We start from the raw sequence: 57671 nt of genomic DNA, 5'->3' as shown, positions 1-57671 counted from the left end.
CTGTGCGTTTTTAACAGACCTGAATGGCCGCTGGTTTGCACCACCCTGTACGAGGGATACGAAACTTGGTTCCGGGTCGGTCAATGCGCGTGCTGTGATTTCATTGATGCGCGGGATACGTTTCATATCTCAGCCTCCAAGCGGCTTGGCGCTTTCCCAAGCTTCGACTTCTGAGAGCTTCCAGCGCGTGCACCTCGCTGAAAGTTTGATGGATTTTGGGAACTCTGGGTCATTCTTGGCCCACTTCCACCACGTAGCGCGATGAATTCCGTACCTCGCGGCACCTTGCTTGTCGGAAATGAGTGTTTCGTTTGTCGTTGTCATGTGTCGCTCTCGCTGTTGCTTGCAATTGAAGGCAACGTATCAGGGCGTTTCAGCGATGGCTGTGCTCGAAAAGGGTGAAAAATTGCACCCGGGTGCACTGGCATTGAGATTGAAAGTGGATGGACCGCTGTTGCCATCCTTGTTTGCCGAAAACTTGGAGTATCACCTCACCAATAATTTTGGTGTTTAGTTCGGCCAAGGTGAGTGCTCAAAAAAAGTGGGGGGTTAAGGAAGAATGTTGTGGAAGAGATGCAATCTCTGGTGGCATAACGCTACCGAGATTTAGAAGGACTGTCATAATGAGATTTGTTGCGGTTGCGTTCGTTTTCACTATTTTGGCGTCGCCACTATCGGCGGAGGAAATGACTGTAGATGGTTCAAGCAAGGAAGCTTACGAACGCAGTATCAAAGCTATGGTCGATCGCCTGCCCGACGAAGATAAAGAGGCGTTTGGGCGCGGGCTTATCAATCTCATCATCACTCGATACCCGCCAGCACAAGGTGCGGAAGGGTTGGCCATGTTGCAGTTTATGGAACCCGCGATGGAAGCTGCACACGTAACTTTGAGCGGTGTTTCGCGCGACGACATTGTCTCGAAAGGTCGTGAAATCATGGCCAAAGAAGCCGCAAAAGAAGCAGCGCTCGAAAACGACCCCTCCGACGTTCTTCGCTCATGTTTGCAAAGAAAAGTTGTCGTTTCAAATGCTGCGATTGAACGCGGCGATTACGGGCGAAACATTAAGTTGGATGTGACCAACAACCTACATTGGGCAATCGCAGGTATTCGCGTGGAATATGTTGCGATGTCCGCTGGTAGGTCTGTGCCTTGGCAAAGGGATGATTTGTCTGTCTCAATTCGGGGTGGTATTGAACCCGGCGAAACTAGGTCGATCCAGACGTCGGCATCTCTGTTTCCCGGCGATGCACCTGATGAACTGCTTACCACAGTGACTGTATTGGATGTGTCTGACCCATTGGAACGACAGCTAGTTAGAGATGTGACTGTCATCGGATGGGCCGAAGAAAAGTCACCGATGTCATGTGAATGATGGACGTTTCGACCGAAGTTGTTGTGGCTGTGATCGGTGGCGGGTCCGCTTTAATAGGCACGTTTCTAGGCGCTTACCTCAATAAGAGAGCTACTCTTTCAACTGCACGCGAACTGGTGGAAATCGAGCGTTTCAAATATGCTCAAGATCGTATTTGGGATTTTCGAAAGGAGAGCTACTCAGTAATTCTCGCCCATTTGAGAAAGGCGTCGAATTTCGCAGACAAAGTATTTGCCGGTTACTGCGACGAGCAACAGCACCCTGAGGTGTACTTTGCTAGCGACGATCGGAAGAATGATGATATCGCATCGTGGTCCGCTTGGGATACCTGTCGAGCCGAGTTTGAGGACAATCTTCTGACGTTGTCTGACGACTTCGCCCAACAGTTCAATTTGCTAATTCATAGTTTTCGGACAATCGACGACAACGATTTGCCGCCTGAAGTGGCGCACAAAAGGGCTGAAATCTTTAGCACGTTTTACCCAAAACTCCTTCGAATAGCACAAGACGAAATAGCGCCATCTAAAGTAAAGCGATTGGACGAAACTGATTGAGGTACTACCGGCCAAAAATACTACTTTTCTATTAGTTGGGGTGCTGCGGCTAGACCTGTACGATGATCTGGCCGCGCATTCTCAGATGACTTACTTGAAGCCTCAAAGGTGCTCCTATTGGCCTTGAAGCATTTCATTGGCCACTCAATAGAAGATTCTTGAATGCTTGCTTGTAGGCTCTTACTACGCCGTTATCTACCAAACCACCGCCGTGCTCTGGGTCGTCGCCATCCCACACTCCAAGTCGCTCTCGTATCCAGTTGTCGGTCGGTTGACGTGTGTTTGAAGACGTGCCCCGTTTCCATTCCTCATACAGCTTTTCCAACTGCCTGCGAAAAGCATGCTCATATGCGCGGGTAGGAGGTGCAAACATATCTCGATCGCATTTTCCCATCTTTTTCGTGCCTACAACGTAGTAAATCTCCGCCTTACGCGCTGCAGCTATCCTGCCAGCGGGACCACCTTGGATGCAAAGTCCGCTGTGCAACACAGGCTTTAGAACCGCCGGTACAATGCTGTTTGAGTTTGACGGCAGCCATTTGACTGCCCAGCGCTCATTGACATATGGAAACAGATGGTCTGCGATGATACCGGCTTTGTAATAATTGAGGGCATCATTGTATGTTCTGAGTGCGATGGGCTGCCTACCCGGATGCCGTCTTGATCTAAGTGCCTTGTCCAGTCCAAGTGTACCTTTTTCGCCGCAACGAATGTAGCGATCTTTGCGCAAGCTCGAACCCCAAAAGATGTCCTTGTTTGGAGCGGCTCCACGTCCTTGAGGCCACAGCAGGTCTTCCATGCAATAGAATAGAATACCTCTTTGGATGATATCGATGAATTTAATTGCGGTGTGTCCTTGACTGTTGTCGGGCCAGTCCTCAGGGCGTGCGCCACGCAATTTCAGGTCCGCAAACCTGCCATCTGGTCTCAAACTGGAACTATGAGCCTCTTTGAAGGCCTTGCCGATGATACGCCTTAGGTGGGCTTCGACTTTCCAGAGTTGATTGTATCTTTGGGCTGAAGACTTGTTCGTACTAAGGGACGTTGCCACACTTTTAGTCATTGAACCTCGGTTCATTGTTGACCTCTGTGGATTTCCACTACGTTGTTCTCATGCTGTTTTCCCACCAAGAAATCAGCCCAAGCATCCATCATCGTCCGCCTTTTCTCCAACATATCGCCCCGCCGGTAGGCAGCCTCTACGCTGTTGTTAATCTTGTGCGCTAAGGCGACTTCAGCCATGTCGCCGGGAAAGCTTGTGCATTCGGCAACCCAATCTCGGAAGGTGCTCCGAAGTCCGTGAGGAACCGCTGGCCGCTTACTCACTCGGTCTAAATACCCCGGGCCATCATGTTTTACGTCGGTCTCGTGCAAACGTTTCATGGTAGCACTCAACGTCATATCTGACATTTGGCCGCCCTTGGGCGCAGGGAACACCAAATCACTATCCGAGAAACGCGGTATGGCCTGCAGCAATTCCATTGCAGCCTTGGACAGTGGAACACGATGCTCACGCTTCATCTTTGTTCGATCTGCCGGGATGATCCACATTCCGGCATCTAAATCCAATTCACTCCATCGCGCCCCTCTCACTTCTTGAGAACGTGTCGCCGTCAGGGTCAAAAACTCCAATGCGCGGCTGCCAAGGCCGTCTCTATCTTGAAGATCAGAAAGCCAACGCTGCGCATCTTCAACTTTCAGTGCGGGTTGATTGTGGGTTTTAGCGATTTTGGAAGGGGCAGGGAGCAGCTCTTTCAGATTGTTCGCCCAACGCGCCGGATTATCGCCAGACCGATGCCCCGCAACTGTGGCCCATGACAGGACCGCTTCGATGCGACCTCGTAGGCGGGATGCAGTCTCAGTTTTCGTTCGCCATATCGGTTCGAGTACGCGCAATACATCCTGAACGGTGATGTCATCCACAAGCATGGACCCAAGTTCAGGTACGGCGTGTGCGGTCAGAGTGTTTCTCCATTGTTGCCGGTGTTTCGGGTTTTTGTGGGCATCCAATTTAGCGTCCAAATACCGATCAACTGCGTCTGAGAAGGACAGACCTCTGCGCTGGGCGGCGGCAAGCGCAGCCTTTTTGGTTTTTCGTTCTTCCACTGGATCAATGCCGTTTTGAATTTTGTCTTTTTGTTCGCGAGCGATTTCTCGTGCCTTGGCGAGAGGAACGTCAGGATAGCCGCCAAGGCCGATTTCACGGCGTCGGTCGCCGACAGTAGTGCGCAGCAACCATGTTTTGCCGTTGTTTGGGGTAATTTGAAGGAGCAGCCCACTTACGCCACCAACTGCGACGTTCATATTGAGCGATTTGCCGTTGCGGGAGGTTCTTCCATCGTGTTGCATCCGTTTGATATCAAGCGCAGACAGTTCCTTGGATACGCGCGGCATACTACACCCTCCTACTTACCCGCCTAAAATTATACTATCTTGTACTACAACTTGAGACGTCTTGCGACATCAATGTTGCGTAGTATCTGCATAACCTGCTGAAAAATTGCGATTTAGTACCACGGATCGCGACGCTATCATGGCGGTTCCTCGGGTCCGCCACTTGGTGCTTGTTGAACGTCACACGAACCTGACCCAACCGTCACAGTTGGACCAGAAATTCAGTGAACGTTCGACATCGGAAGGCGCCCCCAACGTTGGATATCAGTTGAATTTGATCTTTGAGTCATCAACTAACACGCCGCCCCGATTTCATACTCCCGCAGACATTATGGTTTGATCTGACATCCATATCGGAAAATCAGAGCTGATTTGTAGGTCAGACAGCGAAGCTGCCTGTTCCTGCTAATCTGCCACGTGGCGAACGCGGGAGGGGGCGAGGCAACGCTATTCGATAGGGGTGGTGCGGCCCGCAGGCACAGCCGAGGGCACGGCCTGTCTAATAGGGTTACCCTAGGGGGAGGGCAGCGCCCTCACCCTGACGGCCAGGGGCGTTTGGCTTGTCCAAATCCCGCTGGCCCACGAAAGGAATGAGGCGTGAAGGATGATAGCCACCATTGACGATCATTAAATTCCCTTAATAGCGAAAAGTGACATTCGGCCCAATCCCGACCTTCGCCGAGCATTCAAGATGCCGCAGCGGCAGCACGCATTCGGCCATTCGCTGCAGGCGCGAAACCTAATAAGCCCGCCGTCGGGGGGGGCGTGAGAAAGGCGACAGTTGGCTCCTGATCGTGAATGTCGATTTCATTTCCACATTCTGAGTTGGTTATCGAATTTGACCATCCCGCGAAATATTGAAGCGTTCACAGAAGAGGTCTTGTGATTTAGTCAGAACGACGAAGGAGTGCATGCGCTAATGACTTTACAGGGTGTGTCTCCAGCGTTTCGAAACCTGTGTGGCAATATGCTTGAGAAATAGTACGCGTCCCCGGGACCCAGAACCCTGGACTGCCCATCTACCGTCACTTCAAGACGGCCCTCTATCACAACCGCGCATTCCTCTCCTTCATGCGATAGTTCAGACCGACCCGAGTCAGCTCCGACGTCGTACTTTTCTATGAGCATCTGAAGCTTTCTGTCTCGGCGCTCACCTGCGACAAGCAAATAGGAAACTCCGGGTGATCCAAGATCACGCATGCTGCTGTGAGGAAAATAAAAGCTGTCGTCGTTTTTGAGTTCAAAGCTGAAAAAGAAACCAAGATTTATGTCTACACCTGCAAGAATCTTCTTGAGCAATGCCACAGACGGCTGGGACGATCCGCTTTCAATTTGAGAAATCGTACCGCTTCCCACACCGGCCCGCTTTGCCATTTCGCGCTGACTGAGGCCCTTTGAGGTTCGAATCAATCGCAGCCGTCTTGCGGTTTCCAGATCAGATTTTAGTGAGGCATCCATAATGATTTCCCGCTTTTGATTTTAAGCACATTAGGGGGCGGCGGTCTGTTTTTCAATAACTTACAGAATCGCATAAAGCCGGGTGTGCGGAAGGTCTGAACTCTGCAAAGATTTGTCATCAAATGAAAATCTGTTTCACGAGGAAAGAACGTGCTCAATCAACCCAACTCAATGTCATCGTTTTGGATGCCGTTTTCGGCCAATCGTGATTTCCTTCGCGAGCCCCGAATGATCCAAGCGGCTGATGGGATGTACTTCACTACCTCCGATGGTCGCAGGGTCATGGACGGCACCGCCGGACTGTGGTGCGTCAATGCCGGTCACCGTGATCCGCTTATCGTTGAAGCGATACAGAAACAGGTGCACGAGCTGGATTACGCACCAAACTTCCAGTTCTCACACCCGCAGGCATTTGAGTTGTCGGCAAAGCTGACCGCGATGATGCCTGAGGGGATGAACCATGCTTTCTTCACCAACTCTGGCTCCGAGTCTGTCGATACAGCGCTCAAGATCGCGCTACATTACCACCGAATGCGCGGTGATGGCGCGCGCACGCGATTGATCGGGCGTGAGCGTGGTTACCACGGCACTGGCTTCGGTGGCATCTCGGTGGGCGGCATCGTAAAGAACCGGATGCATTTCGGGACGCTCCTTACAGGAGTGGATCATTTGCGCCACACGCATGATCTAGAGAAAAATGCGTTTTCACGCGGCTGCCCCGAACACGGCGCGGAACTGGCGGATGATCTGGAACGATTGGTCGCGCTTCACGATGCATCGACCATCGCGGCAGTGATCGTTGAGCCGATGGCCGGGTCCACCGGTGTGCTGTTGCCGCCGAAAGGATACCTGAAGCGGTTACGTGAAATCTGTGACCGCCATGGCATTCTGCTGATTTTCGACGAGGTCATCACCGCCTTTGGTCGTTTGGGTGTGGTGACAGCATCGGAGTATTTCGATGTGAAGCCGGACATCATCACGACGGCCAAAGGCCTGACCAACGGCGTGATCCCGATGGGTGCGGTCATCGTATCCGACAAGATTTACGATTCGGCTATGGAAAATGCCGATGCGCCGATTGAGCTGTTCCATGGCTACACCTATTCCGCCAACCCTGTGTCATGCGCCGCCGCACTGGCAACGCTGGAGAGTTACAAACAGAATGATCTATTCCGCCGCGCTGCATTGCTTTCGCAGCCCTGGGAGGATCAGCTTCACAGCCTCGAGGGTCTGCCGAACGTCATCGATATCCGCAATTTGGGATTGGTGGGCGCGGTCGAGCTTGCTCCACGAGAGGGCGCGCCAGGGGCACGGGGCTATGATGCGATGAAACGGGCTTGGGACGCTGGAATAATGATCCGTGTCACCGGCGACATCATCGCTTTGTCGCCACCGCTTATCATCTCGGAACCAGAAATAACGAAACTTTGTCAAACACTTGGAGAGGTATTGGCAGATCTGCCATAACCCCTGATCGCTAACCCCAAAAAGGACTGACATCATGAAAGATGCATCCCCGATCACTTTGATCGGCCACTACATTAATGGCCAAATCACTGCTCCATCCGGTGAGAATACTCAGCCGGTTTTCAATCCCGCAACCGGTGCGCAAACCGGCGAGGTGTCACTGGCGAACGTCCAGACTGTCGATGACGCAGTGGCCGCGGCCAAAGTCGCGTTCCCGAAGTGGTCAAACACACCGCCAATCCGCCGCGCCCGTCTTATGAACAATTTTCTGGCCCTGGTGCGTGAGCATAAAGACGATCTGGCACGCGCCATCACGGTTGAGCATGGCAAGGTGTTCACCGACGCTCAAGGCGAAGTTGAGCGCGGTATTGATATCATCGAGTTTGCCTGCGGCATTCCGCAACTCCTCAAGGGCGATTACACCGAGCAGGTCTCCACCGGCATGGACAACTGGACGACGCGTCAGGCGTTGGGCGTTGTGGCTGGAATTACTCCCTTCAACTTCCCGGTTATGGTGCCGATGTGGATGTTCCCGATCGCCATCGCCGCAGGCAATACCTTCATCCTGAAACCGTCGCCAACCGACCCGTCCGCTGCACTGCTGTACGCGGATCTGATGCAGAAGGCCGGCTTCCCCGATGGTGTGTTCAACGTCGTACAAGGTGACAAGGTCGCCGTGGACGCGTTGTTGGAGAACGACGATGTCAAGGCTGTGTCCTTCGTCGGCTCGACCCCGATTGCGAACTACATCTACGAGGTTGGTGCGCGGCATGGCAAGCGGGTTCAGGCTCTGGGTGGCGCAAAGAACCACATGCTGGTTATGCCCGATGCCGACATGAACAAGGCAGCCGACGCCTTGATCGGCGCAGCCTTTGGCTCGGCAGGCGAACGCTGCATGGCTATCTCGGTCGCTTTGCTGGTTGGTGATGCTGCCGACAAACTCACGCCAGTTCTGAAAGAGCGCGCCGAAACTCTGAAGGTCAAGAATGGCCTAGAGCTGGACGCCGAGATGGGCCCGATTGTCACCGCCGCTGCGCGTGATCGGATCAAAGGCTACATCGACTCGGGCATCGACGAAGGCGCTGACCTGTTGGTCGACGGTCGAGACTACACAGTCGCAGGGCACGAGGAAGGCTATTTCCTGGGCGGCACCCTGTTCGACAACGTCACCCCCGACATGAAGATCTACAAGGAAGAGATCTTCGGCCCCGTCCTGTCCTGCGTCCGCGTCTCGACCTTCGCGGAAGGCCTGCAACTGATCAACGACCACGAGTTCGGCAACGGCGTGTCGCTGTTCACTCGCGACGGCAATGTGGCGCGTGAGTTCGGCAAGCAGGTTCAGGTCGGCATGGTCGGCGTCAATGTTCCGATCCCGGTTCCGATGGCCTGGCACGGCTTTGGCGGCTGGAAGAAGAGCCTGTTCGGCGACATGCACGCCTATGGCGAAGAGGGTGTTCGTTTCTACACCAAGCAGAAATCCATCATGCAGCGCTGGCCCGAAAGCATCTCGGAAGGTGCCGAGTTCGTCATGCCAACCGCAAAATGATCATCCGTTCCAAGGAGTGAAAAGTATGTTCATTGGTGTTCCCAAGGAAATCAAGAACCACGAATACCGCGTTGGCCTGACCCCTGAAAGCGTCGCCGAACTGGTTTCTCATGGTCACAACGTCATCGTCGAGACCAACGCCGGCACAGGCATTGGGGCTGATGATGATGCCTATCGTGCCGCTGGCGCGGAGATTGCCGAAACCGCAGCGGATATCTTTGCCAATGCGGAGATGATTGTGAAGGTGAAGGAACCTCAGGCTGTTGAACGCGCTATGCTGCGGGAAGGTCAGATCCTTTACACCTATCTGCATCTGGCCCCCGACCCGGAACAGACCAAAGATCTGGTCGACTCGGGCGCTGTCTGCATCGCTTATGAAACCGTCACCGACGACAATGGCGGTCTGCCCCTGCTGAAACCGATGAGCCAAGTTGCCGGTCGCATGTCGATCCAGGCCGGTGCCGGTGCGTTGGAGAAAGCAAAGGGAGGCCTGGGCGTGCTGCTGGGCGGTGTGCCTGGTGTGAAACCAGGCAAGGTCGTGATCATCGGTGGCGGTGTTGTTGGGTTCAATGCAGCTCAGATGGCTGTTGGCTTGCACGCGGACGTGACCATTCTGGACCGCAATCCAGCAGTGCTTGAGAAGTTGGAGAACCATTTCGAGGCGTCCGCCAAGGTCGTCTATTCGACCAAAGCCGCATTGGAGGAAGAAGTCACCAATGCCGATCTGGTTGTCGGTGCTGTTCTGATCCCGGGTGCTGCTGCGCCCAAGCTGGTCACGCGCGAACTGATCTCAAAAATGAAACCCGGTGCGGTCGTCGTGGACGTGGCGATTGACCAGGGCGGCTGCTTTGAAACGTCCAAAGCCACCACTCACGCCGAGCCTACCTATGTTGTCGACGATGTTGTTCATTACTGCGTCGCCAACATGCCTGGCGCAGTCGCCCGAACCTCGACCTATGCACTGAACAACGTCACGCTGCCGCACGCTCTGGCTATTGCCAACAATGGCTGGAAGCAGGCGCTTGCAGACAATCGTCACCTGAAGAATGGCCTGAACGTGGCCCACGGGAAGGTGACTTACAAGGCTGTGGCCGATGATCTTGGATACGAGTTCATCGCCCCGGAACTTTGCTGACTTGAAGCAAAGAAATGTCCCGTTGCGCGTATTGCGGCGGGACAAACACCACTGAGGAGGAAACCTTAATGATTACTAAGATTAACCGCCGCGCCCTCGGCGCGATGGGTGGCGCAGCTTTGCTCGCTGCAACCACAATCTCAACGACCGCTGCAGCGGAAGACATGACACTGCGCTTCGCTGGCGTGTTCCCGATCGATCATCAGGGCACGAAGATGATGGAACAGGTCGCAGCGGATGTGGCAGCAGCGGATGTCGGCTTGAAGGTCGAGGTCTTCCCTGCAAACCAGCTGGGTTCTGGTGAGGCGCTGTTCGAAGATGTTGCACGCGGCAACATCGATCTGGCATCGGCGTTCATCTATGCCGATACAGATCCACGCCTCGAATTCCTGTCAATGCCGTTCCTGCTGGGCGGCTGGGATGACATGGAGAGCACGCTTCTGAACATGGACTCCGAGTTCAACACCATCCTGCAAGAGATCACCGACGAATATGGCGTGCGCGTCATGGCGCAGAATCCGGAAGGGTTCATCGGCATCGTTTCGTCGCAAGAGCCCCAGAACTGGAATACTTTTGACGACAAGGGCATGAACATTCGCGTCTGGTCGTCCAGCGTTGTGAAGTCGATGGTCGAAGAACTGGGTTACCAGGCGACCACCATGGCATGGGGCGACATCTTCCCCGCACTTCAGGCCGGTATTGTTGATGGGGCGATCTGCTGCACCAAGACAGCCACCTACTCGATCTTCGCTCAGTCAGATGTTGGCACCCATTTTGTCGAGTACAACTCGATTTCGGAACTGACAACTTTCTATGCGTCGCAGCGGACACTCGACAAGCTGAACGATGAACAGCGCACCGCTCTGCAAGCCGCTATGACCAAGGCGTCCGAAGACTTCTTTGCCTACAACCGTGAGAACGACGAAGTGTTCGGCCAGAAACTGATCGACAAAGGCTACACCATCTTGCGCCTGAGCGACGAAGAACAAGCTGCGATGGCCGCTCATGTCCAGGAAACGGTCTGGCCCGCAATGGCACAAAACGTCGGTCAGGACATCATCGACCGCCTGCTGGCAGCAAAAGAACAGCAATAATCACTGAGAAGAAGGGCCAGCAGATCAGCTGGCCCTTTTTTGGTCTTTGGCTCAACAAAGGGAGGGAGAAAGATGTCTAGTTCTGAAGCTGAACGTCCATTGGTCGTCGAAAGCGCAGAAAAGAAGAGTTCGCAAAAAATCACTGACGAGTTGCCAGTCATTATTGGGTATCCGCTGAAAGCAGTGGCTTTTGTCATGAGGCAGATCGTTATGTTTGCCGGTTTCCTGATGGCTTTCACATTTGGGGCAGTTGTTGTCATCCGGTATGGATTTGGCGGTGATCTGTTTGCCTACGAAGAATGGCTTTTGGGCATTAGCATCATCGGCTTTTTTGCAGGTGCTGTTCTGGCCTCTGCCCGCAACCTGCACATCAACGCGGACATTCTTGGCATTGTGATCCAAAATCCTCGGTTGATTTGGTGGCGCGGCTTTGTCGTCCTGACAGTCGAGGTGCTGGTGATCCTATTCCTCATGTACGCCTGTTATGTCTCGCTGCTTGATGACTTCTCATTCCCCCGGCTGCGCGCAACCCCGGTGCTGCGCATTCCGTTTGTGACCTGGCGGATTGCAATCATGATTGCCTTTGGCCTCATGGCGACGTTCACGGCGGCATATTTGTACGTGCACATCCGCAAAGGGCTCGGTCTACCCCTGAGATCCGAAATGCAAAAAGGAGAAACCCAATGATCATCGGAGGAAGTCTCCTTATCGTCTGCTTTATGCTGCTGTTAGGCGTCAGCGTTTATGTGGCATTCGGATCGGTTTTGATTTTCATCGCCCTTATTGGAGATCAATCAATCACCGGCTACTTGCCCACCGGCTCTACAGGTATCCGCTCACTGGTGCTTCTGGCGATCCCCCTCTTCATGATTGCCGGTGGCATCATGGAAAAAGGTAAGATCGCCGCCCCTCTTGTTGCACTGGCTGAAATGTTCATTGGTCACATCAAAGGAGGTTTGAGCGCAGCGGGGGTGCTGGCCTGCGGTGTGTTTGGCTCCATTTCCGGCAGTGCAAACGCAACGCTGACCTGTATCGGCGGCATCATGATGCCCCACCTGAAAAAGGCCAACTATCCGGGTGGGCAATCGGCGGCTTTGATCGTAGCGGCCAGCCCTTTAGGTCTGTTGATCCCGCCGAGTTCGTCGCACATCCTTTATGGCTGGGTCGCACAGCAGCATGTACTAAAGTGCTTCTTGTCCACGGTCATTCCGGCGATCATCCTGATCACGCTATTGATAATCGTTAATCAGTTCATGCTGCGGAAGTATGACGACATCAACCTGACGGAACGTCCTAAACCTTTCCTGCCGACATTCGGAGTTCAGGCGCGCCTGGCCGGACCTGCGCTTATGATGCCGTTGATCATCCTTGGCGGTATCTATGGCGGTATCATGACACCGACCGAAGCCGCCGGTATCGCAGTGGTCTACTCGATCCCAATCGCGCTCTACTTCTATCGTGGCCTGACCTGGAAAACTCTGGCCCAGACGATCCAGAATTCCGGTGTTACGATTGGTGTGGTCATGGTCATGATCTTCATGGTTCTGATCGTGTCGGACAACCTGATCTCGCAGGGTGCACCTCAGTTGGCCAAAGATCTGGTCTATTCCGTTTCGGACAATCCGGTCGTCATCCTTCTGATGATCAACGTCGTGATGATCCTGATCGGGATGCTGATGGACGATATCTCCGGTCTGCTTTTGGCAACACCAATCCTACTGCCCATCGCGCAGAGCACCGGCATGGATCCCATCCATTTTGCGGCCGTGATTGGCGTGAACTTAGGTATGGCGAACATCACCCCTCCGACTGCACCTCTGCTCTATCTTGGTGCGCAGGTCTGTGATGAACCGGTTTCGCGCATGTTATGGCCGACTTTGATCTTCATAGTCTTTGCCTGGCTCCCAACGCTGATGTTGACAACTTTTGTACCAGAGTTGGCCCTGTTTCTGCCGGACCTCCTGCTCAGCAGGTAGCGACGGGAAAGCACAAATAAGCCCAAGACGAAACTGCACGCACCCCATTCTTACGGCTGGGGTGCCTGTGCGCCCTCCCGAAGGTGAAATAGGAGCGGCGAGTTATCAGCAGAAAACTGAAGACCTGAATACGGAGGTTTGAAATGTACAAAAATATTCTAGTCGCTCTGTCTCTGGAGCATGGCATCAGTGAACACGCACTTGCGGCGGCACATGCCCTTGTATCTGAAGGTGGAAAAATCACTGCCGCGCATATCCATGAGCCCCCAAACAGACAGATAATGTACTATATGGATGAAGGAATCGCAGAAAAGTCTCTCCAAAAAGCAAAGGCGCGCTTGGCCGAGCGCCTAACAAGTGAGACAGAAGTGTCGTCTATCCTGATCGAGAGCCAATCGGCGGGTCGCGCAATCACCGAATACGCCAACAAACACGGCATCGACTGTATCGTCCTCGCTTCACACAAACCTGGGATGAAAGAGTTCTTTTTGGGTTCCACGGCTGCTCTCGTTGTTCGCCATGCTCAGTGTTCGGTGCATGTACTCCGACTGTGACGCTGGCACCCGCAACATGCTCGTAACTTCGCCCAGTGAAATCTGCGGTGATAAGCACGTCTCACGGTGACCAAGGTCTAATTTTGGTGCACCTAAAAGAGTTTCACTTTGCGGCCTTTGGGAGGTATGATTCGCAGCCAATCTCGGCGGCAACGCGGCATCCTGTGATATCCTCTTTTGTCAACGTCGGGTTGTCGTTGTGGGCGGGAATGGCGGAAAGGAGGATCAGTTATGGATACACCAAACTTACCTGCCATTCGCGCGCTTCGCCCAGCTTGGAACAAGGGACGCATCGTCGGTCAAAAACGCCCGTTAAAACCCAAACACGTCTGGGCAATTCGAGTAAGATTGGAGCTCGCAGAGAACCATCGCGACCTCGCTCTCTTCAATATGGCCATCGACAGCAAGTTGCGCGGTTGTGACTTGGTGAAGATGAAAGTCGTTGACATCATGGCCTCTGGTCAGATCAAGGAGCGGGCTTCGGTGCTGCAAAGTAAAACTCAGAAACCGGTCCGCTTCGAAATTTCTGAAGGTACTCGGACCTCCGTCGAGAAGTGGATGGAAGATGAACTTATGGTTGGGTCTGAATACCTTTGGCCAGGGCGTTTCCATGAGCGTTTGCACATTTCAACGCGCCAGTATGCCCGGATCGTGCGTGATTGGGTCACGTCTATAGGTTTGGAAGCCAGCGCATACGGCACACATTCGATGCGGCGCACAAAGGTTACTCAGATTTACAAAAAGACGGGCAATCTGCGCGCGGTACAACTCTTACTTGGGCATACAAAGATGGACAGTACCGTTCGGTATCTCGGAGTTGAGCTCGAGGATGCACTTGCTATAGCAGAGGCAATTGAAATCTGAATACTGCGGGCCGCTTTCGTTGGCGGCCCCAGCCAGTCATTCATCGACTAGGAAAGATACTGTGATCGCAGCCCGCATTCTGGACGCTCGATGCAGCCGCTAAGTTAGATCGTAAACAAATTTAATCTTCTTGGACATAAGGAAAATTCGCTACGCTTTCGCCAACAATTTTTTGTTGGACTGCAGTCTTTCAGTTCGTCAAACAAGCGCCGACGCAAAGAAGAGAAATGGCCAGCACAAAGCCGCGCATGCCTCAGTGGCTGCCGAAATAGGCCTCCAGCAGCCGTTCATCGTTGCGCAGTTCTTCGGCGGTTCCCGAGGTTTGCATCCGGCCCGATTCCAGCACGTAGATCCGGCTGGCCAGAGACAACGCGAAATTGGCGTTTTGCTCGGTGATCACAACGGTTAGGCCGAATTCCTTGTTCAACTGTCGAACAACTTCGGCGATCTCGTTGCAGATCTTGGGGGCCAGGCCGATCGTCGGTTCGTCGATCAGCAGCAGTTCGGGGCTGGTCATCAGCGCGCGCCCAAAGGACACCATCTGCCGTTCACCCCCCGATTGGGTCGAGGTTTCCTGCCCTTCCCGCTCTTTCAGGCGCGGGAACAGCTTGTGGACCATGTCCATGTTGTCCTCGATATCCTCGCGGGCGGTGTAGGCACCGACCATGAGGTTGTCGCGCACCGACATATAGGGGAACAGGTTGAACCGTTCCGGCGCATAACCGACGCCGTGGCGCACGATCTCAGCCGGGGTTCGGCCCGTCAGGCTGTGGCCATGCAGCCGGATGTCACCTTCGGTTTCCACCAGACCCATGATGCTGTCCAGCAGGGTGGACTTGCCTGCCCCGTTGGGGCCGACCACGGCGACGATCTCGCCCGGTTCGACGGTGATCGAGATGTCGGTCAGCGCCTGCGCTTTGCCGTAGAACGCCGACAGGTTTTCGATTTCCAGATAAGACATCAGGCGCTCCCCAGATACGAGGCCTGCACGGCCTTGTCATTCATCACCTCGGTAAAGGTGCCCTCGGCGATCATCGTACCCCGCTCGATGGCGACGGCGCGGTCGATCAGTGGCTCCAGCGCGGGCAGATCGTGGCTGACGATCAGGAAGGTCATGCCATCCTTGCGCATTTGCTGGATCAGTTCCGAGATCTGCGCGATCTCACCCACGGTCAGACCGGCGAACACCTCGTCCAGCAGCATCACCTTGGGTGCGGTGGCCATGGTGCGGGCCATTTCCAGCTTGCGCAGGTCACCCATGGCTAGTTCGGACGGGGTGCGTTCCAGATCGGCCTCGGTAAATCCGACGCTGAGGGCAAGTTCGCGTTCCCGGTCGGGATCGGGTGACTTGGTGATCATCTGCCAGATATTGTCTGGCATCAGGCCCACGCGGATATTTTCGGCCACGTTCATGTCGCCGAAAGGGCGCGGGATCTGATAGGTCCGGCTGACCCCGGCCTGAATCCGCTGTGATGTCGGCAGCGACGAGATCTCATTCCCGAACAGTTCGATCGTGCCGCTGTTCTGGCGATGCTCGCCCATGATCTGGCTGAACACGGTGGTCTTGCCCGCCCCGTTCGGACCGATCAGGCCCAGGGATTCACCCTCTTTGAGGGAGAAGGACAGACCATTGGTGGCGACCAGCCCGCCGAAGCGTTTGAACAGGTTTGTGACTTCCAGCGCTGCGGTCATGCCACACCTCCTTTCCGCAGCCGGGCAAAGCCGCGCTGTATCAGTTCGATCAGGCCTTTGGGCTGATACATGTAAAGGACCAGCGCGATCGCCCCGTAGACGAAGTACCGTTCCGCCCCCGGCAACACCGGACGCAGGTATTCCAGCAGGAAGGTCATGAAGAACGCTCCGATCATCGGACCGATGATGGTCGAGGTTCCGCCCAGCAGCGCCGCCACGATGATGGTGAACAAAAAGCTGATATCGAACAGAGCACGTGGTGCCAGCGAGCCCAGATAGTGGACATAGAACGCCCCGCCCAGCCCTGCGACCATCGCGCTGGTCAGAAAGGCAAACGCCTTGAGCCGCGTGGTGTTGAGGCCCGAGCCCCGCACGCTTTCCTCGTTCATGCCGATGGCGGCCAGCGCGGTGCCCAGACGGGTTTTCATCAGCAGCCACATGCTGATCGCAACGCTCAGCATCAGTGCGGTCGACAGATAGTAACCGTTTGCCGCACCGCGGGTCAGGGTCTGGATGCCCGACATGCCGCGGGTGCCGCCGGTCAGATCCGGACGAACCACCTGCACCAGTTGGTACAGCAGCTCCATGAAGGCCAGCGTGACCAGCGCAAAGTAACTGCCACGGATGCGCAGCGCAGGCAGCAGCACCAGCAGGCCCGCGGCCATGGTGACCAGAACGGCAGCCGGGATCGAGATTTCGACCGGCACGTCAAACCGTTTGGTCAGGATCGCCGTGGTATAGGCCCCGATCCCGATCAGGAACGGGTGGCCAAAGCTGATATATCCGGTGCGACCGGACAATACGTCCCAGCTGATGGCGAAGATCGCCAAGTAGTTGGCAAAGATCATCGTCCGCAGTGTGCCGTTCGAGACGACCTGCGGCAGCAACAGCATTCCAGCGATCAGACCGCCCCAGAGGGCAAAGTGAAACCAGCGCAGCTCCATCGTCAAAGTTCCTCGCGGCCAAAGAGGCCCTGTGGACGCGTCACCAGCACGCCAATGATCAGCAGCATCGTGAAGACGCCGCGCAGTTCCGGGGCGAGTGTCGCCACCACGATAACCTCGAGAAAGCCGACGATATGGGCCACCACCAGCGTGCCGATGATCGATCCGATCCCGCCGACGATGACAACCGCGACCGAGATGATCAGCGGGGCCACCCACATCGAGGGCGACAGCTGCGTGTAGCTGGCGAAGAACACCCCGCCAAGCGCACCCAGCGCGCCGGAAATGCCCCAGGTGATCAGGTTGATCCGGTCCGGGTCGATGCCCGAGATTGCCGCGCCCTTGGCGTCCATCGACACCGCCTGCATCGCCCGCCCGGTATGGGTCAGCCGCACAAAGGCATAGAGGCCCAGCAAAATGGCCCAGCTGATCAGCGTAGCGATCAGAATGTTATACGTCACCGAGGCCCCAGCCACATTAATCACGCCGGGTACGATCGGCAGCAGGATCTTGCTGCTGTCGCCAAAGGCCAGCACCACGCCCGCCTGAATGACGACGGCCAGTATCAGCGTTGAAATCTCGACGGCGACATGATCGCCTTTCAGTGTCTTGACGATCAGGCGGTATTTCAGCACCCCCATCACCACACCCAGCGCGGCGGCAACGACAACACCCATCAGTTTGGGCATTCCCAGGGTCTGCGACACCCAGAAATAGATATACCCACCGACCATCAGATATGCGCCATAGGCAAGGTTCAGGACGCGGCCGATGCTGAAGATCAGCGTGAACCCCATGGCGATAAGCGCATAGAGACCGCTGAGCAAAAGCCCTTGGATCAGTATCTGCAACATATGAGGATCCTCGGCTGCGGGTGCGCGCGAACGCGTACCCGTTTCCGTCTATGAACTCTACACGGTTACTGTTTTACCCAGCTGGGCAAGGTAAACTCGCCCGTCGCGTATTTCTCGGGGTAGACCACAGCCGCCGTGCCGTCTTCGTACCATTGGACCACAACCATCGAAGGCTGGGCATCGTCGAAAGGTTCAGACAAGTCAAAACGCGCGTTGTGCGGATAGGTCCGGTTGGTGACGGGCTCAACCTCGTCATCGCCCCAGAAGGCGTAACGCAGCCACAACTGACCATCCAGATCCAGCACCAGATCCTGCTTCTTCATCGCCTCGGCCCAGGCCTCGACCTTGTCAAACCCACCGGCCTCTTCGGCTGCCGCCATCGCCTGTTTCAACCCGTGATAAGCGTTGAACCCATTAAAATGGGGCAGCAGCGGGCGGCTGTCATACTTGGCCTGATAGGTGTCGACAAATTCCTGGCTGGCCGGGTCCAGCTTGAAACCCACCGAAGGCACCGGCGACAGGGTTGAGATGCCACCGCCAGCCCCTCCTGTATCCTCCCAATACTCCATCCCCAGGGCAGAGACGTTTACGCCCGTCATCGCCATCGGCACCTGAAGCTTTACATATTGCGAGGATACCACCTGCGAGTTTACCGACGAGACCTGATAGATGAAATCTGCGCCCGTATCCTGCGCCCGGCTGAAGATCGGCGCGAAATCGACGGTGGCGACGTCATAGGTGATGATGTCCTTGACTTCGATCCCGGCCACGGGGGCCAGCGCCTCGGTCACAAGACCGGTGATGGCCTCGCCAAAGGCTGTGTCCTCGGCTAAAATGACCACGGTGTCCCAGCCCATTTGGCCCTTCAACACATCCGCGCCAAAGTTAATGTACAGCGTTGCCAGCGCCTCGTCCGAGGCGATGTTCATGAAATAGGGAGCCATACCCTCGGGGTCTTCGGCCACCATGTCGATGATGCCGATATAAGATGTCCAGGTGTCCAGCGTCGGGATGCGGTATTCCTGCATCCGTGGCAGCCAGCCCAGCGACACATCGTCGATCGAGCCCGAGATGATAAAATCAACCTCTTCGGTTTCCGCCAGATACTCGTAAGCGCGCACGCCTTCGGTAGGGTCCTGCCCGGTATCAGCTGAAACAAGCGTGATCTGCTGGCCCAGAACACCGCCATTGGCGTTCAGTTCCTCAATGGCAACTTCGGCACCGCGCAGCGTGGACAAACCGGTGTCCGAAGACAGTGACCCGATAAATCCAACTTTGATCTCTGCAGCGGCCGTCGAGGCCATTAGCGCGATGCATGTTCCGCTTAGTAGTGCTGTTTTGATCATCACATTAGCTCCCTGTGTCTGTTATTTTACCATTCTTGTATTCTGTATACAGTACACAAGCCGAAGGTGCGATCAAATCCTTTCTTGGGGACTCATGTTCAGAATCCGCTGATTTCTCCGTTTTTGTTGCGAATCACTGCGTCAACGTCGATCTTCACCAACAGACCGGGTTGCGTCAGGTCGACCTGAACAGCGGTCAGTACCCGGTCGATATCTTTGAACACCTCACCATGCACACGGGCGAATTCGCCTGCCTGTAACAGGTCAGTCAGATATAACTGCAACCTGCCACATTGCGCAGATCGGCCCCCATCTCCTTTGGCGCTTTTTCGGTGCGGGAAAGGAATTAGCTCGTTTGCGCGCCTACATCGCCGGGCGCATGAATGCGTCCCGTGAGTTCGATTGCCGTCGTACCCACGACCCAGACAAACGGCGCGATACGACTTTGAGCGCGACTATTATTGCTACAGTTGCACCCCGCAATGCTGTCATTCGCTGCGTCAGCGAAATCTCCAAGCGTATTGCCTCACAGTTGGCGCAATGAAGTGAAAAATTTCCGCATTCCGTAAAAAGAGTTTCGCAATCAGTAGAACCGCGTGATGCCTTGAAAAGCATGAAATTTAGCTTACGGGTCTTTGATTAAGGAGCTTAATTGCATCAATCACATCGATCGTAGACTCACCTCCTGCAATACCATCCAGAGCAGTACGAAGATCAGATATCGCCTTGTGCGTATGTCCAAATAGTCTGCATTGTTCTGCGTAATCTACCGACGTTCGGAGTTCAAACATCTTAGCTTTCTGTTCTCTTGCAGTGGCCAAAGCCTCAAGAAATGCTTTTTCTGCGAGCTCATTCTCGCAACGTGCGAGCGCGTAGACTCGATCGGTCTCGGATCGGGCCCAGCCTTCATTTGTGTGGTGCTGTTGATCACGGGCCTGAGCCAACAATTTCAGGGCACCGTCCCGATTACCTATGTTCAAGGTGAGTTCCGCCACTAGGGTCAGAAAGAACGGTTTATAGTTTCCCGCACCACTCTCCCACCAAGTTATAGACGCTGCGTGTAACGCATCGATCGTTTCTTGTTTCGGCGAAACATAGGCATTCACCCAGCTTCGCCACAAGGTCGCGGTCAAAGACATGAATGTAAACGAGTGCTTGGCTGAAAGTTCCTCAAGCTGTTCTGCGATCTCCAGCACTTTTGCGGGTTCACGGCGCAGAAGGTGAAGCATACACAGATAGGTCATTGACTGCGCGATGCTATGAGCATGCTCCAGCTCTTTTGCACCCGCCACCGCGAGCTGTTGAACCTCAAGGGCTTTGTCCGGGTCCCCACGCATCCAAATGGCCAAGCTTAAAAAGCACGAAGTAATCGCCGCATGGTCGGACCCATAGATGTACGCCAGATGCGCATCACGTTTCCTGCTGTAGAGGTCCAGTGCTTTGCTTAAATGCTCATACGCCGACACCAGGTCACCAATGTGGAACAGTACAGCACCCATTGCGCGATGCGCCACCATCTGATGCTGCGTCTCACGAGTCGACACCGCTAGGTCCAGCAATTGCGCTGCGACGTCCCTAGCCAAATCATACTCGGCACGCACCAAATGGAAGGAATACAAACCATTCAGAACTGGGAACAGATGCTCGGTTTCGTCGATGCGTTCACACAATTCGCGTATTCTTGCATAAACAGAACCGGTTTCGTCGGCAGCTATTCCTGCGGTTGATCGTAAGACACCAGCCTTGAGTACCTGAATCTCAATTTCCTTGCGGTCCCGTTCAAAACTTTGATCCATTTCGCCAAGCTGCTCAATCGCCAACGACAGTTGCGTGCTTGCCTCAATGTTAGCGGATCGCTGGACTGCTCGTTGGCCTGCAAGGTAACGATAGTCTACGGCCTCCTTACACATTCCTGCCATGGTATAGTGATGAGCCAGAATTTCCGGGCTTGCGTCACCAGTGTGAGCCAACGTGTCATCCAAATATTGCGCGACGCGAGAGTGCAGAACCCGGCGTTCTCGCTTTAGAAGGCTGTTGTATGCGGTGTCACGAATAAGGGCGTGACGGTAGCTGAAGGTTTCAAAATCCTCTGCGCGAAAAACTGAAACTATGCCAGCTTCGACCAGAAGCTCCAATCCTGCGCGTAACGCTTTATCGCTGATTCTGGCCACTTTTGAAATCAACTGGTAAGTAAACTGAGGGCCAATTACAGCTCCAATCTGGGCAACCTCTTTGGCAGAGCTCAGGCGGTCAAGGCGTGCCATCAGTGCATCATGTAACGTACTTGGCACCGAGTTCGCAGGCGATGCCCCACCCATCGTGTAAGTGTCCCTTCCCCTGGTCAGGACGCCCGATTCAAGGAGATCTTTTGTCACCTCCTCGACGTATAGCGGCACACCGTCGGATCTTGCCGCGACCACATCATACATCCCGTCAGCGACCAACTCGTCTTTGGCGACTTCGTCAACAATGCTCTTGACCTGTCGAAAGCTTAATTGCTTCAAATTAACTTTCGTAAGGTTCGATTGCAGTGTCCAACCTGGATCGAACTCAGGCCGGAACGTCATAACCACCAGAACTGGAAGGTCGCGAATTCGCTCCACCAAACGATCCAGCAACAATTTGGTTGTTGGATCAATCCAGTGAGCATCTTCAAACAGGAAGAGAACCGGATGATCTTCAGCCTTTGACGAAAGATTGTTCAGCAACAATTCCAGAGACCGATCCATGATCTGCCGCGGTGTCAGATCCAACGGCCCCAAATGATCTTCGAACGGTATGGACAAAAGGGATGCTGCCAACTTCAAAGCTTGGTCGGTTTGATCGCTCAACACGCCGCGGATTTTTTCAAGCTTGACGTGATTTGACTCGTCAGCGCGAAGATCAGTGGCACTCTCAAGTTGGCGAATGACAGGGTACAGTGCAGTCGCAAAGTGATATGGAGAACATTGATATCGCATTTGCGTGTGGGGCAAATCGGAGATGTTCTGCCGAAATTCCTCCACCAGACGCGACTTGCCAATTCCCGGCTCGCCTGACACCAACACAACCTGCCCATTTCGATTACTGGCCAAGGCCCAATTATCGTTCAACGCCTTCAATTCTGCGGCGCGACCGACCAAAGGCTTGAGCAAAACACTGTCGATCGCCATAAACCGGCTGACTGTTTCTCGCTCTCTGGTTACTTGCCAGGCTTCGACTTCCTTAGCAAAACCCTTGAGCTTGAACGCGCCACGCAAAACGTATTCAAAAGCATCACCAGCCAACTGATGAGTGGTTGGGGCGATAATCATCGTCCCCGGATCTGCCATCGCTTGAAGACGCGCGGCCAAGTTGGGCGTCTCACCCATCGCCGTTCCGTCCTCAAACATCTTTTCGCCTCGCAGATCGCCGACCACGACCAATCCGGTTGCGATCCCAATCCGGACGTTGAGTTTCGCGTGGGTGCGAACATCCGGCATCTCATCAATGATACGCAGACCCGCACGAATGGCGCGTTCGGGATCATCTTCATGGGCGTGGGGAAATCCAAAAAAAACCATGATTCCGTCGCCATAGTAGCTGGCAATATGGCCATCAAACGCTGCAACAGCCGCCGCACAGGTTTCCTTAAAAAGTCGAAGTACATCGGCCAGATCCTCCGGATCGACGCTTTGTGCTATTTCCGTTGATCCGACAAGATCGATAAACATTACCGTAAGCTGTCGCCGCTCTGCCACGATCTCGGGGCTGTTGGTTTTGCTGGGCGGTCGCCGCTCCTCTTCTATGCTGGCGCGAATGGCTTTCAGAAACCGCCTCCTCGGCCCGAGGGGAAGTCCGATTGTTACTAGGTCTTCGTCAGTTAATTCGGACAGGTCGCCAAGTTCGATTTCATGTTCAGTAAAAGCGACAGCATACTTGGACAAACCATGTTTCTTTAGCCAAGACGCTATATCGGACATCAATAAGTTTTGCTTACGTTAGTAACAGGATCTCTACATGTACTCTGCCAGCAAGCATCTCCTTGTTAACTTAAACCGCCAATTAACCGATGGCTTATTTGTTAAACAATAAGAACAAGTACTTATTCAATGAAGACGTCCGTTTAATACCAAGTCAAGGACTTCATTAGCTCTATTGACGTTTTACTGGAAGCCACGTCGGATCCAAGCAAGCGGTTTCGCCGAGGCTGCAAACTGTGTTGCCTGGAGAACTAGCGGACTGCGGACAGGAGCAACCATCTGTTGCAGCTCTGCGAAACAAGGGTGCATGAACGAGAAAATATATGTCAAAGTATATCTTTTTCAGCATTTTGCTTGCTTCCTTCAGGTTCGAAGGTTCAAAAACTCGCCGCGTTTGATTGATAAGCAACTATTGGCTTAGGTTCACCATCTGCGATCCCTTAGCAAACCCCCAAAGTTAACGTATGGTGTTAAGTACAGCCGCCTGTGAATAACGCGACACATGCTCTCGTAACCGATTTCATACGAATGCCGCGGATAGTCCGCGAAAGTCGCGTTGACCAACCCACTTGAGAGGTGCCCAATGTCGTTCTCTAACCGCCCACCAATTTCGCGTCGTCAGTTTCTGTACACAACTGCTGCAAGTGCCGCAGCCGTTACGCTTCACCCCTTCTCGGCTGCTGCGGCGAACAACCAGGCACATTTGCGGATCATGGAAACAACCGACATCCACGTTCATGTATTCCCCTATGATTATTATGCCGACAAGCCCCGTGACACGGTGGGCCTGTCCCGTACGGCTTCGATCATAAATGAAATCCGCTCTGAGGCGACGAACTCGATTTTGGTTGATAACGGAGACTTTCTGCAAGGCAATCCGATGGGTGATTACATCGCCTATGAACGCGGTATGAAAGAGGGTGGCAGCCATCCAATCGTCACCGCATTCAACACAGTTGGTTATGATGCGGCCACACTGGGCAATCACGAGTTTAACTATGGGTTGAGCTTTCTTGAGACCTCTTTGGCAGGTGCGGATTTCCCAGTGGTTCTTGCCAACGTTGCAAAGGAGACAGGCGCGAGCCCGCGCGACGACCAGACGCTCGTCCAACCTTACACCATTCTCGACCGCAAGATCGAAATGGGTGATGGCACAAAGCATCCGATCAAGATCGGTGTGATCGGCTTTACGCCTCCGCAGATCATGAACTGGGATCGCAAGCATCTCGAAGGCAATGTCGAAGCGCGGGACATCGTTGAGACCGCCAAGGCCTATGTGCCTGAGATGCAGGAACAGGGCTGCGATCTGATCATCGCGTTGTCGCATTCCGGAATTGGCGACGCGAACCATGCAGATGGTATGGAAAACGCGTCGGTTGTTCTTGCCGGTGTCGATGGGATCGACGCGCTGGTCACAGGTCACAACCACTTGGTCTTTCCGTCGCCAACATTTGCCGACCGTCCCGGAGTTGACGTCGACAAAGGTACTCTAATGGGCAAACCCGCCGTCATGGGCGGATTCTGGGGATCGCATCTTGGCCTGCTTGATCTTTTGCTGGAACGGGATGGAAATGAATGGCGGGTTGTAACCACCACATCCGAGGCGCGGCCTATTTCGCGACGGAATGAGGATCGATCAATCACCGCGTTGGTCGTAGATGATCAGCGAGTCCTCGACTCGGTTGCGACCGATCACGAAGAAACCTTGGCCTATGTTCGGCGTGCTGTCGGCAAGACTTCGGCACCTTTGCATAGTTATTTCGCGCTGGTCGCAGATGATCCCTCAGTCCAGATCGTCTCGATTGCGCAGAAGTGGTATGTCGAAGAGATGCTGAAAGGCACCGACCATGAAGGCCTGCCGATCCTGTCTGCGGCAGCGCCTTTCAAGGCTGGTGGTCGCGGTGGTCCGGAATACTACACCGATGTACCCGTTGGTGATGTTGCCATCAAAAACGTCGCGGATCTCTATCTCTATCCGAACACGGTGCGCGCAGTCCGCGTGAATGGAGCGCAAGTTAGGGGTTGGTTGGAACGGTCAGCCGGAATGTTCAATCAGGTTGAGACGGGTTCAAAGGATGCGATCCTGCTGAACCCGGAATTCCCGTCCTACAATTTCGACGTCATAGATGGCGTGACCTATGAAATTGACCTGTCCCAGCCATCGCGCTTCGGACCCAAGGGAGAAGAGATTAACCCCGATGCAGCGCGCATTGTGAACCTTTCTTACGACGGCGAACCAGTTACCGATGATATGGAGTTCATTATCGCCACCAACAACTATCGCGCATCAGGGGGTGGTTCATTCCCCGGAGCTTTAGGTGACACAATCGTATTTGAGGCCCCGGATACCAACCGCGACGTCATCGTTCGCTACATTGTCGAACAGGGTACGATTGATCCAAAGGCAGATGCCAACTGGTCTTTTGCTCCGCTTGCGGACACGACTGTTTTGTTCGAGACAGGCCCGAAAGCACGGGATTACATAGGCGACGTCAAGGGTGTCACAATTGAGGACGCCGGAGAAGGTGCCGACGGCTTCGCAGCCTTCCGGATCAAGCTCTGACTCAATTTGGACTCAAAAATAACCCGCCATCAAAAAAGGTGGCGGGGTTGTTTCAGTTGCCTCGCGGCCCTCTGTAGCGACGCGAATTTCATCGCTTTTGCTAAGTGCGGCTCGTCAGACGAGACACTTACTACAAACGCGAAACTCGGGCATGGGTGGAGGTCGGAAACAATAGGCAAAGACATCTTCTGACCCCAGTAAGGCTAAATTGGATATGTTGAACAGTATGAACAGAACCCATGCTTTATTTGAATGCCGATAAAAGCAAACCGCAGTCTTGGTCGAAAACCCCGTGTCTACCCTTATTGTTCTTGCAGGCAATTCTTCGGGTTATTGCGTTTCAACTTCGAATGCTCCGTGACCAAGTCAACCAACTCTGGACGGCATGAACCACAGTTCGTTCCAGCCTGAAGGGTATCTCCGATATCGTCCACATCGATCAAACGTTTGTCGTGAATGGCGCTAATGATGGTCTTTAATCCCACCCCGAAACACGAACAGATGATTGGTCCACAGTCTTCAGAAGCGGAAGATGACCGGCCAGACAGAATCTGATGGAGTGAGACCTCAGGCAAAGTTGCCAAAAACTCTCGCATTAGTGTGATGGGTTGTCGGGAAACAAAGAGCGCTGCCAAAAGGCGCTGTCCGTCAGACAATGCGATCCTGTACGAGCCGCGTTTGGAATCTTCGATTGAAGTCACTACGGCATCGGATAGCCCAAACCACTCGCGGGCTTTGTCTTCCCAATCGTCAATATCTTGCTTCCCCGCTAACTCGATCCTGTAACCTTTGGCCGTTTTGCTCATTGCCCAATATTCTGCCGTAGGTGAGGCCGCATCGACGGACACGGCGAAACCGTACCACGAGGCATTCATACGTCGCACAGAAACGGCCGCCGCCTTGCTCTCAGGCTGTCCAGAGATTGGATCGACTACACTTGGAACAAGCGCATCCACACGGGCTGTTGGCGCCGTTTCACCTGTCCAGTGAATGGGAGCAAATACTTGACCTGGCGCGACGGTGTCTGTGATGCGAAGTCGAAAGATGCCGCTTCCGACCACGCTGTTGAGCTCAACCAAATCTGCGGTACCAAGACCCAACCGATCAACGTCCTTCGGATTAACCTCGACGTATGGTTCGGCCAAATGGGCCGAAAGACGGGGAGACAACCCAGACCGAGTCATAGTGTGCCACTGATCCCGGTTTCGTCCTGTGTTCAACAGAAACGGGTATTGGTCAGACGTCGCCGCTTTGGGTGAACGATGAGTGACAGGAACAAAACGTGCTTTGCCATCCGGATGAAAAAACTGCGCATCACCGAAAAATCGGCCATCCGATTTGCGAGATGTCGTCGGCCACCGTGACGGGTTCAGATCTTCGTAGTCCGAGTCATCAATGTCCGAAAATTCGGTAATGTCCAAGTCTTTGCCAAATGCCACGGCAAGCGAAGTCATGTTCGCGTATTCTCGAAAAATCTGCGCCGGTGACTCATAACTGAATGCCTCGGTCCACCCCATGCGGCGGCCCACCTCGGCCATAACATCCCAATCCGCACGTGCTTGTCCCGGAGGTGACAGAACGACGCGTTGTCTGCTGATCGTGCGGTCTGAATTGGTTACTGTTCCGCTTTTTTCGCCCCATCCCGCAGCGGGCAACAAAACGTCTGCAACGCGTGCAGTGTCTGTTCGGGCAGTCAGGTCACTGACAACTACGAATGGACTTTTTTTGATAGCCGCCATCACTCGGTCTGCATCCGGCATGGTGGCCGCCGGATTGGTGTGGATGATCCAAAGTGCCTTTATCTGACCGCCTTCGACAGCGCGAAACAGGTCAACCGCTTTCAGCCCCTGCTTTTCTGGCATCTTTGGAGCTTTCCAGAAGTCCTGGACGGCTGTTCTGTGAGCTTCGTTTTCGATATCCAAGTGACATGCGAGCATGTTGGCCAAGCCACCGACCTCTCGGCCTCCCATAGCGTTAGGCTGACCGGTGACCGAGAACGGACCCATCCCTGCGCGCCCGATCCGCCCGGTGGCCAGATGGCAGTTCAGGATCGCGTTGACCTTGTCTGATCCGCTGGAGGATTGATTTACTCCCTGGCTGAAGATCGTAACAACGCGCTCTGTACCGATCCATAAATCGCAAAAAGCCTCAATTTCATCAGGGCTTAGCCCGGTCTCATTCGCATCATCAAGCTGCGCGAGTTCGAGGGCTTCATTGAACCCCAGGCTGCGATCCAGAAAATCCGGAGCAATATGCCCCGTTTGGTGAATTCTGTTCAGCAACCGATTGAACAGCGCCACGTCACTGCCGGGTCGCAGCGCCAGATGGAGATCTGCTTGATCGCAGCTTGCTGTTCGACGCGGATCGACAACTACAATCTTCGTACCGCGCGCCTGACGGGCAGCTATGACACGCTGATACAGAACGGGGTGGCACCAAGCGAGATTCGAGCCAACCAAGACAACCAGATCAGCTTCGTCTAGATCCTCAAAGGTTCCGGGTACTGTATCTGTCCCGAAGGCGCGTTTGTGCCCGGCCACGGTCGAAGCCATGCATAGCCGCGAGTTGGTGTCGATATTCGCCGAGCCTATGAAGCCTTTCATCAGCTTGTTGGCAACATAGTAGTCCTCGGTTAGCAACTGTCCTGATACATAAAAAGCCACGCTGTCCGGCCCATGCTTCTTAATTGCGGCAGAGAACCGATCTGCGACCAATTGCAAGGCATTGTCCCAACTGGTGTCCTGGCCAAAGGCGCGAGGAGCCAGCAACCGGTGTTGCAGCCCGACAGTTTCACCTAACGCCAGTCCTTTTGAACATAAACGACCACGGTTCGCCGGATGATCCGGATCGCCGCGAACGGTCAAACCTCCGACCCCATCAGGCCTCAGGAGCACACCGCAGCCAACCCCGCAATAAGCGCAGGTCGAACGAACTTCGGGTAGGCTGGTGCCGTCCATCAGGCTGCGCTCCGTTGAGCAACCGCGCTGACGTCGAGCAGAATACGATCATCTTCGAGGCGCACCGGATATGTGGTGATCCGACCGTCATCGGCACCCTGCGCTTCGCCTGTGTTCAGGTCGAACACCCAATTGTGTAAGGGGCAGGTCACCGACTGGCCGTGGACAATGCCTTCAGACAATGGGCCACCCTTGTGCGGGCAGCTGTTTGTCGCGGCGTATACTTCTGCCTTGGCGGTCCGGAAGACGGCGATACAGCCGATATGGGTTTTGACCAGACGCGCTCCGCGCAGTGGTATGTCGTCGATATGTCCGATGTCGATCCAGCTCATTCCGCCGCCTCCAGTGTGAAATCTGCAATCGGCGCATAAGTTTGCGCCTTGTCGCGCACGTGTTCGGCCCATGGATCCTTGCGGTAGATGCTTTGCGACAGTTCAAACCGCGCGACCAAGTCGGCCCGGTTTTCAAGATCATCCACAACCTGCGCCTTGACCCAGTCCATGCCGACCTTCTCCAGCCATTTATACAATCGATCCAGATACTTACCGCCTTCACGATAGGCCTGGGTGACGGCCATCACGACCTCGATGGCCTCGTCTTCGGTGGGCACCTGACAGAGCAACTCGGTCTCTTTCACGTCCATACCTGCGGCCCCGCCGATGCTGATCTGATAGCCAGATTCCACGCAAACGACACCGATATCCTTGCAGGTCGCCTCAGCACAGTTGCGAGGACAACCGGATACTGCCAGTTTCAGCTTGTGCGGCGTCCACGAGCCCCACAGGATTTTCTCCAGCTTGATACCAAGGCCGGTGCTGTCCTGCGTGCCAAACCGGCAATGATCGGTTCCGACACAGGTTTTGACCGTCCGCAGACCCTTGGAATAGGCGTGGCCCGAGACCAGACCAGCCTCGTTCAGATCCGACCAGATCGAAGGCAGATCCTCACCCTTCACGCCCAGAAGATCGATGCGCTGACCGCCGGTGACCTTGACGGTTGGCACATCATACTTGTCAGCGGCGTCAGCGATGGCGCGCAGTTCTCCGGGGGTAGTGATCCCGCCCCACATGCGCGGCACAACGCTGAATGTACCATCCTTCTGGATATTGGCGTGTTTGCGTTCGTTCACAAACCGGCTTTGCGGGTCGTCCTGATGTTCCAAAGGCCAATCCGCCAGCAGGTAGTAGTTGATCGCCGGACGGCAGACATGGCAGCCATTTGTCGTTGTCCAGCCAAGCTCCTGCCAGACAGCGGCCTGGCTTTTTAGTTCCTGGCCCTTGATTAAACGCCGTACGTCCTCATGCGTCAGATCGGTGCAACCGCAGATCGGTTGCGCCGTTGGCATTTGGAATTCATCGCCCAGGGTGACTTGCAACACCTGTTCAACCAGCCCCGTGCATGTCCCGCACGAGGCGCTGGCCTTGGTGCTTTCACGCACGGCGCCCAGACCGTTGGCGCCTGCATTGATCGCCTCAACTATGTTTCCTTTACATACGCCGTTGCAGCCGCAAATCTCCGCTTCAGGCGGCAATGCTGCAACGGCTGAAAGAGGGCCCGCGGTATCGCCCCCCTGATAAGCCGGACCGAAGATCAGCGTCTCGCGCATGTCTTCGATGCTAGTACTGTCCTTGATCAGGCCGAAGAACCAATTGCTATCGGCAGTGTCGCCATACATGACCGCGCCGACCAGACGATCCTCTTCGATGACGAGCCGCTTGTAGACGCCGCGCGAAGGGTCGCGGAACACGATATCCTCACGTCCCGGCCCATCCGCGAAATCGCCCACGCTGAACAGATCACAGCCGGTGACCTTCAACTTCGTTGAGAGGGTTTTCTGAACAAACGCTGCCTCTTCGCCCAACAGCACCTGCGCGGCCACTTTCGCCTGATCATAGAGCGGCGCGACAAGGCCAAAGACCGCCCCGTCATGTTCGACGCATTCTCCCACGGCGTAGACATCCGGGTCCGAGGTCAGCATCTGGTCATCCACACGAATGCCGCGCCCGGTTGCCAGCCCTGCCTCCTGCGCCAGCGCGGTATTGGGGCGGATGCCCACCGCCATGACCAGCAGATCACAGGGCAGTTCGGTCCCTTCATCCAGTAACAGAGCGCGGACCTTGCCGTCTTCCCCGAGGATTTCCTTGGAATTCGCCTGCAGGCAAATCTTGATGCCTTTGTCTTCCAGCGACTTCTTCAGCAGATAGCCTGCAGCTTCGTCCAACTGACGCTCCATCAGGTGGCCCATGATATGAACGACCGTGACGTCAACCCCATGCGCGGCCATGCCCGCGGCGGCTTCAAGCCCCAGCAGGCCGCCGCCGATGACGACAACCTTGTTGTCCGGGCCCATGCCCATCATCTGCTGGGTGTCTTCCAGATCACGATAGGCAATCACGCCGTCCAGATCATGACCGGGCAAGGGGATGATGAACGGGTTAGACCCGGTGGCGATCACCAGCCTGTCGTATGGAACGTGGCCGTTTGCGCCCACGACCACCTTCATCTCGCGGTCGATTTTTTCAACTTTTTCGCCAAAGCGGCAGGAGATGCCGCGCTCGGCATACCAGGTGTCGTCATGGGTGACGATCTCTTCATAGGTCTTCTCACCCGATAGAACGGGGCTCAGCATGATGCGGTTGTAGTTCCCGCGAGGCTCGGCGTTGAACAGGGTGATGTCGAACGCATCCGGCGCGGCATCGGTCAGGTGTTCCAGCACCCGACCTGAGGCCATACCTGCGCCAATGACAACAAGTCTTTGCTTCATGATTTCACTCCGCTGCAATCGCCTTGGGGGCGGGTGTGTTGGGCTTGGCGCCGTGTTCGTATTCTTCGAGGAAATCGAGGACTTCCTGCCGGTAGGCGTAGTAGTCCGGATGTTCCAAAAGGGCCTTGCGAGTGCGCGGCCGCGGCAGGTCAACCTTGGTGATCCTGCCGATCGTTGCCTGCGGGCCGTTGGTCATCATCACCACACGGTCGGCCAGAAGGATCGCCTCATCCACGTCGTGGGTCACACAGATCGCGGTGACCTTGGTGCGGGACCAGACCTCCATCAGAACTTCTTGCAATTCCCATCGTGTGAGGCTGTCGAGCATTCCAAACGGTTCATCCAGCAGCAGCAGTTTGGGAGACAGGGCAAAAGCGCGGGCGATGCCGACGCGTTGCTTCATGCCGTTCGACAGGTTTGAGGCGGATTTGTCCATCGCATCGGCCAGACCGACCCGCTCCAGATAGTATTCGACCACATCCTGCCGCTCGGCCAAGCTGGCCTTGGGATAGACTTTATCCACCCCAATCGCGACGTTTTCCTTGGCGCTGAGCCACGGGAACAGGTTGGGTGACTGGAACACGACGGCGCGCTCAGGATCTGCCCCTTCGACATGGCGTCCATCCAGCTTGATCGCGCCTTTCGAGATGTCGTTCAGCCCAGCGGCCATTGTCAGAACCGTGGATTTGCCACAGCCAGAGTGGCCGATCAGCGAGATGAATTCTCCCTTGTCGATCTTCAGGTCGAAATCCTCGACCACGGTCAACGGGCCTTTGGGAGTCGGATAAACCTTGTGCAGTTGCGAGAAGTCTAGGAAGCGGTCCTGGATCATCCCTTTCTGCGCCTCTGCCACCGCCGTTGGCACGCCATGAATTGGGGTGACATCGGGCAGGATGCGCGAGCCTTCGACCTTGGCCTCGATTCCCACATCCATCAGGTATTTGGTGACGTTAGCGCGCAAGCGCTTGAATGTTTCTTCGTTGTTCATCGCGCCCCGATCCCGTGGGCGCGGGATCGACACCCGAAACTCCTGTCCGAGCGTACCATCCGGGTTCAGGGCAATGATCCGGTCGGCCAGAATGATTGCCTCATCCACGTCATTGGTGATGAGGACACAGGTTTTCTTGTTAGCCTCCCAGATGTGTTCAATCTCATCCGCCAGATTGGCGCGAGTCAGCGCGTCAAGCGCTGACAGAGGCTCATCCAGCAGCAGAACCTCGGGGTTCATCGACAAGGCGCGCGCCACGTTGACCCGCTGTCGCATCCCACCGGACAGTTCTGCTGGGCGGCGCGTTGCGGCATGGCTTAGGCCTACCATCTTCACGTAGTGCGCAACCTTCTCGGATTTCTCGGCCTTACTGAGGCCGGGAAAGACTGTGTCTACCGCCAGACCCACATTGCCGCTGACCGTCAGCCACGGCATCAGAGAATAGTTTTGGAAGATCACGCCACGCTCGGGGCCCGGCCCCTTGATCGGAGTACCTTTGAACGTGACCTCTCCGCCGGTTGGGGTGTCCAGTCCGGCCATCAGGTTGATCAAGGTCGTCTTGCCGGTGCCCGAGAAGCCGAGGATCACCAGAAACTCACCCTCTTGCACGTCAAGGTCGATACCTTTCAGCACGTCGGTGCGTGCGGCGCCTGCACCGAAGGATTTCGAGGCCTTCTTGAAGCTCAGAATGCTCATCTCGATCACCGGTTATTCGTGAAGGTAAACAGCGATTGCAGCGCGTACATCACCCGGTCCAGCAGAAAGCCGATGATGCCGATGGTGAAGACCGCAACCATGATTTTGGCGAGCGAGCTGGACGAGCCGTTCTGAAACTCATCCCAGACAAATTTGCCCAAGCCGGGGTTCTGCGCCAGCATTTCAGCCGCGATCAGAACCATCCAGCCGACGCCCAGCGACAAGCGCAGGCCAGTGAAGATCAGCGGCAAGGCCGAGGGCAGCACCAGCTTGGTGATCTTGGTATAAGTGTTCATTTTCAGAACCTTGGAAACGTTTACCAAGTCTCTATCGATGGATGCCACGCCCAGAGAAGTGTTGATCAGCGTGGGCCAAAGCGAACACAGGGTCACAGTGATGGCCGAGATCAGGAAGGATTTGGCGAACAAGCCGTCATTGGTGACGTAAACCGCCGAGACGATCATGGTCACGATCGGTAGCCATGCCAGCGGTGAGACCGGCTTGAAGATTTGGATCAGCGGGTTCAGCGCCGCATTTGCAGTCGGTGAAAGGCCAGCAGCGATCCCAAGCGGAACAGCCACAACCGTAGCGATCAGGAAGCCGAAAAACACGGTTTTGATCGAGGTCCAGATTTGCTGGTAGTAGGACGGAGCACCGGTGTAAGCGACTTGCTTGACCTCATCCGCCCGGCCCGCATCGATCAGCTTCTGGTTCCGTTTCTCAACCATCGCCTCGAACTTGTCGCGTTTGGCGGCCTTGGCCTGCGCGTCCTCGTTCAGGTTGATCATTTCTTCCCAGACCTGAGCCGGTCCGGGGACCGCGCCCAGAGAGGTTTGAACTTTGGGTGCCAATGTCCCCCACAACAGCAGGAACGCGCAGATCGACAAAAGGGGAACGACCAGAAGACGCCAGATCTCGGTCATCTGGGCGCGCGGGTTGTCTCCGGCAGCGGCCTTCAGAACCGGGGTGGCCCAGCTGAGGCCCAGAACCTGGAACCATTTGTCGGCTGCGTTGATACGGGTGAACAGGCGGGCGCGACGCGCCTCTCGGGCGGCGTCTGCGTTGAATTCGGGATCGACCGTTGTCATCTGATGTGTCCTTGCGATGGCGGGGCACTTTGGGGTCCGCGCTCGACCAATGCCGGGCGCGCTGTTTCGGGATTAGCCTTGCACGTCCGAGCCGACGATCTTCTGATCGCCTTTCAGACCGATGGAGAGGCTTTCGAGATAGGCGTTGGGGGCGCGGCCGTCATAGGCGATGCCGTCGATGATATCCTCGGCAGGGGTCGGCGCTTTGTAACCATCGCTTTCCCAAGGGAAGTCGGCCTCATTCGCCAGCCCTTCGTCGACCAGCAAGCGCGCGGCTTCCAGATAGATCTCAGGCTTGTAGATGGATTTGGCGACTTCGTCATACCAGCTGTCGGGCTTGGATTCGGGGATCTGACCCCAACGGCGCATCTGGGTCAGGTACCAGATGGCGTCTGAGTAGAACGGGTAGGTCGCGTTGTAGCGGAAGAACACGTTGAAATCAGGAACTTCGCGCTTGTCGCCTTTCTCGTATTCGAACGTGCCGGTCATCGAGTTGGCGATCACGTCATAGTCCGCGCCGACGTATTCCGCACGGCTCAGAATTTCGACGGCTTCAGGGCGGTTGGCGTTGTCATTTTCATCCAGCCACTGCGCAGCACGGATCAGAGCCTTGGTCACGGCCAGAGTGGTGTTTGGGTATTCTTCGGCGAACTCTGCCGTGATGCCAAACACCTTTTCCGGGTTGTTCTTCCACAGCTCATAGTCGGTAATCACCGGAACGCCGATACCCTTGAACACGGCCTGCTGGTTCCACGGCTCACCCACGCAGTAGCCATAGATCGTGCCGGCCTCTAACGTGGCAGGCATCTGCGGCGGAGGCGTCACCGACAGGAATACATCTGCACCGATCTGACCGGTCACGTTTTCGGGGCTGTAGAAGCCCGGATGCAGACCACCGGCTGCCAACCAATAGCGCAGTTCGTAATTGTGGGTCGAAACCGGGAAGACCATGCCCATGTTAAAAGGCTTGCCTTCGGACTTGTATTTCTCAACCACCGGAGCCAGAGCTTCGGCGCTGATCGGGTGCTGAGGACGGCCATCCTCCATGACAGGGATGTTCGGCTTCATCTCTTCCCAAACCTCGTTGGAGACGGTGATGCCGTTGCCGTTCAGGTCCATCGAAAACGGAGTGATAATATGGGCTTCGGTCCCGTACCCAATGGTCGCTGCCAAAGGCTGTCCAGCCAGCATATGCGCGCCGTCCAACTGACCGTCGATTACGCCGTCCAGCAGCACTTTCCAGTTGGCTTGTGCTTCCAGCGTCACGAACAGGCCTTCGTCCAGAAAGTACCCATTCTCATAAGCAACAGCCAGCGGCGCCATATCGGTCAGCTTGATGAAGCCAAACGTCAGCTCGTCTTTTTCCAGTTCCAACTCGGCTAGCGCCGGAGACACAAGTGCCGTCGTTGCAGCGAGGCCTAAAAGAAGCATTTTCATCTCGATCCCTTTCGGTTCAGCCCAACCCCTTGGGCAAACAAAAAAGCCGCCGACACAGTCCGCCGGGAGGAGGTGGCGGATGGTCGAGCGGCTTTGCTCTTGTGAGGTGCCCTGGACTATGGGCGAATTCCGTCGGTGGGCGTCGTTGCCTGCCGATGTCTTAATTAAGTCAGTCGCAAAGCGCGGCGTCATCACTTTTTGAGGTTTTCACCCTGAAAATTCTGCAATGCAGCAAGAAGATATGCTGCACTGCAAAAATTTTGTGCAGACTTACCCGGTAGGCTCGAAAATGCGCCGGTCAAAAAAGACATTCCGAGACAGAATCAGGCTGCCATTGGCCGAGGCAACCGCCGTCGACTCGGGCAACGCCCCCTCCAGTTTCTCCGACGCGCCGGGGGTTTCGACGCCCAACCCTTGTAACTCGCGGCGATAGAGATCACTGCGAAAGACCTTGGCGGCTTGTCGTTCCGCAGTTCCGGCGTCCAGCCCGTTTCTTTGCGCCAATTGATGCGCGACCCATTTCGCCTGGCTGCGCCACGGGAAAGTAGCGGCGCCGTCAAAGAACTCGACGAATCCATCCACATGGCGTTGCTCGCCGCGGGCCGAGATTGTGAATTCGCCCATCAATGCTCGGTCGATCAGTTCGGGTGAGACGTTGAGGTAGGTTTTACGCGATAGCATCTCGGACGCGGTCGTCCGGCTGTCTGCGTTCGAGAGCCAGCGCCCCGCGCGCCAAACGGCCCGCATGAGGCTGCCCAGCAAATGCGGCTCGGTTTCGGCCCAATCGTTTCTGACCGCCAACACCTTTTCAGGTGCACAGGTCCAGATCGCCTTGCCGGGCAGCAGCAGTGCGCCGACATTGTCGTCTACGGCGAATGAGCCCCAAGGCTCGCCCACGCAGAAGGCATCGATCTCGCCACCCGCGAGTGCCTGCGCCATCAGCGGCGGTGGCACAGTTAGGATTTCGACCCGTTTAGAGGCCAGCTCGGTTCTAGAAACCCAATAGCGCAGTAATTCAACATGCATTGAAAAGGGAAAAGGCACGCCAAATACCAAAACGTCACCGGCGGCCTTTGCCAGCGCAGTCCCAGCCGCAGCGGCATCAAAGAAGTCGAAGCCGTAACCTTGTTCGGTCAACCGGTCAGCCAATTGCGTTCCAACGCCGATGACATTGCCATTCAGGGAAAGGACAGACACGGCGGATAGCGGCGTTGCAATGCCACCAAGACCTAAAGCCATCGCAACGGGGATAGGCGACAGCAAATGCGCCGCATCCACATGCCCGAAGGCGAGCATGTCGCGCAAAGAGGACCATGACGGGGCTGGGCGCAGGTCCAGCGAAACACCCTCGGCATGGTCAAACCCCATCTCGCGCGCGACGATAAGCGGGGCCGCGTCGACCAGAGGCATATAGGCGACGGGCAGAATTGGGGTTCTCATGACAACAACCCCGACGCAGTTACAAGGGCTTCGGCAACATCCGCGACCCGGCGGTTCTGATTCATCGCAGTTTTGCGCAGCAGGGCATAGGCTTCGTCTTCCGACACACCCTTGGCCTTCATCAACAACCCTTTGGCGCGGTCGATCACCTTGCGATCTTCCAAGGCGCGGCGGGTCTCCGCCAGTTCGGTCCGCATCTGACGTAGTACCTGAAAGCGAGCGATGGCGGTATCGATCACAGGTTTTATGCGCTCGACTTGAAGGCCATCGACTACATATGCTGAGACCCCAGCTTCAACGGCGGCTTTTGACAACCCGCCCGCTGCGCCCGAGACGAACATAGCCACGGGACGTTCCAGTGGACCCGACGCAACGGTCAGCTCTTCAAGCATATCGCGCGAGGGATTGTCGATATCTATCAGGACAATGTCTGGGCTATGCGTTGCGATTTTGCGTGCCAGCCCGGAGACATTACCGATCACAAAAACCTCAACGTCTCCGGACTCTTTTAAGGAATCTACAATTGCAAAAGCACGTTCTTGATTCTGTTCGACTACAACGACTGTCAGGTTTGTTTTCATAGAGAATCAAGTGAGCCCAAGCGTCATTGATCGCAATTACAACTCCATCAAAAGTAGTCATCGGACTACCGGTTCGCCCAATTTCTCAGCTTATTTTTCGCGCGCAGCGGAATGTCTGCACAGTTTTTTTGCATGTATCAAAAAATTTTACAGTGAACACCGCGGTGACGCATTGGATCGAATCTTTTTGGGGGGCACTCCTTAGCTCTGGGACGTTCAAATGCACTTCCTTAGACGATCAATTCGAAAGTCCGCTTTGTCAGCAAACCATGTGGTTTCGCGAACGCAGCGAACGACCGCTTCCCGCACATTCCGGACGTTCAACTTCTAGTGTCATGTGGCAAGTGGGCGGGACAAAGTTCGAATTCGCTGCGGTTGCTCGAACGACAGCTGCTGGTGGGTTGCGACGACAACGCCCTGCTGGTCGGGCGGGAAAGGTACTTGTACGCGATTACAAAATTCTTTGCTGCCCGTCGCGAATGGGGACCAACGTACATCGATCATCGTTGGGTGATAATTCCGGTTCTCAAAATGTGGTTCTGGGTGCAACTTTCCTTAGCCAAATAGATTATTTTAGTCGTGTAATAAAACTTTCAAACTCCGCGTCCGAGATTGTTGCGCACTCGTATGGGTTTGGAAATTGCTCCTCTTCAACAGATTCCCTGAACGCCGTAAGTGCAACTCGGCGTTGGTGTTTTATCTGTTCATATAGTGATTTGAGATCACCAAAGGCGCGTGCGTGGCGCGGGCTTTCAGGTTGCTCTCCGCATATGTCATTTTGAAAAAGGTAAATGATGTCTGCGCCGGGACCCGAACCGAGCGACGATGTTAACAGCGACGTACGCGAGGAAATCTCAGCCATTACTCGGTCACAGATAACTTCGGCCTCTACCGAAAAAGCTCCGGCATCTTCCATTGTGCGGAACGCATTCCAAAGCTCGATAGCCTCGTCCGCAGTTTTACCAACGGCACGCAGGCCGCCCCGCCAAGTGGATTTGCGAGGAACCAGGCCAAGATGACACATCACGGGGATATCTTCGCGCGCTAAAAGTTCGACAATGTGCGGCCCTCTTGCCGTGTAGATGCTGTCGGCACCATCCTTCATGGCCGCAAACGCGGCGGTCAGGACGTCCCTTTCCGTCGCAAAGTCCGGAAGACCAAGTGCAGCGGTGAAGAACAATTCAGGCGCGCCTTGACGCACGGTAGACGTGTTGTGGGCATTGCCCATGATCAAATCAATTCCGGCATCTTTCGCGGCTGCTGCCTCTTCGGTTGTATTCGCCGTCGTCTGAACCAGTTTGCGGATACCCTTTAGCGCACGAAGGTCGGAAGCGGTGTAGTTTCTAAGTGAGAACTTCGCATCCCAGTCGTAGATCCGTTTCATGGCATCACCCGATATCGATAAAGACATCTCCGCCTTCGACCTTAACGGGGTAGGTTTTCAGATTTACACAGACGGGTGAGCGCTTTGCCTCGCCGGTGCGATAGTCGAATTGGCCGTTGTGCATGGGGCATTCGATCAGATGATCGATCACCAGACCGTCTTCCAGATGCACTTCTTCATGGGTGCACAGGCCGTCGGTGCAGTAAAATTCGTCCTCGGGGCTTCGGTAGATGGCAAAGGTACGATCGCCATTGTCGTAACGGATTAGATCTTCGGTTTCGATGTCATTGCAAGCGCAGGCGCGGGTCCAGTTCGTCATGGGTTTTCCTGTATTCCGGGGATTGGGTCACTCGGCCGCTATGGCTGTTGGTCGAGTGTATTCTGGGCTGGGGTTAGCGCCCTTGGGCAGCAACGGCTTGCGGTCGACAAAGTAGAACGGATCGCGCCGCTGGATTAGAATGGCCGGGAGCATTTCGCGAAACGCGGTCAGTGTTCCCGCGTACGCTGGCGGGCAATCGCCTATTATTTCTTCGTGCAGGGCCGGGAGATTGTAGAACGGCACCATGGGATACATGTGATGTTCGACATGGTAGTTCATGTTCGAATACACGAAGCGGAAGAACCGGTTCATGTAGACGGTTCGCGAGTTCAATCGGTGATCCGGGACGTCCTCTGCCAGCCCGGCATGCTGCAGTGATGCCAGCAGGTGATGCAGCCACGAACCATAGAAAGTGGGGCCGCCGATCAGCACAATGGGCAGCCATGATTGCAGCACCATTGCCAAAACAAATGTCAACGCGAGAATTGCGAGGTGAACACGCGACGCCAAGAACGCCTTAGAACGGTCGGCTTCGATGAGGAAGGTTTTCTGATCTTTGGTCAAACGACCAGCCGACAGCCAAAACATCTTCTTCAACTCATTCCAGCCAGATTGCAGATGCAGCATGTTCCATAGGATGTTGAGCGGATGCGGAGGCCGGGGAAACGCAATCTCGGGGTCTTTTCCGACGATCATCGTATCCGTGTGATGGCGTGTATGGCTCCACCGCCAAAGATAGGGGTTTTTCAGCGACATAAATGAGGCCAGCTGATAGGCTGCAGTGTTCAGCCAAGGCGTTTTGAATACAGTCCCATGGCAGCATTCATGCCAACGGCTGTCGGCACAGGATCCATAAAACACCCCGTAGAGGATGACAGACGGCACTGCCCACCACGTACCCCAGGTCAGAATGACCAGAGCACCGGTTGCCAACACCAATCCCAGCCAGATCCCATAGTCGATCAGGGCCGGAGCATCGCGGCGCTTCATCAGTTCCTTCATCCGTTTCCGGGGGACAGGGGTGGAGTACCACTGTTTAGGTGCAAAGCTTGGACCGCTGTCCCGGCCCGTCAGCGAATAATCCCGCCAAGGAAGGGTATTGTCCTTCAGCACATCAGGTTCCTTTTCTACATTACTGTCGCCGAGCAGAACCGAGGAGCGCCTGAATCGTCAAACCTGTCGTGATATTTTCTATCATTTTTCTCAGAATATTCTGTAAAATGGATGATAGGTTTCATCATGGAGCGTGCTATGGCCCGTGTCACACTCAAAGACGTCGCAGAAAAGGCGGGGGTCGGCGTCGCAACAGTAGACCGCGTTCTGAATGCGCGCGCGCCGGTTACTGCGGCGACATCTGCGCGGGTTCTTTCAGCGGCAGAAGCGTTGGGGTATCGCTCGGCAGGATTGTTGCGGCGCCGGGTTGAAGAGATGGCTCCAGCAAAACGGTTGGGCTTTATTCTTCAAAAGGAAAGCAAGTGGTTTTATCGCGAATTGGCAATCGAGTTGCAGCAAAAAGCAGAGCAGTTGCGCAGTATCCGGGCAAATGTTGTGGTCCGGTATGTAGAAAGCCTGTCGCCGTCCGAGCTTTCAACTGCGATTGACGAAATGCGCGGCAAGGTAGACGCCATAGGCTTGGTTGCGATTGATCACCCGGAGATCAATCGTGCAATCGCCAGCGCGGATGTCCCTGTCATTGCATTGCTCTCGCCCCTGTCTTCGCCTCACATTACTGCCTACGTCGGGATCGACAGTCGAAAGGCGGGGCGGACGGCAGGTTGGGCGATGGCGCGCCTTGATCGAACCGAAGGCGCGGTTGCCATCCTTATCGGGTCGCACAGGTATTTGGGGCACGAAGCGCTTGAGAGCGGGTTCAGAAGCTACATGCGCGAATTTGCACCGCAGAAACCGCTTCGAGACTCTGTGGTGTATCTGGATGACGCCGCGGTCGCATATGAAGCGACAGCAGAATTGCTGCGGGCCAACAAAGACCTCTCCGGCATCTATCATTGCGGAGGCGGAGTGACCGGAGCATTGAAAGCGCTGCGCGAGGCAGGGCAATCGCGGGAAGTTGTCTACATCTGCCATGAACGGACACCGGTTACCGAAGCTGCGCTTGCCGATGGCAGCATCGATTTGGTGGTCAACAATCCGCTGGATCAGGTTGCTGATCGCGTGACTCAGATGATGTCTCGGTGTCTGACTGGAAAACCAATTCAGGAACAGGTTGGGGTTATTCCCTTCGATCTTTGCACATCAGAAAACTTGTGAACATCAGCCGAAAGTGGCGCCGTTGATGTTTTCACGGGTGATGACTTCAACTGGAACGACCTCTGCCTGATGGGAGCGGTTTTCCAGTGTCGCGATCAGGGTTTGAACGGCTTGTTCGGCGATCCGTTGCATATTCTGATGGATGACAAGATCCATTGATCCGTCCAGCAGGTAGTTTCTCGTCTTCGGCGTAAGGTTGTGGCCGATCAGCATGATTTCTCCCGTCAAATCGCGATCAGCCAGAGCCGCCACAATGCCTTCGTTGCCACCGCCAACGTTATAAATGCCCAGCAGCCCCGGATGCTCGTCCAGCATCTTGCCTACCACCTCGCGATTTTCCTGCACATCATCGTGGCCGATATAGGTACCCACAACGCGGAGATGGTTGAAACCCCTTCGCAAGGCCGACCGAAACCCCATCTCTCGATCCGAATGACTGCGATACAGTTGGTCACCGGAAATCACGCCGACGGTTCCGGATTGCCGTAGCATTCGACCCATAAAGTAGGCCGCTGTTCGCCCTGCGGCCATATTGTCCGTCCCGACAAATTGGCCCAGAACGGGGCTGATCAGATCGGAAACGACAGGTATGCAGGGAATATTCAAACCGTGCAGCTCTTCGACAGCGTCGCGCACCCGCGGGTCATCCAAAGCTTGAAAGCCAACTGCATCAATGCCCTGCCCGGCGCAGGCTCTCAGTTTTCGAGCCAACACAGATGGTTCCAGTTTCGTGGAAAACACACACTCGACGGTGGCGCGGCCATTGGTGAAAACATTCTGAAAACAGTCGCCCAGAAATTCTGTCGAGGGCCCGGCTTCCTCTGGCAGAAATATCTTCAGCCGCCAGGGTCGCGCAGGCTGGTCTAATTGAGCGCCGGATTCGATCGCGTGCTTGGCCTGCAAAACACGCTGGCGGGTCTCAGGCTTTACGTTAGATCTGTTGTTCAAAACCCGGTCAACCGTAGCGGTGCCGACCCCCGCAATCCTCGCAATCTCGGAGACGCGTGCCTTCTTTGGGATTATTATAGCTTCATCGCTCATAGACCCCTACTAACATCATTTCCGATCAAAAGCATCCTCAAACGATCTTTGTAGAACATCAAAAACCATCATTGCCGTCATTTGATGCAATTTTTCTTGCCACCGAATTGTGAGGGGGCTTATCCCAACGCCATGCAACGGGATCGAGTCCCGTTCAGGGAGGATAGCATGACCTACACAGCTAAATTACTGGCCGGGGTAACCGGCCTAATAATGACGGCCAATACTACACTGGCGGCGGATTTCACCTTTAAATATGGCAATGAGCAGCCAGAAACCTCGATCCGTTCGCAATCCATGGACTGGTTCAAGACCGAACTTGAAAAACGTACGGACGGTCGTATCGAAGTCGAGAATTTCTTTGGTGCCGCGCTTGGTAATGAGCGTGAAATGATGGATCAGGTGACGGCCGGTTTGCTGCAGGGCACGCGTGGCGGTTTCTTTGCCGACGCGTCCGGGGCATTCAACCTGTACCAGTTGCCGTTCCTCGTCGCGAATTGGGATGAGATGGAATGTCTGGTGGGTTCGGATTTCACCAAGGGCGTTCAGGCCCGTGCCGAGGCGAACGGATATCACATCCCTGCCACCGGTATCAGCCAAGGGTTCCGGGCCTACACCAACAACGTTCAGCCAATAACATCGGTTGATGATCTGCAAGGTCTGCGCATTCGCGAACCGCAATCTGATCTGATGATCGCCACGGGCACGGCCATCGGGTCTGTTCCGGTCGCCATGCCGTTTTCTGAAGCATATCAGGCGTTCAAACAAGGTGTGATCGACGGGCAGCACAACCCGCCGCAAAATATCTGGGACTTCAATATTCACGAAGTGCAGAAGTATCTGACGCTGTCGAACCACATGACCGGCCCCGATCCTTTGATCGTCAACAAGGCATGGTATGACGGTTTGCCCGAAGACCTACAGGCCACCTTTGACGAGGTTGCGGTCGAAGCGATGGCGATGTCAGACAAGCTGTATCGCGATGCTGAAACGAACATCGTCGGCGAACTCGGCAAGCACATGGAGATCAACGAACTGACGCCCGAAGCCCTGGCGGGTTTCCAGGAAGCCGTTGCGCCAGTCTATCAACAGATGATCGACGCAGGTCATTTCACGATGGATGATATTGACGCTGCCCGTGCTGCAGCGGCGTCCTGCGGCTAATCTGAAACGGCAATTCCGGGCGCCTTAACTCTGCGCCCGGAGTCCCTTTTTAACGGAACCGGTTTATGGATACGCTCTCTGCAATTGACCGTGTACTGACGCGCGTTATCGAAGCGCTGATGGTCGTGCTGTTTGGGGTGTTTTTGGTGATTGTCGTCACCAAAGTCCTGATGCGCCCCTTTGACATGGCGATCTACGGCGTCGACGAACAGGTCAAGATCGCGTTTCTTTGCACCTCGGCCTTGGGCGGTGCCGTGGCGATTACGAAGCGTGAGCATATCGCGATCACATTCTTCATCGACATGATGCCCTACTACGTCAAAATGGCCTTCTACGTGGCAGGGCTTGTCCTTGTGGGAGTGATGAACGCGGCTTTGGTCTGGCTGTCCATCGATTGGATCGCAGGGCCAGGCAAAAACATGTGGCAACCCTTCGGGATGCCTCAGGCTTATGTGTTCATCATTGTTCCGATCTCCTGCTCGATTGCCGTGTTCTACTGCTTCGTTCGTGTGGTTCTGACACTGGGCGGTCGGGATTCCATCGATGTTCTCTGGATGCCGGAGGACTGACATGCTGATCCTGTTCGCCACACTTGGAATATTGTTGGTCTGCGGCGTTCCGATTGCGTATTCGCTGGGGTTGGCATCGCTGGCGTATTTCTTGATCGAGGCTCCTGCGGCGACTGGGTTCGTTGTGCAGCGCTTCTTTTCTGGCATCAACAACTACCCGCTGGTTTCACTGCCCTTCTTCATCCTGATGGGCTTGGTGATGAATTCCGGGGGCATCACGCGGCGGCTACTGGATCTGTCCATGTTCTTCGTCGGTCGCCTGAAGGGCGGTTTGGGTCTGGTCAACGTGGTTGGCTCGATGATCTTTGGCGGTATCTCTGGCTCCTCCGCTTCCGACACCGCATCCATCGGGTCCGTTCTGATCCCCGAGATGGAAAAACGCGGATACCCCAAGAGTTTCGCAGCGGGGATCACGGTGGCCTCATCCACCATGGGCATGATCATCCCGCCGTCTGTGCCGATGATTATCTACGCTGTCGCCGCGGAAGAAAGCATCGGTCGCCTGTTTCTGGGCGGGATCATTCCCGGCATCATGGTTGGTTTACTTCAGCTGATCGTCGTGTGGGTGCTGGCCAAGAGGAACGATTACCCGACCGAAGACGTACCGTTCACATTGGCTGAAGCCGGTCGGCAGACCAGACGTTCTGCCGCCGTGGCGCTGATGCCGATCCTGATCGTGGGCTCGGTGGTCTTCGGCTTTGTGACCCCGACCGAGACTGCCGGAGCTGCGGTAGTATATGGCCTGATCATCGGCTTATTCATCGTCGGCTTCGGCGTTCTCAAAGAACTGCCTGGAGCCATGCGCCACGCCATCATCATGTCGGCCAAGATCATGATGATCATCGCGTTCAGTCAGGTGTTCATCACTGTACTGGCGCTGGAACGTGTACCCAATCAACTGGCCGATTTCGTTTCGGGCCTCGGACTTGGCCCGGTCGCCTTCATGGTTCTGACAGCCATTTTGATCCTGATGGCGGGTACGTTCATCGACGTTAGTCCCGCCATTCTATTACTGACACCGGTTCTGTTGCCGGTTGCTGAAAAGCTGGGCGTTTCCGGCGTGCATTTTGGTGTGGTGATGGTCTCGGGTCTCGCGGTTGGTGCATGCACACCGCCAGTAGGAAATTGCCTGAATGTCTGCGCTGCGATCTGCCGTATGCCGATCGGAAAGATTTTCGTCGGGGCCGCGCCGTTCCTGCTGGCAAATGTGGTGGTGCTGATTTTGATCGCGATCTTCCCGCAACTGGTTATGTGGATACCGGACGCGGTGATGGGACCGTAACGACACAGAATTGGGCAGCGGGGTGTCTTCCGGACCTGCCCGGCCTTGGTCAGCCAAAGCCTGAAATCCCCGCACACATCGACGCCCAAAAAATTATGGGCGCCAAACCTCAACGCCGGCCAAGCCGGGCGACACATTAGGAAGACAATTATGCAACGTGTAGGTGTCATAGGATTGGGAGACATGGGCAGCGGGCTGGCCAGGAACCTAATCAAAAACGGGTTCGAAACCACGGGGTTTGATCTGAGTGAGGCGCGACTGAAGACGCTAGGTGAAATGGGCGGAGTGCCTGCTACCAGCGTGGCAGATGTGGGGGCCAACGCGGATGCTGTCTATGTCATGGTCATGAATGGCGACCAGGCCAAGGCTGTCATTCTTGGTGAAGACGGTCTGGTCCGTCACATGGCGCAGGGCGGGGCGGTCATTCTGACAGCCACGATCAAACCGCGTGAAGCCCGCGAGATTGGTGAGGCCGTGGCCGGTTCTGGCATTCACCTGATCGATAGCCCTGTCTCTGGCGGCTTTCCGGGTGCGCAGGGCGGCACTCTTACCATGATGGCTGCGGCCCCTGATACCGTACTGGACGAATTCCAACCAGTGATGGAGGCGGTCTCGGCCACCATTCACCGCGTAGGGGACGGGCCCGGCCAAGGTCAGACCGTAAAAGCATGTCTGCAGACTCTGATCGGTTCAATCTTTTCGGCAACATTTGAGGCGTCGGTTCTTGCCGCCAAGGCGGGCGTGAAGGGCGAAAACCTGTTCAAGGTCTTTTCGACCTCTGGCGCGGGATGCGGATGCACCAACACAGCGCTGGAGAACATCATCGACCGTAAATTCGAAAACACTGGCTCGGGCATCGGCACCATGCACAAGGACCTGACCATCTCACTGGATCTGGCCGAAGAGCTCGGCGTTCCAATGCATACTGCTTCATCTGCCATGCAGATTTTCCATGCTGGCAAAACCAAATTCCCCGATGGCGACAACTGGGCCTGCACCCGCGTGATCGAAGACATTGTCGGCGCTGAGTTGCATCGCTGAGAAAGGACAAGAACATGAAACTTGGCGTTATCTGTGATGGCATCAGTCGCGACCTGAAACACGCGGTCGATGTGATGGATGAGTTTGACCTCGAATATGCCGAACTGCAATTTGTCGGCGATACGGAGGTTGGCGATCACTCTGCGGATGAGATCAGGGAAATTGACGCGCTGCTTCGGGATCGGGGCAAGCCTGTATCCTGTCTGTCGCGCCACATCTTCGCGGGAATGACCGGGGCGAACAAACCAGGGGACGACCTGCATAGCAAGCATATGGATGCTCTGAAGCGCGTCATCGACATGGCGCATGTGGTCGGCGGCCCATTGGTGCGCATTATGACTCCGAAGAAAGAGCAGATTCTGTGGGGGTCCGGAGGTGCAGAAAAATGGAACGTCGCCAAGGGTGCATGGGACGCGATGCTGCCCCTGATTGCACCGGCGATTGACGTTGCCAAGGACGGCGGAGTGACTTTGGTCGTCGAAACGGGCAACGGGACCATGGTGAATTCGAATTACACCGCCCGTAAGCTGATCGATGATCTGGATGCCAAAGACACGTTAAAGGTACTTTGGGATCCGGCCAACAATTGCTGGTGTCACGAACAAGCGTTTCCTGCTGGGTATGACGAGGTAAAAGATGGCTATCTCGGGCACATCCACATCAAGGACGTTCAAGTCGACACGCCCCGCGCAACATTGACGGTCAAACAAATGGGCGAAGGCCAACTGGCCGATCAGTTTCAGCCGATGGCGGATGCTCTGAAAACCGACGCCTATGATGGGGTGATATCATTCGAAAGTGTCTACCATCCCGGTAACGGAAATTTCGAAGACGGTTTCCGCCGCTGTATCGATCGCTTCAAAGAGCATTTTGGTTGAACCTCTGGCGAGACCAAAACGGCCAATCGATGTTCCTCCCAAAACATCGTTCGGCCGAAATACAGACCCGTCCTCAGGCGGGTCTGTTTTGGTTTTTCGGTGAAAACCAAATAACTGTCAAAAGATCTAGTTCTGCGTGACGATTGAGGAGAGTTCGCATTAATTTCCACAAAAAATTTCTCTTTCGGCGATTGTGTCGCAGTACTTCAATGGCAGCTTAGGCGGACCGCACCGTAGCGTGGAGATAGTCTGGTTGGCTTCTACAAGGTGTGATCCTTGCGCAGACCCAAGGCAGCAATCAGAGCTTCGAAGTCGCTCGTGCGCGCGCAGCATTTGTCAAAATGGGCTCTCCACACACCTTGGCCGCAGTGTCAATAAATAGGGGCTACCGGTATTGGGTCAGAAATGCTTGACGTTTGGGTCAGAATTGAATGACGTGATTTGCCCATTTATTGAGGTTTTGTGCGCCGATTGAGTCAGGAATCAGTGACGTTCCACAGTGCTTGTGTAAGGCGACACATAGTTCTGCCACCAGCGACAGAACCTTTCCATTTTCGCCTCACTTCCTTCATCTAACACCTGGACCGATCTCATTGATCCTGACTTCTTTTTGGGAAAATCAGGGCTGATTTGCAGATCAGACGCCGAAAGCGCCTGTTCCTGCTGATCTGCCACGTGGCGAACGCGGATGGGGGCGAGGCAATGCTATTCGACAATAGTGGTGCGGCCCGCAGGCGTAGCCGAGGACACGGTGTTGTCTAATAGGGTTGCCCGAGTGGGAAGGCAGCGTCTTACCCTTTACAGCCAGAGGCGTTTGGATTGTCCATATGCCGATGACCCAAAGCAGGTGCAGCGGAGCAGGCTGCGCCCTTACTGTTTGCGCAAGAACGCATTGTTATTCTAATGAAACTGGCGGAAACCGGTCATTCGCTGTAATCGCAATAATTCTCTTTGATTATGAAAGGTTTCGGGTTCCGGGCAGAAATAGAAACAAACTATAGGGCTATGGGAAGCTCGAGCGTAACGCTTGCTCCTTGCTCGACTTGGTTGATTGCGACCACTCCTCCGTGACGCTTCGCGACAGCTGAGACAATCGACAACCCTAAACCGCTACCTTCGGAATATTCCAGCTGCGAAAATCGACTGAAAACGGCTTCGCTTTGGTCGGGTGAAAGGCCGGTTCCGTCATCAGATACGGTTAGTTTGACGTTCCCCGCGTCACAACGCAGTACAACTGATATTCGACTCAGTTCAGCGCCGCCGTGCTTAAGCGCATTGTCCAGCAGGTTTTTGATAGCCTCTGCCAAAAAGATCCGATCTCCCGAGACCAAGATTGTTGGTTCTGGCAATGTGACTTCAAAATCGATCCCTTGTGTGAGGATATGAACGCCCATGTCAGCGCAGGCCTCTTCCACAACCGCACGGAAATCAATCTTGTCCATCTGATCCTGATGCGTAGGTTGCCGCAGTCGTTCCAGTGACAATAGTTGTTCCGCCACTGTAGCCGAATTCTTTGCCGCTGCCACCAGCTCGATTATCCGTTTGTCTTTGTCCTCATCTGTTTTTGCATCGCGCAATGCCTCAGCCATGGACTGGACCGCAGCCGCCGGATTTCGCAATTGATGCGCGGCTTCTGAGATAAACACCTGATGGGCGTTGATGCTGTGCTCGACCTGTCCAAACAGCCGGTTCAACGTCTGAACAATTCCATGAACCTCGACCGGGACCGGGCGTCTGATTTCGCTCAGGTCGTCAGGTGAGCGTAGGTCGATCGCATCCTGCAAATCCAGCAAGGGGCGCAACCCGCGTGCGACCCCGAACCACACGACAACGGCAAGGGTGGCCAGCAGAATACCCATCAGGATCGCGGCGCGGATCGACAGTTCGTTGGCAAAAGCGTTGCGGTCCGCAACGCGTTGCCACGCTGTGACTGTCGCATCGCCCACCAGGTTATCCAACGTGACCCGCTCAGTCATTTTCAGCACGCGCACCGACTCATCCCGATAAACTGCTTCGAAAAATTGCGGCTGGTATGCGTCTTGCTCTGACGGGTTTGCAGCGGCCGGAGGATATGCATACCCTGTGACGTAGATGCCACCGGGTCCGGTCACGTGATAAAAAATCTCCCCGCCTGACGCATCGCGGATCAAGCTGCGCGTGGTGGGCGACAAGGCATCGCCTTCTGACACAGCCACGTCGCGCGAAATGGCCAGACCGGCGGATAGCAGGCTGTCGTCAAATAACTCCTGCGCCGTTTTCTGGGCCACGGTGTAGCGCCAGTATCCAAGCAGGATTGCGAGCAGCACCAATGGCGTCAGGATCAGAATGAAAAGCCTGAGCCTGAGTGAGCCGTGCCGGATCACTTCTGCACCTCTAGCAGATATCCAAGGCCACGGGCGGTCTTGATCCGGATGCCAAGGTTCTGAAGGCGTTTGCGCAGTCGTGACACATGCGGCTCGACGGCTGAATCGTCGACATCGGCGCCCACGCCGTAGACGTAATCGGTCAACTGACTTTTGGGGACGATCCTGCCCCGCCGTTCCAGCAGGCATTCAAGCACAGCCATTTCCCGACGCGGCACATCGAGAATTTGGCCCTTTGCGCTCACCTGCCGGGCGGTGCGGTCGAACTCAAGATCTCCGATGGTCTCGCGCGCGCCATAATCCAGTTGTTTGCGACGGGACAGCGCGCGGATGCGGGCTTCGAGTTCGTCCATTTCGAAGGGTTTCACGAGGTAATCGTCAGCGCCCATATCCAGACCGGAAACACGGTCGCTGGTCTCGGTACGTGCGGTTAGCAGGATGACAGGCGCGCTGTCGCCCCGGTTGCGCAGGGACCGCAAGATCTCAAGCCCTGACCGACCCGGCAGGTTGATGTCCAGAACGATCAGGTCTGCGCCTTCCTGTTCCAGATACAAATCGGCCGCGACACCATCTGTCAGCACGTCAGCGGCATGGCCCCTGTCCCGCAGGCGATAGGCAATGGCGTTGGCGAGGGTCTCGTTATCCTCGACGATGACGATCCGCATTCGGGCTCCTGCAAGTTTCGCGCAAGGTTGGCGCTCCATGATTGCCAGATGGGAGGGGGAATCAACCCCACAGTTCTATTTGCAATCACGGTGGTGCGGAGGGCGCTGACGTGGTTGTCTGGTCAACAGGGAGGAACCAATGGCCATTTCCAACTTCACCCGTCGCGCCGTCGTGGGGCTGATTGCCGCCGCCGGACTCGCCGCACCTGCCGCTGCCGAGGTCGATTTCTCGGGCAAGACCATCGAATGGGTCATTCCGTTCTCGGAAACGGGCGGGTCGGCCAAATGGGCCAACTTCTTCGCGCCGCTTTTGTCTGAGGCGCTGCCGGGTCAGCCGACTGTGGTAGTCAAGTTCATGCCCGGTGCAGGATCGACCAAAGGTGCGAACTGGTTTCAGGAGCAGGAGTACGACGATGGCACCCTGCTGTTTGGCACGTCGGGTTCAACACAATTCCCCTATCTGCTGAGTGACCCGCGCGTCCGCTATGAATACAATGACTGGATTCCTGTCATGGCGTCGGGTACCGGTGGCGTTGCCTATCTGAAGGCCGAGGATGGCGCCAAGTTTGATGGCTCTGCCAATGCGTTGAAAGACACCAATTTCATCTACGGCTCGCAGGGCGCGACCCGGCTGGATCTGGTCCCGCTGCTGGCGTGGCAGATGTTGGGTATGAATGTGGAGCCGGTCTTTGGCATCAAGGGTCGCGGTGATGGCCGCCTGATGTTCGAACGCGGTGAGGCCAATATCGACTACCAGACCTCGTCCGGTTATCTGGGCGGGTCGGCCCCGCTGGTCGAGGCTGGTCAGGCCGTTCCGATGATGACGTGGGGCGCGCTGGATGCAGATGGCAATATCGTGCGCGACCCGACATTCCCGGATATTCCGACCTTTAAAGAGGTTTGCGAGGCCACAGATGGTTGCGAAACCAGTGGTGAGGCTTGGGATGCGTGGAAAGCCTTCTTCGTGGCGGGCTTCCCGGTTCAGAAATTGGCGTTCTTGCCCGGGGACACACCACAGGAAGTGGTGGACGCATACACCGCAGCGTTCCAAGCTGTGACCGAGCGGGGCGATTTTGCTGATATCTCCTCGAAACGCGTTGGTAAGTATCCTGTGTTTGTCGGCGAAGGCTCAAAATCTGCTCTGCAGACGGCGACTAATGTGGACGACAATGCCAAGCAATACGTCCTGAACTGGCTGAAAGAGGCCTACGGCGTCGAGCTGAACTAAGCTGACACGTCGTCGCGCGCCCAACGAAGGGCGCGCGTTTCTCTACATACAAAACAGTTAATGAAAGGCGGCCGCTATGGAGGTTTTCGCCACCGCTCTACCTGCGCTTGGTGACGCGTGGGGTCTTATCCTGCAACCTATCGTATTGGGTTATCTTGTGCTCGGCGTCGTTATGGGGCTGGCTGTAGGTGTTTTCCCAGGGCTTGGAGGCATTGCCGGCCTTTCGCTGTTGCTGCCTTTCATGTTTGGAATGGACCCGATCCTTGGTCTGGCACTGATGATCGGCATGGTGGCGGTGGTGCCGACCTCGGACACATTCGCGTCCGTCCTGATGGGCATTCCCGGCAGTTCCGCCTCGCAAGCGACGGTGCTGGACGGCTTCCCTATGGCCAAAAAGGGCGAGGCCGCGCGGGCGCTGTCGGCTGCCTTTTCCTCATCCTTGTTCGGCGGCCTGGTCGGCGCGACCTTCTTGACTATGTTCATCCTGATCGCGCGGCCTATCGTTCTTGCCTTCGGTCTGCCCGAGATGTTGATGATCACAATTCTTGGCCTTTCTATGGTTGCGATCCTTGCCGGGCGTATCCCACTGAAAGGCGTCGCCGCCGCCGGATTGGGCCTGATGGTCGGTACCATTGGTGAGGCCGACGCGGGCGGCTCACTCCGTATGGCGACCTATGACATTCCCTACCTGACGGATGGCCTGAAACTGGTCATCGTCGGTTTGGGCATCTTTGCCGTGCCCGAGATCGTATCGCTGTTGCGTCAAGATCGGTCGATTGCCAAAGGGGCCTCACTGGGCGCCGGTTGGCTGGACGGCGTCAAAGACTGGGCGGCCAATATCTGGCTTTCTGTCCGCTGTTCGATCATTGGCGTGATTGTTGGCGTCATACCCGGTCTTGGTGGTTCGGTCGTCGATTGGATCGCCTATGGCCATTCGGTTCAATCCACCAAGGACAAAAGCAATTTCGGCAAAGGCGAAGTGCGCGGAGTCATCGGCCCGGAAAGCTCAAACAACGCCAAGGAGGGCGGCGGGCTGGTGCCAACTTTGCTGTTTGGCATTCCCGGTTCCGGCTCAATGGCGATCTTTATCGGCGCGGTGGCCCTGCTGGGGTCTGGCGATATCGAGGTCGGTCCAAGCATGCTGAAAGACAATCTCGACATCACCTATTCAATCGTTTGGTTGCTGGCGCTGGCCAACGTCGTGGGCACGATCTTGTGCATCGCGGCATCGGGCGGGATCGCCAAGCTGACGACCATCCGCTTCACCTATCTGGCCCCGTTCTTGTTCATGCTGATCAGCTTTGCGGCGTTCCAGTCCGGTCAGAACTTCGAAGACCTGCTGGCCTTGTTCGTGATCGGGCTGATCGGCATCTTCCTGCGCCGCTTCGACTGGTCGCGCCCCGCCTTCCTGATCGGTTTCGTTCTGTCGAACCCGGTTGAGAAGTTCACCAATCAGGCGTTCCAGATCGCCTCATTCCGGTTCCGCAAAAGCTTTGGCGAGGGGATGGAGTATGTCTTCAGCCCCATCGTGATCGTCCTGATCGTGGTCACAGTCGTCTCGGTCATTCTGGGTATCCGGCAGGCCAAGATGATCATGGCCGAGGGTGATGTTCAGGCCGGTACCAAACGCGCGCCGCTTATCTTTCTGCTGGTGATCATGGCCTATCTGATCGTCGCTTTGGTCAACGCCAACATGATCCCCGACTACAATATGACCGACAAGATCATCCCGCTGGTGATCGGCAGCGTCTCGCTGTTCTGTTGCGTGATCCTTCTGATCCAGATGATGCGGCGGCCCGAGGGTGACGCGATCTTTGCCGACAAGGAAATCGCCGGTGAAGACGCCAGCGCACCCCACGGTCTGTGGTCCACTCTGGCATGGTTCGCCAGTTTGATCGCGGCCACGTGGGTGGTGGGCTTCATCCTCGCCCTGATAGGGTTCCTGATCGCCTTTCTCCGTATCCGCGCCGGGTCCAGCTGGCAGATGACTCTGATCCTGACCGCCTGCGGCATCGGGTTCATGTGCCTGATGGCGGGCGCTCTGAACCGCGATTTCCCGCCGGGTCTGTTGCAGGACATGGTCAGCCTGCCCTGGCCGTTGAAGTGAGGGGTTCAAAATGACACAAACCGCAATCCCTTATATGCTGATGCGTGGCGGCACGTCGAAAGGCCCGTATTTCCGTCGCTCGGATTTGCCCGAGGATCTGGACGCGCTAGCCGAGGTGCTGATAGCCGCCCTTGGTTCCGGGCAGTCGCTGAACATCGACGGCATCGGCGGCGGCGCGGCGGTGACCACAAAAGTCGCGATGCTGTCGGTCAGTGAGGATGAGTGGGCCGATATCGACTATTTCTTCGCTCAGGTCTCGGTCGAGGACAAGCTGGTCGATTTCAAACCGACTTGCGGCAACATCCTGTCCGGGGTTGCCCCTGCGGCTATCGAGATGGGCCTGTTCAAACCGCAGGGCGATGAAACTGAAGTTCGCATTCGGGCCGTCAACACTGGGGCTCGGGTCGTGGCCAAGGTGAATACACCCGGGGGCGAATTGACCTATGAGGGTGATGCGGAGATCGCCGGCGTTCCCGGTCATTCAGCGCCGGTGCAGTTGAGTTTCATGGGCGTGGTGGGCTCGGCCACCGGAGCGTTCCTGCCTACGGGCAACCTGCGCGATGCAGTTCAGGGCGTCGAACTGACCTGCATGGATGTCGCTATGCCGATGGCTATCGCCCGCGCCACAGATTTCGGATTGACGGGCTATGAGAGCGCCAAGGAGCTGGACGCAAACCGCGCGTTCTTTGACCGGATGGAGGCCGTTAGGATCGAAGCAGGCCAGCGGATGGGTATGGGGGATGTGTCCAAATCGGTCACCCCTAAGTTCGGCCTTGTTGCTCCGGCCAGAGAGTGCGGAACGCTTGCGGTGCGGTATTTCATGCCGTGGAAAACCCACCCGACCATGGCGGTCACCGGCGCGCAATGCATGGCGTCTTGTGCTTTGACGCCCGGAACCGTCGCCGACGGTTTGCTGGATCGCCCCACTAAAAGCCCAGCCGAAGTTGTTCTGGAACACGCCTCGGGCAAAATAGACGTGCTGGTCAATTTCTCTACCGACGAAGGTTTCACCGTGAACGCGGCGGGCTTAGTTCGAACTGCGCGCAAGTTGGCTGACGGGCATGTTTATGTGCCGCAATCTGTTTGGGACGGGAGTTGATTAGGTGGCAGCCATAAAGTATACTATGGTATACAAAAGAGGAGGTCACGATGGTCGACTATTCGGAATGCCTCGGTATCGCGCGTCTGGAACTAAAGCTGGCGCAAGCGGCCTTGCGGCGAGATATGGCAGAATACCCAACGCCGATCGCCGGGTGTGATGAGCAGTTCAACCATCTGCTGGATCAAAGCGAACGGGTCCGAAACGCTCTGGCCGCCCTTGACGCACCGCATTTTGTCCCGACGCCAAGAAAACTGAACACCGAGCAGGGTATAGAAAGCCGATGAAGGTCCACATTCTTGATGACTGGTTTGGCACGCTGCGTGGCCTGCCTTGTTTTGAGAAACTCACCGCTCATGAGGTGACGGTATGGACGGATCATGTAGAAGACGCTGACACTCTGGCCGAACGACTGCAGGACGCAGAGGTGCTTGTCCTGTTCCGCGAACGTACCAAAGTCACCCGCGCCTTGCTGGAGAAATTACCAAACCTGAAACTGATCAGCCAGCGCAGCGTTTATCCTCATGTCGATGTTGAGGCCTGCACAGATCACGACGTGCTGCTGTGCTCAAACATGCATGGCGGGACGCCGTCTTATGCTGCAGCCGAACTTACTTGGGCGTTAATCATGGCCGGGATGCGGAATTTGCCCGCACAAATGGCCTCGGTCAAAGCAGGGCACTGGCAGGCGGGCGTGGGCAAGACGCTGAGGGGGCGTCAGTTGGGGCTCTATGGCTATGGCCGCATTGCTCGCGCCATTGCAAGTTATGCCGAGGCCTTTGGGATGAATGTGGTCTGGTGGTCATCCGTAGAAGGCCGGGCGCGTGCGCAGGCGGATGGCGCGCAGGTCGCGCCCAGCCGTGAAGCGTTCTTTGGCAGCAGCGATGTTATCTCGGTCCATGTGCGCTTGAAACCGGATACGCGCGGGATCATCACCGCATCGGATTTCGCACAGATGCAGCCGGAGGCGCTGTTTGTGAACACCTCGCGAGCCGGGCTGATCGCACCTGGTGCTTTGCTTGAGGCGCTGAACGTCGGTCGCCCCGGCAAAGCGGCGATTGATGTGTTCGATTCCGAGCCACTGATTGATCCGACCGACCCGCTTTTGTCACATCCCAACCTGATCGCGACCCCACATATCGGCTTTGTCACTGAGGATGAGTTCGACCTGCAATTCGCGGATATTTTCGATCAGGTGAACGCCTATGCCGAAGGCGCTCCGATCCACATGATCAACCCCGAGGTTTGGACCAACGCAGAATAAGGTTTGCGGCGATGGGCGCACCAATGATCACTAACACGATCCTTGTCAGATGGTGGGTGATCACAAAGCCCAAATCCGCGCCCGAGACGATGGCCAGCACCGTCATCTCTGCCTGCCCACCGGGCGCGAAGGCCAGAAACGCCTCGACAGGTTGGCCCAGTCCCAAGGTGGTGACAACGGCGGTGAAAGCGGCTGCCAGGACGGCAAGGACAATGACATAGGCGAAGCCCGCTGCCACTACCCGGCGTAGTTCGACCCATGTGACACCTACGAATTTCACACCAATTCCGCAGCCAATGAAAAACTGCGCTGCAAGGATGGCCTCGCGAGGCGGTCGGGTATGAATGAAGTCGCCCAGTGACAAGGCTGCCGTCAGGATCATTGGCCCCAGGATTGACGCCCCGAACAGGCCGATCCGCTCTCCGCCTTTCCAGCCGACAATGGCGGCCAGAACCATCAGCGCCAATTCATGTATTGGCAGGTTGTGCGCGGGCTCGCCAATCGGATTGGTGAGTTGGGCATCATAGAACACGGTGAGGAACAAGGGGGCCAACGTCACGATGATCAGCACGCGCGTACCGTGGATCAAGGACAAGGTACGCGGATTGGCCCCGGCCTCAGTGCCAAAAATGATCATGTCTTGCAAACCGCCCGGCATGGCTGCGTAGAAAGCCGTTGTGGAGTCAAAGCCCCAGAATTTGCGAAAGAATGGCACACCTACCAGCGCGATCAGCAGGATGAAGAACGGGATCAGCGCAATTGACGCGGCCATTTTCGGCAATTCAGCAAACAGAGCCGGCGTAATCGATGCCCCTACCGCCACGCCCAGTATAGTGCGGGCGGCAACCGAGACCTGTCCAAAGCCTTCCATCGGTGCGTGCGCAAGAGCTGCAATCAAACATGCGCTCATTGGCCCGAACAGAAAAGGTAGCGGCAGGTTGAGCGCCCAAAATACCCCAGTGCCCAACACCGCCAGGCCGAGCGTGACGGCCCGTTTCGTCAGAAAAGAGGGGGTATCGGTTTGGCTGTGCAAGGTAAGCGTTCCAGCTTCGTTGACTTATAATATATCCATATGTATACAACTGGATGCAATATAACAAGAGAACCTGCGATGACCCTTCATGACGCCCCGTTACAGCCTGGCCCACAAGGCAATTCTGCGTATCAGCGCCTGCTGGACGAGATTCGCGAGGGCACTCTTTTGCCCGGCGACCGGCTGCGTGAGATTGAGCTCTCGGAACGGTTGGGCGTCAGCCGTACCCCGGTGCGCGAGGCGATAAGGCAGTTGGAGGC

General features: G+C 55.7%; 50 protein-coding genes and 1 pseudogene (1 of these 51 running past the window's edge). 24 read left to right on the top strand and 27 right to left on the bottom strand.

All coding sequences use genetic code 11. The annotated features are described in order from the left end of the window. Together ACR0AC_RS19170 and ACR0AC_RS19165 are read right to left on the bottom strand one after the other, a co-directional pair. Nucleotides 1–126, bottom strand: partial view of a hypothetical protein gene (locus tag ACR0AC_RS19170; RefSeq protein ID WP_299984740.1) — the beginning only. It extends 153 nt beyond the left edge of the window; 126 of the gene's 279 nt are visible here — the first part of the coding sequence; the start codon lies at nucleotides 124–126; its stop codon lies beyond the left edge, outside the window. A 3-nt stretch (nucleotides 127–129) separates the two neighbouring features. After that, the gene (locus ACR0AC_RS19165) at nucleotides 130–324 is read right to left on the bottom strand and encodes a helix-turn-helix transcriptional regulator (protein ID WP_366141034.1); all 195 of its coding nucleotides are present in this window, start codon (nucleotides 322–324) and stop codon (nucleotides 130–132) included. A gap of 299 nt (nucleotides 325–623) precedes the next feature. On the opposite strand from ACR0AC_RS19165, the gene ACR0AC_RS19160 reads away from it, so the two are divergent. Next, nucleotides 624–1373 carry a hypothetical protein gene (locus ACR0AC_RS19160; protein WP_480875430.1) on the top strand — a complete coding sequence of 250 codons (750 nt, stop codon included), beginning with the start codon at nucleotides 624–626 and terminating at the stop codon, nucleotides 1371–1373. Beyond that, nucleotides 1370–1927, top strand: coding sequence for a hypothetical protein (locus tag ACR0AC_RS19155; RefSeq protein WP_480875427.1), 558 nt, complete (start codon nucleotides 1370–1372; stop codon nucleotides 1925–1927). The genes ACR0AC_RS19160 and ACR0AC_RS19155 overlap by 4 nt, the downstream gene beginning before the upstream one ends. A 133-nt stretch (nucleotides 1928–2060) precedes the next feature. Here the strand turns inward: ACR0AC_RS19155 and ACR0AC_RS19150 are convergent, their stop codons facing one another. The 3 genes from ACR0AC_RS19150 to ACR0AC_RS19140 form a co-directional block, all read right to left on the bottom strand. After that, nucleotides 2061–3005 (bottom strand): hypothetical protein, encoded by a 945-nt coding sequence (locus tag ACR0AC_RS19150; RefSeq protein WP_480875425.1) that lies wholly within the window; start codon nucleotides 3003–3005, stop codon nucleotides 2061–2063. Continuing rightward, entirely contained in the window at nucleotides 3002–4321 is a 1320-nt protein-coding gene (locus ACR0AC_RS19145; RefSeq protein WP_480875422.1) for a tyrosine-type recombinase/integrase, read from the bottom strand. Before ACR0AC_RS19145 ends, ACR0AC_RS19150 begins: the two co-directional genes overlap by 4 nt. Nucleotides 4322–5212: 891 nt before the next feature. Next, nucleotides 5213–5779 carry a cupin domain-containing protein gene (locus ACR0AC_RS19140; protein WP_170456026.1) on the bottom strand — a complete coding sequence of 189 codons (567 nt, stop codon included), beginning with the start codon at nucleotides 5777–5779 and terminating at the stop codon, nucleotides 5213–5215. Between the two features lie 171 nt (nucleotides 5780–5950). Between ACR0AC_RS19140 and aptA the strand changes: the two genes are divergently transcribed. The 8 genes from aptA to ACR0AC_RS19100 all read left to right on the top strand — a co-directional run bounded on the left by aptA (nucleotide 5951) and on the right by ACR0AC_RS19100 (nucleotide 14415). Beyond that, on the top strand, nucleotides 5951–7246 hold the full coding sequence (aptA, locus tag ACR0AC_RS19135) for an omega-aminotransferase AptA (RefSeq protein WP_480875516.1): 1296 nt from the start codon (nucleotides 5951–5953) through the stop codon (nucleotides 7244–7246). Between the two features lie 34 nt (nucleotides 7247–7280). Continuing rightward, entirely contained in the window at nucleotides 7281–8792 is a 1512-nt protein-coding gene (locus ACR0AC_RS19130) for a CoA-acylating methylmalonate-semialdehyde dehydrogenase (protein WP_480875417.1), read from the top strand. Between the two features lie 25 nt (nucleotides 8793–8817). Further along, complete coding sequence (ald, locus tag ACR0AC_RS19125; RefSeq protein WP_480875414.1) at nucleotides 8818–9927, top strand: alanine dehydrogenase; 1110 nt, start codon at nucleotides 8818–8820, stop codon at nucleotides 9925–9927. 104 nt (nucleotides 9928–10031) lie between these two features. Continuing rightward, nucleotides 10032–11021: a TRAP transporter substrate-binding protein DctP gene (gene dctP / locus ACR0AC_RS19120; protein WP_170456159.1), complete on the top strand. Its 990-nt coding sequence runs from the start codon at nucleotides 10032–10034 to the stop codon at nucleotides 11019–11021. A gap of 72 nt (nucleotides 11022–11093) precedes the next feature. Further along, nucleotides 11094–11708: a TRAP transporter small permease gene (locus tag ACR0AC_RS19115; RefSeq protein ID WP_480627364.1), complete on the top strand. Its 615-nt coding sequence runs from the start codon at nucleotides 11094–11096 to the stop codon at nucleotides 11706–11708. Then, nucleotides 11705–12997, top strand: a complete 1293-nt coding sequence (locus tag ACR0AC_RS19110) for a TRAP transporter large permease (RefSeq protein ID WP_170456020.1) — start codon at nucleotides 11705–11707, stop codon at nucleotides 12995–12997. Before ACR0AC_RS19115 ends, ACR0AC_RS19110 begins: the two co-directional genes overlap by 4 nt. A gap of 143 nt (nucleotides 12998–13140) precedes the next feature. Continuing rightward, nucleotides 13141–13551: a universal stress protein gene (locus tag ACR0AC_RS19105; RefSeq protein ID WP_170456018.1), complete on the top strand. Its 411-nt coding sequence runs from the start codon at nucleotides 13141–13143 to the stop codon at nucleotides 13549–13551. A 231-nt stretch (nucleotides 13552–13782) separates the two neighbouring features. Then, on the top strand, nucleotides 13783–14415 hold the full coding sequence (locus ACR0AC_RS19100; RefSeq protein ID WP_170633759.1) for a tyrosine-type recombinase/integrase: 633 nt from the start codon (nucleotides 13783–13785) through the stop codon (nucleotides 14413–14415). A gap of 253 nt (nucleotides 14416–14668) precedes the next feature. Here ACR0AC_RS19100 and ACR0AC_RS19095 read toward each other — a convergent pair whose 3' ends face one another. From ACR0AC_RS19095 to ACR0AC_RS19065, 7 genes are all read right to left on the bottom strand, one after another. Next, nucleotides 14669–15376: an ABC transporter ATP-binding protein gene (locus ACR0AC_RS19095; protein WP_170523071.1), complete on the bottom strand. Its 708-nt coding sequence runs from the start codon at nucleotides 15374–15376 to the stop codon at nucleotides 14669–14671. Beyond that, a complete protein-coding gene (locus ACR0AC_RS19090) occupies nucleotides 15376–16107 on the bottom strand; it encodes an ABC transporter ATP-binding protein (protein WP_480875407.1) in 732 nt (243 codons plus the stop codon). Before ACR0AC_RS19090 ends, ACR0AC_RS19095 begins: the two co-directional genes overlap by 1 nt. Next, nucleotides 16104–17051: a branched-chain amino acid ABC transporter permease gene (locus ACR0AC_RS19085; RefSeq protein WP_480875403.1), complete on the bottom strand. Its 948-nt coding sequence runs from the start codon at nucleotides 17049–17051 to the stop codon at nucleotides 16104–16106. Before ACR0AC_RS19085 ends, ACR0AC_RS19090 begins: the two co-directional genes overlap by 4 nt. A 2-nt stretch (nucleotides 17052–17053) precedes the next feature. Further along, nucleotides 17054–17905 carry a branched-chain amino acid ABC transporter permease gene (locus tag ACR0AC_RS19080; protein WP_170523080.1) on the bottom strand — a complete coding sequence of 284 codons (852 nt, stop codon included), beginning with the start codon at nucleotides 17903–17905 and terminating at the stop codon, nucleotides 17054–17056. Nucleotides 17906–17970: 65 nt separating this feature from the next. Beyond that, nucleotides 17971–19251, bottom strand: a complete 1281-nt coding sequence (locus ACR0AC_RS19075; protein WP_170456008.1) for an ABC transporter substrate-binding protein — start codon at nucleotides 19249–19251, stop codon at nucleotides 17971–17973. Between the two features lie 98 nt (nucleotides 19252–19349). Next, nucleotides 19350–19535 (bottom strand): RidA family protein, encoded by a 186-nt coding sequence (locus tag ACR0AC_RS19070; protein ID WP_170456006.1) that lies wholly within the window; start codon nucleotides 19533–19535, stop codon nucleotides 19350–19352. Nucleotides 19536–19871: 336 nt separating this feature from the next. Continuing rightward, nucleotides 19872–23192: an ATP-binding protein gene (locus ACR0AC_RS19065; protein WP_480875395.1), complete on the bottom strand. Its 3321-nt coding sequence runs from the start codon at nucleotides 23190–23192 to the stop codon at nucleotides 19872–19874. Between the two features lie 583 nt (nucleotides 23193–23775). Here ACR0AC_RS19065 and ACR0AC_RS19060 point away from each other — a divergent pair. After that, nucleotides 23776–25755, top strand: coding sequence for a bifunctional 2',3'-cyclic-nucleotide 2'-phosphodiesterase/3'-nucleotidase (locus ACR0AC_RS19060; protein WP_480875393.1), 1980 nt, complete (start codon nucleotides 23776–23778; stop codon nucleotides 25753–25755). A gap of 302 nt (nucleotides 25756–26057) precedes the next feature. Here the strand turns inward: ACR0AC_RS19060 and ACR0AC_RS19055 are convergent, their stop codons facing one another. The 11 genes from ACR0AC_RS19055 to ACR0AC_RS19005 form a co-directional block, all read right to left on the bottom strand. Then, entirely contained in the window at nucleotides 26058–28712 is a 2655-nt protein-coding gene (locus ACR0AC_RS19055) for a molybdopterin-dependent oxidoreductase (RefSeq protein ID WP_480875390.1), read from the bottom strand. Next, complete coding sequence (nirD, locus tag ACR0AC_RS19050; RefSeq protein ID WP_170455998.1) at nucleotides 28712–29044, bottom strand: nitrite reductase small subunit NirD; 333 nt, start codon at nucleotides 29042–29044, stop codon at nucleotides 28712–28714. The genes ACR0AC_RS19055 and nirD overlap by 1 nt, the downstream gene beginning before the upstream one ends. Beyond that, a complete protein-coding gene (gene nirB, locus ACR0AC_RS19045; protein WP_480875387.1) occupies nucleotides 29041–31476 on the bottom strand; it encodes a nitrite reductase large subunit NirB in 2436 nt (811 codons plus the stop codon). The genes nirD and nirB overlap by 4 nt, the downstream gene beginning before the upstream one ends. A 4-nt stretch (nucleotides 31477–31480) precedes the next feature. Beyond that, nucleotides 31481–33160 (bottom strand): ABC transporter ATP-binding protein, encoded by a 1680-nt coding sequence (locus ACR0AC_RS19040; protein ID WP_170455994.1) that lies wholly within the window; start codon nucleotides 33158–33160, stop codon nucleotides 31481–31483. A gap of 5 nt (nucleotides 33161–33165) precedes the next feature. After that, complete coding sequence (locus tag ACR0AC_RS19035; RefSeq protein ID WP_170455992.1) at nucleotides 33166–34248, bottom strand: ABC transporter permease; 1083 nt, start codon at nucleotides 34246–34248, stop codon at nucleotides 33166–33168. Between the two features lie 72 nt (nucleotides 34249–34320). Beyond that, nucleotides 34321–35685, bottom strand: coding sequence for a CmpA/NrtA family ABC transporter substrate-binding protein (locus ACR0AC_RS19030; RefSeq protein ID WP_480627358.1), 1365 nt, complete (start codon nucleotides 35683–35685; stop codon nucleotides 34321–34323). A gap of 270 nt (nucleotides 35686–35955) precedes the next feature. Beyond that, on the bottom strand, nucleotides 35956–37125 hold the full coding sequence (locus tag ACR0AC_RS19025) for an ABC transporter substrate-binding protein (RefSeq protein WP_480875382.1): 1170 nt from the start codon (nucleotides 37123–37125) through the stop codon (nucleotides 35956–35958). After that, nucleotides 37122–37706: an ANTAR domain-containing protein gene (locus ACR0AC_RS19020; protein ID WP_170623060.1), complete on the bottom strand. Its 585-nt coding sequence runs from the start codon at nucleotides 37704–37706 to the stop codon at nucleotides 37122–37124. Before ACR0AC_RS19020 ends, ACR0AC_RS19025 begins: the two co-directional genes overlap by 4 nt. Before the next feature lie 568 nt (nucleotides 37707–38274). Beyond that, complete coding sequence (locus ACR0AC_RS19015; RefSeq protein ID WP_480875377.1) at nucleotides 38275–39090, bottom strand: 3-methyl-2-oxobutanoate hydroxymethyltransferase; 816 nt, start codon at nucleotides 39088–39090, stop codon at nucleotides 38275–38277. 4 nt (nucleotides 39091–39094) lie between these two features. Beyond that, on the bottom strand, nucleotides 39095–39409 hold the full coding sequence (locus ACR0AC_RS19010; RefSeq protein ID WP_170525068.1) for a MocE family 2Fe-2S type ferredoxin: 315 nt from the start codon (nucleotides 39407–39409) through the stop codon (nucleotides 39095–39097). Nucleotides 39410–39436: 27 nt separating this feature from the next. Beyond that, entirely contained in the window at nucleotides 39437–40522 is a 1086-nt protein-coding gene (locus ACR0AC_RS19005) for a fatty acid desaturase (protein WP_480875374.1), read from the bottom strand. A 111-nt stretch (nucleotides 40523–40633) separates the two neighbouring features. Here ACR0AC_RS19005 and ACR0AC_RS19000 point away from each other — a divergent pair. After that, nucleotides 40634–40792 (top strand): annotated as a pseudogene (locus ACR0AC_RS19000) (LacI family DNA-binding transcriptional regulator); the annotation flags it as partial. Beyond that, entirely contained in the window at nucleotides 40793–41677 is an 885-nt protein-coding gene (locus ACR0AC_RS18995; protein WP_480875514.1) for a substrate-binding domain-containing protein, read from the top strand. A gap of 3 nt (nucleotides 41678–41680) precedes the next feature. Here ACR0AC_RS18995 and ACR0AC_RS18990 read toward each other — a convergent pair whose 3' ends face one another. Beyond that, nucleotides 41681–42718 carry a LacI family DNA-binding transcriptional regulator gene (locus tag ACR0AC_RS18990; protein WP_170525059.1) on the bottom strand — a complete coding sequence of 346 codons (1038 nt, stop codon included), beginning with the start codon at nucleotides 42716–42718 and terminating at the stop codon, nucleotides 41681–41683. Nucleotides 42719–42886: 168 nt separating this feature from the next. On the opposite strand from ACR0AC_RS18990, the gene ACR0AC_RS18985 reads away from it, so the two are divergent. From ACR0AC_RS18985 to ACR0AC_RS18965, 5 genes are all read left to right on the top strand, one after another. Beyond that, the gene (locus tag ACR0AC_RS18985) at nucleotides 42887–43882 is read left to right on the top strand and encodes a TRAP transporter substrate-binding protein (protein WP_170456758.1); all 996 of its coding nucleotides are present in this window, start codon (nucleotides 42887–42889) and stop codon (nucleotides 43880–43882) included. 65 nt (nucleotides 43883–43947) lie between these two features. Further along, nucleotides 43948–44451: a TRAP transporter small permease gene (locus ACR0AC_RS18980; RefSeq protein ID WP_170410378.1), complete on the top strand. Its 504-nt coding sequence runs from the start codon at nucleotides 43948–43950 to the stop codon at nucleotides 44449–44451. Between the two features lies 1 nt (nucleotide 44452). After that, on the top strand, nucleotides 44453–45733 hold the full coding sequence (locus ACR0AC_RS18975; protein WP_480875370.1) for a TRAP transporter large permease: 1281 nt from the start codon (nucleotides 44453–44455) through the stop codon (nucleotides 45731–45733). Between the two features lie 150 nt (nucleotides 45734–45883). Next, nucleotides 45884–46774, top strand: coding sequence for an NAD(P)-dependent oxidoreductase (locus tag ACR0AC_RS18970; protein WP_170456754.1), 891 nt, complete (start codon nucleotides 45884–45886; stop codon nucleotides 46772–46774). 14 nt (nucleotides 46775–46788) lie between these two features. After that, nucleotides 46789–47652, top strand: coding sequence for a sugar phosphate isomerase/epimerase family protein (locus ACR0AC_RS18965; RefSeq protein WP_170456752.1), 864 nt, complete (start codon nucleotides 46789–46791; stop codon nucleotides 47650–47652). Nucleotides 47653–48647: 995 nt separating this feature from the next. On the opposite strand, the gene ACR0AC_RS18960 is transcribed toward ACR0AC_RS18965, so the two are convergent. Beyond that, on the bottom strand, nucleotides 48648–50015 hold the full coding sequence (locus ACR0AC_RS18960; RefSeq protein WP_480875366.1) for a sensor histidine kinase: 1368 nt from the start codon (nucleotides 50013–50015) through the stop codon (nucleotides 48648–48650). Beyond that, the gene (locus ACR0AC_RS18955; RefSeq protein ID WP_170456751.1) at nucleotides 50012–50680 is read right to left on the bottom strand and encodes a response regulator transcription factor; all 669 of its coding nucleotides are present in this window, start codon (nucleotides 50678–50680) and stop codon (nucleotides 50012–50014) included. Before ACR0AC_RS18955 ends, ACR0AC_RS18960 begins: the two co-directional genes overlap by 4 nt. A gap of 139 nt (nucleotides 50681–50819) precedes the next feature. On the opposite strand from ACR0AC_RS18955, the gene ACR0AC_RS18950 reads away from it, so the two are divergent. The 5 genes from ACR0AC_RS18950 (at nucleotide 50820) to ACR0AC_RS18930 (ending at nucleotide 56378) form a co-directional block, all read left to right on the top strand. After that, nucleotides 50820–51908: a tricarboxylate transporter gene (locus ACR0AC_RS18950; protein WP_480875363.1), complete on the top strand. Its 1089-nt coding sequence runs from the start codon at nucleotides 50820–50822 to the stop codon at nucleotides 51906–51908. 76 nt (nucleotides 51909–51984) lie between these two features. Beyond that, complete coding sequence (locus ACR0AC_RS18945) at nucleotides 51985–54015, top strand: tripartite tricarboxylate transporter permease (RefSeq protein ID WP_170456747.1); 2031 nt, start codon at nucleotides 51985–51987, stop codon at nucleotides 54013–54015. A 10-nt stretch (nucleotides 54016–54025) separates the two neighbouring features. Then, nucleotides 54026–55114, top strand: a complete 1089-nt coding sequence (locus ACR0AC_RS18940) for a 4-oxalomesaconate tautomerase (protein ID WP_170456745.1) — start codon at nucleotides 54026–54028, stop codon at nucleotides 55112–55114. Nucleotides 55115–55164: 50 nt separating this feature from the next. Continuing rightward, a complete protein-coding gene (locus tag ACR0AC_RS18935) occupies nucleotides 55165–55401 on the top strand; it encodes a hypothetical protein (RefSeq protein ID WP_170456743.1) in 237 nt (78 codons plus the stop codon). Beyond that, a complete protein-coding gene (locus ACR0AC_RS18930) occupies nucleotides 55398–56378 on the top strand; it encodes a D-2-hydroxyacid dehydrogenase family protein (RefSeq protein ID WP_170456740.1) in 981 nt (326 codons plus the stop codon). The genes ACR0AC_RS18935 and ACR0AC_RS18930 overlap by 4 nt, the downstream gene beginning before the upstream one ends. Here the strand turns inward: ACR0AC_RS18930 and ACR0AC_RS18925 are convergent. Further along, nucleotides 56347–57411, bottom strand: coding sequence for an AbrB family transcriptional regulator (locus ACR0AC_RS18925; protein ID WP_480875359.1), 1065 nt, complete (start codon nucleotides 57409–57411; stop codon nucleotides 56347–56349). The two genes, ACR0AC_RS18930 and ACR0AC_RS18925, sit on opposite strands and share 32 nt — an antisense overlap. A gap of 78 nt (nucleotides 57412–57489) precedes the next feature. Here ACR0AC_RS18925 and ACR0AC_RS18920 point away from each other — a divergent pair. Next, nucleotides 57490–57671, top strand: a 182-nt coding sequence (locus ACR0AC_RS18920; RefSeq protein WP_480875357.1) for a GntR family transcriptional regulator, incomplete at its 3' end; no start/stop codon positions are given.

Source organism: Ruegeria sp. H7, assembly GCF_056532945.1.
This window is presented reverse-complemented; position numbering and strand designations above follow the sequence as displayed.

Bases quoted from the DNA above. Each gene is read 5' to 3' on its own strand.
- ACR0AC_RS19165 (WP_366141034.1), bottom strand. From the start codon at position 324: ATGACAACGACAAACGAAACACTCATTTCCGACAAGCAAGGTGCCGCG.
- ACR0AC_RS19160 (WP_480875430.1), top strand. From the start codon at position 624: ATGAGATTTGTTGCGGTTGCGTTCGTTTTCACTATTTTGGCGTCGCCA.
- ACR0AC_RS19155 (WP_480875427.1), top strand. From the start codon at position 1,370: ATGATGGACGTTTCGACCGAAGTTGTTGTGGCTGTGATCGGTGGCGGG.
- ACR0AC_RS19150 (WP_480875425.1), bottom strand. From the start codon at position 3,005: ATGAACCGAGGTTCAATGACTAAAAGTGTGGCAACGTCCCTTAGTACG.
- ACR0AC_RS19145 (WP_480875422.1), bottom strand. From the start codon at position 4,321: ATGCCGCGCGTATCCAAGGAACTGTCTGCGCTTGATATCAAACGGATG.
- ACR0AC_RS19140 (WP_170456026.1), bottom strand. From the start codon at position 5,779: ATGGATGCCTCACTAAAATCTGATCTGGAAACCGCAAGACGGCTGCGA.
- aptA (WP_480875516.1), top strand. From the start codon at position 5,951: ATGTCATCGTTTTGGATGCCGTTTTCGGCCAATCGTGATTTCCTTCGC.
- ACR0AC_RS19130 (WP_480875417.1), top strand. From the start codon at position 7,281: ATGAAAGATGCATCCCCGATCACTTTGATCGGCCACTACATTAATGGC.
- ald (WP_480875414.1), top strand. From the start codon at position 8,818: ATGTTCATTGGTGTTCCCAAGGAAATCAAGAACCACGAATACCGCGTT.
- dctP (WP_170456159.1), top strand. From the start codon at position 10,032: ATGGGTGGCGCAGCTTTGCTCGCTGCAACCACAATCTCAACGACCGCT.
- ACR0AC_RS19115 (WP_480627364.1), top strand. From the start codon at position 11,094: ATGTCTAGTTCTGAAGCTGAACGTCCATTGGTCGTCGAAAGCGCAGAA.
- ACR0AC_RS19110 (WP_170456020.1), top strand. From the start codon at position 11,705: ATGATCATCGGAGGAAGTCTCCTTATCGTCTGCTTTATGCTGCTGTTA.
- ACR0AC_RS19105 (WP_170456018.1), top strand. From the start codon at position 13,141: ATGTACAAAAATATTCTAGTCGCTCTGTCTCTGGAGCATGGCATCAGT.
- ACR0AC_RS19100 (WP_170633759.1), top strand. From the start codon at position 13,783: ATGGATACACCAAACTTACCTGCCATTCGCGCGCTTCGCCCAGCTTGG.
- ACR0AC_RS19095 (WP_170523071.1), bottom strand. From the start codon at position 15,376: ATGTCTTATCTGGAAATCGAAAACCTGTCGGCGTTCTACGGCAAAGCG.
- ACR0AC_RS19090 (WP_480875407.1), bottom strand. From the start codon at position 16,107: ATGACCGCAGCGCTGGAAGTCACAAACCTGTTCAAACGCTTCGGCGGG.
- ACR0AC_RS19085 (WP_480875403.1), bottom strand. From the start codon at position 17,051: ATGGAGCTGCGCTGGTTTCACTTTGCCCTCTGGGGCGGTCTGATCGCT.
- ACR0AC_RS19080 (WP_170523080.1), bottom strand. From the start codon at position 17,905: ATGTTGCAGATACTGATCCAAGGGCTTTTGCTCAGCGGTCTCTATGCG.
- ACR0AC_RS19075 (WP_170456008.1), bottom strand. From the start codon at position 19,251: ATGATCAAAACAGCACTACTAAGCGGAACATGCATCGCGCTAATGGCC.
- ACR0AC_RS19065 (WP_480875395.1), bottom strand. From the start codon at position 23,192: ATGTCCGATATAGCGTCTTGGCTAAAGAAACATGGTTTGTCCAAGTAT.
- ACR0AC_RS19060 (WP_480875393.1), top strand. From the start codon at position 23,776: ATGTCGTTCTCTAACCGCCCACCAATTTCGCGTCGTCAGTTTCTGTAC.
- ACR0AC_RS19055 (WP_480875390.1), bottom strand. From the start codon at position 28,712: ATGGACGGCACCAGCCTACCCGAAGTTCGTTCGACCTGCGCTTATTGC.
- nirD (WP_170455998.1), bottom strand. From the start codon at position 29,044: ATGAGCTGGATCGACATCGGACATATCGACGACATACCACTGCGCGGA.
- nirB (WP_480875387.1), bottom strand. From the start codon at position 31,476: ATGAAGCAAAGACTTGTTGTCATTGGCGCAGGTATGGCCTCAGGTCGG.
- ACR0AC_RS19040 (WP_170455994.1), bottom strand. From the start codon at position 33,160: ATGAGCATTCTGAGCTTCAAGAAGGCCTCGAAATCCTTCGGTGCAGGC.
- ACR0AC_RS19035 (WP_170455992.1), bottom strand. From the start codon at position 34,248: ATGACAACGGTCGATCCCGAATTCAACGCAGACGCCGCCCGAGAGGCG.
- ACR0AC_RS19030 (WP_480627358.1), bottom strand. From the start codon at position 35,685: ATGAAAATGCTTCTTTTAGGCCTCGCTGCAACGACGGCACTTGTGTCT.
- ACR0AC_RS19025 (WP_480875382.1), bottom strand. From the start codon at position 37,125: ATGAGAACCCCAATTCTGCCCGTCGCCTATATGCCTCTGGTCGACGCG.
- ACR0AC_RS19020 (WP_170623060.1), bottom strand. From the start codon at position 37,706: ATGAAAACAAACCTGACAGTCGTTGTAGTCGAACAGAATCAAGAACGT.
- ACR0AC_RS19015 (WP_480875377.1), bottom strand. From the start codon at position 39,090: ATGAAACGGATCTACGACTGGGATGCGAAGTTCTCACTTAGAAACTAC.
- ACR0AC_RS19010 (WP_170525068.1), bottom strand. From the start codon at position 39,409: ATGACGAACTGGACCCGCGCCTGCGCTTGCAATGACATCGAAACCGAA.
- ACR0AC_RS18990 (WP_170525059.1), bottom strand. From the start codon at position 42,718: ATGAGCGATGAAGCTATAATAATCCCAAAGAAGGCACGCGTCTCCGAG.
- ACR0AC_RS18985 (WP_170456758.1), top strand. From the start codon at position 42,887: ATGACCTACACAGCTAAATTACTGGCCGGGGTAACCGGCCTAATAATG.
- ACR0AC_RS18980 (WP_170410378.1), top strand. From the start codon at position 43,948: ATGGATACGCTCTCTGCAATTGACCGTGTACTGACGCGCGTTATCGAA.
- ACR0AC_RS18975 (WP_480875370.1), top strand. From the start codon at position 44,453: ATGCTGATCCTGTTCGCCACACTTGGAATATTGTTGGTCTGCGGCGTT.
- ACR0AC_RS18970 (WP_170456754.1), top strand. From the start codon at position 45,884: ATGCAACGTGTAGGTGTCATAGGATTGGGAGACATGGGCAGCGGGCTG.
- ACR0AC_RS18965 (WP_170456752.1), top strand. From the start codon at position 46,789: ATGAAACTTGGCGTTATCTGTGATGGCATCAGTCGCGACCTGAAACAC.
- ACR0AC_RS18955 (WP_170456751.1), bottom strand. From the start codon at position 50,680: ATGCGGATCGTCATCGTCGAGGATAACGAGACCCTCGCCAACGCCATT.
- ACR0AC_RS18950 (WP_480875363.1), top strand. From the start codon at position 50,820: ATGGCCATTTCCAACTTCACCCGTCGCGCCGTCGTGGGGCTGATTGCC.
- ACR0AC_RS18945 (WP_170456747.1), top strand. From the start codon at position 51,985: ATGGAGGTTTTCGCCACCGCTCTACCTGCGCTTGGTGACGCGTGGGGT.
- ACR0AC_RS18940 (WP_170456745.1), top strand. From the start codon at position 54,026: ATGACACAAACCGCAATCCCTTATATGCTGATGCGTGGCGGCACGTCG.
- ACR0AC_RS18935 (WP_170456743.1), top strand. From the start codon at position 55,165: ATGGTCGACTATTCGGAATGCCTCGGTATCGCGCGTCTGGAACTAAAG.
- ACR0AC_RS18930 (WP_170456740.1), top strand. From the start codon at position 55,398: ATGAAGGTCCACATTCTTGATGACTGGTTTGGCACGCTGCGTGGCCTG.